The 57671-nt window shown below is 67.0% G+C and carries 47 protein-coding genes and 1 pseudogene (1 of these 48 running past the window's edge); 26 read left to right on the plus strand and 22 right to left on the minus strand.

Annotated elements, in window-relative coordinates; translation table 11 throughout:
* From GDJ08_RS00005 to tssJ, 4 genes and pseudogenes are all read right to left on the minus strand, one after another.
* Positions 1–238 (minus strand): annotated as a pseudogene (locus GDJ08_RS00005) (type VI secretion system Vgr family protein); the annotation flags it as partial.
* Positions 239–756: 518 nt separating this feature from the next.
* Positions 757–1548: a type IVB secretion system protein IcmH/DotU gene (gene icmH, locus GDJ08_RS00010; RefSeq protein WP_037591511.1), complete on the minus strand. Its 792-nt coding sequence runs from the start codon at positions 1546–1548 to the stop codon at positions 757–759.
* On the minus strand, positions 1548–2882 hold the full coding sequence (tssK, locus tag GDJ08_RS00015) for a type VI secretion system baseplate subunit TssK (RefSeq protein WP_153164006.1): 1335 nt from the start codon (positions 2880–2882) through the stop codon (positions 1548–1550). Before tssK ends, icmH begins: the two co-directional genes overlap by 1 nt.
* Before the next feature lie 188 nt (positions 2883–3070).
* The gene (gene tssJ / locus GDJ08_RS00020; protein WP_051008643.1) at positions 3071–3685 is read right to left on the minus strand and encodes a type VI secretion system lipoprotein TssJ; all 615 of its coding nucleotides are present in this window, start codon (positions 3683–3685) and stop codon (positions 3071–3073) included.
* A 248-nt stretch (positions 3686–3933) separates the two neighbouring features.
* Here tssJ and GDJ08_RS00025 point away from each other — a divergent pair, with 248 nt between their 5' ends.
* From GDJ08_RS00025 to GDJ08_RS00075, 11 genes are all read left to right on the plus strand, one after another.
* Complete coding sequence (locus GDJ08_RS00025; RefSeq protein WP_017356834.1) at positions 3934–4563, plus strand: tetratricopeptide repeat protein; 630 nt, start codon at positions 3934–3936, stop codon at positions 4561–4563.
* A gap of 36 nt (positions 4564–4599) precedes the next feature.
* Entirely contained in the window at positions 4600–5100 is a 501-nt protein-coding gene (tssB, locus tag GDJ08_RS00030) for a type VI secretion system contractile sheath small subunit (protein ID WP_017356835.1), read from the plus strand.
* A gap of 3 nt (positions 5101–5103) precedes the next feature.
* The gene (gene tssC / locus GDJ08_RS00035) at positions 5104–6597 is read left to right on the plus strand and encodes a type VI secretion system contractile sheath large subunit (RefSeq protein WP_017356836.1); all 1494 of its coding nucleotides are present in this window, start codon (positions 5104–5106) and stop codon (positions 6595–6597) included.
* 140 nt (positions 6598–6737) lie between these two features.
* Complete coding sequence (locus GDJ08_RS00040; protein ID WP_017356837.1) at positions 6738–7235, plus strand: Hcp family type VI secretion system effector; 498 nt, start codon at positions 6738–6740, stop codon at positions 7233–7235.
* 140 nt (positions 7236–7375) lie between these two features.
* Positions 7376–7867 (plus strand): type VI secretion system baseplate subunit TssE, encoded by a 492-nt coding sequence (tssE, locus tag GDJ08_RS00045; protein ID WP_017356838.1) that lies wholly within the window; start codon positions 7376–7378, stop codon positions 7865–7867.
* 1 nt (position 7868) lies between these two features.
* Positions 7869–9704 carry a type VI secretion system baseplate subunit TssF gene (tssF, locus tag GDJ08_RS00050; RefSeq protein ID WP_017356839.1) on the plus strand — a complete coding sequence of 612 codons (1836 nt, stop codon included), beginning with the start codon at positions 7869–7871 and terminating at the stop codon, positions 9702–9704.
* On the plus strand, positions 9668–10759 hold the full coding sequence (gene tssG / locus GDJ08_RS00055; RefSeq protein WP_017356840.1) for a type VI secretion system baseplate subunit TssG: 1092 nt from the start codon (positions 9668–9670) through the stop codon (positions 10757–10759). Before tssF ends, tssG begins: the two co-directional genes overlap by 37 nt.
* A 25-nt stretch (positions 10760–10784) precedes the next feature.
* Positions 10785–13514 (plus strand): type VI secretion system ATPase TssH, encoded by a 2730-nt coding sequence (gene tssH, locus GDJ08_RS00060; protein ID WP_136007196.1) that lies wholly within the window; start codon positions 10785–10787, stop codon positions 13512–13514.
* Between the two features lie 24 nt (positions 13515–13538).
* The gene (locus tag GDJ08_RS00065; RefSeq protein ID WP_136007194.1) at positions 13539–13892 is read left to right on the plus strand and encodes a hypothetical protein; all 354 of its coding nucleotides are present in this window, start codon (positions 13539–13541) and stop codon (positions 13890–13892) included.
* Positions 13893–14113: 221 nt separating this feature from the next.
* On the plus strand, positions 14114–17005 hold the full coding sequence (locus tag GDJ08_RS00070) for a type VI secretion system Vgr family protein (RefSeq protein WP_153164007.1): 2892 nt from the start codon (positions 14114–14116) through the stop codon (positions 17003–17005).
* Between the two features lie 43 nt (positions 17006–17048).
* Entirely contained in the window at positions 17049–19973 is a 2925-nt protein-coding gene (locus GDJ08_RS00075; protein WP_229296396.1) for a DNA repair protein, read from the plus strand.
* Between the two features lie 45 nt (positions 19974–20018).
* Here GDJ08_RS00075 and GDJ08_RS00080 read toward each other — a convergent pair whose 3' ends face one another.
* The 3 genes from GDJ08_RS00080 to GDJ08_RS00090 all read right to left on the minus strand — a co-directional run bounded on the left by GDJ08_RS00080 (position 20019) and on the right by GDJ08_RS00090 (position 22274).
* Entirely contained in the window at positions 20019–20987 is a 969-nt protein-coding gene (locus GDJ08_RS00080) for a formylglycine-generating enzyme family protein (RefSeq protein ID WP_153164008.1), read from the minus strand.
* A 97-nt stretch (positions 20988–21084) separates the two neighbouring features.
* The gene (locus tag GDJ08_RS00085; protein ID WP_153164009.1) at positions 21085–21588 is read right to left on the minus strand and encodes a DUF3592 domain-containing protein; all 504 of its coding nucleotides are present in this window, start codon (positions 21586–21588) and stop codon (positions 21085–21087) included.
* A gap of 17 nt (positions 21589–21605) precedes the next feature.
* A complete protein-coding gene (locus GDJ08_RS00090) occupies positions 21606–22274 on the minus strand; it encodes a hypothetical protein (protein ID WP_153164010.1) in 669 nt (222 codons plus the stop codon).
* Positions 22275–22518: 244 nt separating this feature from the next.
* Between GDJ08_RS00090 and GDJ08_RS00095 the strand changes: the two genes are divergently transcribed.
* The 6 genes from GDJ08_RS00095 (at position 22519) to GDJ08_RS00120 (ending at position 30782) form a co-directional block, all read left to right on the plus strand.
* Positions 22519–23430 (plus strand): M15 family metallopeptidase, encoded by a 912-nt coding sequence (locus GDJ08_RS00095; RefSeq protein ID WP_229296397.1) that lies wholly within the window; start codon positions 22519–22521, stop codon positions 23428–23430.
* Positions 23431–23535: 105 nt separating this feature from the next.
* Positions 23536–23796, plus strand: a complete 261-nt coding sequence (locus GDJ08_RS00100) for a PAAR domain-containing protein (protein WP_026070970.1) — start codon at positions 23536–23538, stop codon at positions 23794–23796.
* Positions 23797–23855: 59 nt separating this feature from the next.
* On the plus strand, positions 23856–25280 hold the full coding sequence (locus GDJ08_RS00105) for a hypothetical protein (RefSeq protein ID WP_153164011.1): 1425 nt from the start codon (positions 23856–23858) through the stop codon (positions 25278–25280).
* 14 nt (positions 25281–25294) lie between these two features.
* Complete coding sequence (gene tssM / locus GDJ08_RS00110) at positions 25295–29014, plus strand: type VI secretion system membrane subunit TssM (RefSeq protein WP_229296398.1); 3720 nt, start codon at positions 25295–25297, stop codon at positions 29012–29014.
* Positions 29011–29994 carry a type VI secretion system-associated protein TagF gene (gene tagF / locus GDJ08_RS00115; protein WP_017357293.1) on the plus strand — a complete coding sequence of 328 codons (984 nt, stop codon included), beginning with the start codon at positions 29011–29013 and terminating at the stop codon, positions 29992–29994. Before tssM ends, tagF begins: the two co-directional genes overlap by 4 nt.
* 2 nt (positions 29995–29996) lie before the next feature.
* Positions 29997–30782 (plus strand): OmpA family protein, encoded by a 786-nt coding sequence (locus tag GDJ08_RS00120; protein WP_017357294.1) that lies wholly within the window; start codon positions 29997–29999, stop codon positions 30780–30782.
* Positions 30783–30802: 20 nt separating this feature from the next.
* Here GDJ08_RS00120 and tssA read toward each other — a convergent pair whose 3' ends face one another.
* Complete coding sequence (tssA, locus tag GDJ08_RS00125; protein WP_017357295.1) at positions 30803–31864, minus strand: type VI secretion system protein TssA; 1062 nt, start codon at positions 31862–31864, stop codon at positions 30803–30805.
* 179 nt (positions 31865–32043) lie between these two features.
* Here tssA and GDJ08_RS00130 point away from each other — a divergent pair, with 179 nt between their 5' ends.
* From GDJ08_RS00130 to GDJ08_RS00150, 5 genes are all read left to right on the plus strand, one after another.
* A complete protein-coding gene (locus GDJ08_RS00130; RefSeq protein ID WP_229296399.1) occupies positions 32044–32676 on the plus strand; it encodes a decarboxylase in 633 nt (210 codons plus the stop codon).
* A 136-nt stretch (positions 32677–32812) separates the two neighbouring features.
* Complete coding sequence (locus GDJ08_RS00135) at positions 32813–35620, plus strand: type VI secretion system Vgr family protein (RefSeq protein ID WP_153164012.1); 2808 nt, start codon at positions 32813–32815, stop codon at positions 35618–35620.
* A 3-nt stretch (positions 35621–35623) separates the two neighbouring features.
* A complete protein-coding gene (locus GDJ08_RS00140; RefSeq protein ID WP_153164013.1) occupies positions 35624–36481 on the plus strand; it encodes a DUF4123 domain-containing protein in 858 nt (285 codons plus the stop codon).
* Between the two features lie 70 nt (positions 36482–36551).
* A complete protein-coding gene (locus GDJ08_RS00145; RefSeq protein ID WP_037591195.1) occupies positions 36552–37067 on the plus strand; it encodes a DUF3304 domain-containing protein in 516 nt (171 codons plus the stop codon).
* Entirely contained in the window at positions 37064–38761 is a 1698-nt protein-coding gene (locus GDJ08_RS00150) for a phospholipase effector Tle1 domain-containing protein (protein WP_017355993.1), read from the plus strand. Before GDJ08_RS00145 ends, GDJ08_RS00150 begins: the two co-directional genes overlap by 4 nt.
* Positions 38762–38789: 28 nt before the next feature.
* Here the strand turns inward: GDJ08_RS00150 and GDJ08_RS00155 are convergent, their stop codons facing one another.
* Positions 38790–39170, minus strand: coding sequence for a VOC family protein (locus GDJ08_RS00155; RefSeq protein WP_153164015.1), 381 nt, complete (start codon positions 39168–39170; stop codon positions 38790–38792).
* 226 nt (positions 39171–39396) lie between these two features.
* On the opposite strand from GDJ08_RS00155, the gene GDJ08_RS00160 reads away from it, so the two are divergent.
* Both GDJ08_RS00160 and GDJ08_RS00165 read left to right on the plus strand, forming a co-directional pair.
* Entirely contained in the window at positions 39397–40311 is a 915-nt protein-coding gene (locus tag GDJ08_RS00160; RefSeq protein WP_153164016.1) for a hypothetical protein, read from the plus strand.
* Positions 40312–40406: 95 nt separating this feature from the next.
* Positions 40407–41174 carry a SapC family protein gene (locus GDJ08_RS00165; protein ID WP_017355996.1) on the plus strand — a complete coding sequence of 256 codons (768 nt, stop codon included), beginning with the start codon at positions 40407–40409 and terminating at the stop codon, positions 41172–41174.
* 63 nt (positions 41175–41237) lie between these two features.
* On the opposite strand, the gene GDJ08_RS00170 is transcribed toward GDJ08_RS00165, so the two are convergent.
* Both GDJ08_RS00170 and GDJ08_RS00175 read right to left on the minus strand, forming a co-directional pair.
* A complete protein-coding gene (locus tag GDJ08_RS00170; RefSeq protein ID WP_017355997.1) occupies positions 41238–41954 on the minus strand; it encodes an MgtC/SapB family protein in 717 nt (238 codons plus the stop codon).
* A 4-nt stretch (positions 41955–41958) separates the two neighbouring features.
* Positions 41959–42279, minus strand: a complete 321-nt coding sequence (locus GDJ08_RS00175) for a putative quinol monooxygenase (RefSeq protein WP_017355998.1) — start codon at positions 42277–42279, stop codon at positions 41959–41961.
* A 197-nt stretch (positions 42280–42476) separates the two neighbouring features.
* On the opposite strand from GDJ08_RS00175, the gene GDJ08_RS00180 reads away from it, so the two are divergent.
* On the plus strand, positions 42477–45206 hold the full coding sequence (locus GDJ08_RS00180; RefSeq protein ID WP_153164017.1) for a TonB-dependent receptor: 2730 nt from the start codon (positions 42477–42479) through the stop codon (positions 45204–45206).
* A gap of 168 nt (positions 45207–45374) precedes the next feature.
* Complete coding sequence (locus tag GDJ08_RS00185) at positions 45375–45812, plus strand: DUF4124 domain-containing protein (protein ID WP_136004929.1); 438 nt, start codon at positions 45375–45377, stop codon at positions 45810–45812.
* Between the two features lie 32 nt (positions 45813–45844).
* Here the strand turns inward: GDJ08_RS00185 and GDJ08_RS00190 are convergent, their stop codons facing one another.
* The 11 genes from GDJ08_RS00190 to GDJ08_RS00240 form a co-directional block, all read right to left on the minus strand.
* Positions 45845–46783 carry a hypothetical protein gene (locus tag GDJ08_RS00190; RefSeq protein WP_153164018.1) on the minus strand — a complete coding sequence of 313 codons (939 nt, stop codon included), beginning with the start codon at positions 46781–46783 and terminating at the stop codon, positions 45845–45847.
* 99 nt (positions 46784–46882) lie between these two features.
* Complete coding sequence (locus tag GDJ08_RS00195) at positions 46883–47524, minus strand: hydrolase (RefSeq protein ID WP_153164019.1); 642 nt, start codon at positions 47522–47524, stop codon at positions 46883–46885.
* Between the two features lie 90 nt (positions 47525–47614).
* Positions 47615–48490, minus strand: a complete 876-nt coding sequence (locus GDJ08_RS00200) for a pirin family protein (protein ID WP_153164020.1) — start codon at positions 48488–48490, stop codon at positions 47615–47617.
* Between the two features lie 266 nt (positions 48491–48756).
* Positions 48757–50070, minus strand: coding sequence for a serine hydrolase domain-containing protein (locus GDJ08_RS00205; protein WP_229296400.1), 1314 nt, complete (start codon positions 50068–50070; stop codon positions 48757–48759).
* Positions 50071–50179: 109 nt separating this feature from the next.
* Positions 50180–50899: a DUF2968 domain-containing protein gene (locus GDJ08_RS00210; protein WP_026071028.1), complete on the minus strand. Its 720-nt coding sequence runs from the start codon at positions 50897–50899 to the stop codon at positions 50180–50182.
* Between the two features lie 107 nt (positions 50900–51006).
* Complete coding sequence (locus GDJ08_RS00215; RefSeq protein ID WP_136005001.1) at positions 51007–53136, minus strand: TadG family pilus assembly protein; 2130 nt, start codon at positions 53134–53136, stop codon at positions 51007–51009.
* A 58-nt stretch (positions 53137–53194) separates the two neighbouring features.
* Positions 53195–53635: a DUF3613 domain-containing protein gene (locus tag GDJ08_RS00220; RefSeq protein ID WP_229296402.1), complete on the minus strand. Its 441-nt coding sequence runs from the start codon at positions 53633–53635 to the stop codon at positions 53195–53197.
* Between the two features lie 11 nt (positions 53636–53646).
* A complete protein-coding gene (locus GDJ08_RS00225) occupies positions 53647–54510 on the minus strand; it encodes a tetratricopeptide repeat protein (RefSeq protein WP_153164022.1) in 864 nt (287 codons plus the stop codon).
* Positions 54511–54527: 17 nt separating this feature from the next.
* Positions 54528–55475, minus strand: coding sequence for a type II secretion system F family protein (locus tag GDJ08_RS00230; RefSeq protein ID WP_153164023.1), 948 nt, complete (start codon positions 55473–55475; stop codon positions 54528–54530).
* Between the two features lie 13 nt (positions 55476–55488).
* Positions 55489–56421, minus strand: a complete 933-nt coding sequence (locus GDJ08_RS00235) for a type II secretion system F family protein (protein ID WP_153164024.1) — start codon at positions 56419–56421, stop codon at positions 55489–55491.
* Between the two features lie 2 nt (positions 56422–56423).
* Positions 56424–57671, minus strand: partial view of a TadA family conjugal transfer-associated ATPase gene (locus GDJ08_RS00240; protein WP_153164025.1) — the 3' portion only. Its footprint extends 105 nt past the window's final position; 1248 of the gene's 1353 nt are visible here — the last part of the coding sequence; its start codon lies beyond the right edge, outside the window — the gene reads right to left on this strand; it ends in the stop codon at positions 56424–56426.

Here is a 57671-nt window from a genome sequence, read left to right on the forward strand (position 1 = left end):
TGCCGCCATCGGCGCGGCGCACCTGCAGGGTCAGCGGCTGCTCCAGCCACGGCGCCATGTCCAGGAACGCATCGGTGGACAGGCAGTCGATCTCGAACCGGGTGCTGCCGCAGACCGCCTCCTGGCCATCGAAGCGCTCCACCACCAGGCCGGAGGCCGGGCCGAGCAGCTGGATCAGGCGCGCCTGCTGGGAGGGAGCGCCAAGGGTGGCCAACAACGAGGAGCGAGAGACATCCATATCGACAGGCTCTTGTCAGGGAGTGTGATGATGCGTGTGCCAGGCTGCGGCCGCGTGACGCCCGCAGAGCCTGTTTCACGTCCATGTACCCGGCAACAGTAACAAATCCCATTGACGGGCTCTTTCACCGACCGGCTTCGCACGCCCCCTGACGTGTGCCTGCAACGCAGACGGGAAGTGGATCGATTTTGTCGCATTCAGCGCGACACGGGGCCGCTGCGTCAAATTATAGACAGGAAACTGTGATGAATCGCACGATATTGAGTCGGTGTCGGAGGCAAGTTGCTGGCGCGACCTGCCAAGGGACCGGGTAGGGACATCGCATCGAAGGTACGCCGCACACCGATTGGGGAGCAGCAGCGCCGTTTCCACAACGTGTAACGTGGCAGGGTGGAATTCGAGTGCACTGTGCTCAGGTCGACACGCGCCTGAAGCAGTGGTGGGCATGCGCGCGATCCGGCGCGACATCCGCATGACGCCGGTGGTGCGGCGTCATGCGGAAGGGTCGATCACCCGTCTCAGGGCAGGGTGATCGTGATGTGCGCGGTGCGCTGCGGCATCTGGACAACGTCGTTGTAGGCCGCCATGCGCTGCTGGGTTTCGTGACCCAGATAGAAGCGCAGACCGAAAAAGCCGATCACGCCAAAGCCTGCCACCAGTGCGGCGGGCAGCCACAGCGGAACAACGCGACGCAGGCTGTGACGGATGTGGTCCGGCGGCAGCGCATGCGGTGCGAACCCGTGGCGCTTTCCCTTGAGGTAGACGATCTCATCGCCCAGCCGCGCGGTGAGGTAGCCGAGCTTCTCGGTACCTTCCAGGCGGTACTTGCCTTCGAAGCCCATCAGCAGGCAGAAGTGGTACACCTCCAGCGACGGCAGGCGCGGTGCCCCCTGGCGGCGCAGTTCCTCCAGACGGTCGAAGAAGTGCTCGCCGGCCAGATGCTCGCCGAACAGGCGCAGCTGCAGCGGATTGCGCTCCCAGATCTCATGCAGCGCGGAGGGCTGGGACAGAATCGCTTCATCCACCGCCGCGCAGAACGCGTATTTGGCGGCGTAGACATCCTCGGAGGCGATGCCCATGCGATTGGCATTGCGCTCCACACCGTCGAGGAACTTCTGCACGGTCTGCACGAACGCTTCGGCATCCGACGGCAGCTGCCCACGCTTGAGCAGCAACAGCAGGTAGAAGCCGTCGGCCATCAGGTCCTGCAGGCTCTGCGGATTGGCCGCCTGCGGCGACGGCGCGGCCATGCCGCCATGCGAGCTGAGCGAAGGCATCGGGCCCGGGGTAGGGGGCAGGGGCGAATTCATCATGAGGTCACCGCGACAAGTTCCATTTTGAGATCGGCAACGCCGGCCGGCACGTAGATCATCAGCGACTGTGCCTTGAGCATCCGCTCATACAGCGCGCCGCGCGAATCCAGTTCGAAGTAGTGGCTGCCGGGGCGCACCGGGATCGCGGCGGGCACCTGGTTGGCATGCGCCAGCTTTACGCCGGGCAGTGCCGAAAGCACGCACTTCTCCACGTCGTCGGGCGCGCCCACCTTGAATCGGACCGGCACCATCTGCACCAGTTCCTGGGCGGGGATGTCGGCCGATACCGCCAGGTAGAACGCGGCGTTGTCGTCGATGCGCTGCGAGTCCAGACGTCCAAGGTGGTAGGACGGCTTGATCTCGTTGAGCGCGATCTTGAAGTAGCGCGCCGAGATCACCGTGTCCAGCAGGTTGCGGATGATGTCGAACAGCTGGCGGAACCCCGCCTCCGGCTGCGTGTGCTGATAGCGCGGCAGATCGTTGAGCGCGTAGGCATTGGAAAACGTCAGCATCGCGCCGGCCATGCGCAGCAGCTCCTGGTGCAGGCGCTCGGGATGCAGCTGCGGATGGTGGTACAGATGCGCCAGCGCACTGAACGAGGAGTTGATCGTGTGCAGCAGCCAGAACGAGGCGATGTCGCCCGAACGGAATTCGATGATGTTCTTGGAGGGCTCGCGGTGCAGTCCGTACAGTGCGTCGACCTTGGCCTGCAACGAGTCCAGGATGCCGCGCAGCTCGCGGTGCAGGGTGGGCGAGGCTTCCAGGTGCGCGCACGGCGGGATGAAGTCCTCATCCAGTTCGAAGCCGCCGGTGGAGGTGCGACGGATGCGCGCCAGCGCCACAGTGGCGTAGGAATCGCGCGGGTGCTCGTCGGTGAGCAGCTTGACCGCCTTGCCGAGGAAGCCGAGTTCGGCCTCCACCGCATCGGTGAACAGGTCGTTGGCGGCCCGGTTGACCTGGCGGTAGCGCGCCAACTGCGCGGCGTCGGCGTCGGCACAGTTATCGCCATCGTCGCGCAGCAGGGGAAGCCCGAGGTGGATCACGGTGGACTGCACGCCGGGCGGCAGGTCCTTCAGCGACAGCGCATCGGGCAGCGCATCGTGGACGGGCGCGTCGTAGCTCTCGCCATCGGGGAACACCGCCGAGATGTCCAGCGGGCGCAGCGTGCCGCCGTTGAGCGCCTGCGGATCAAAACGCACGCGGCGGCAGCCCCATGCGTACGGATGCAGGGTCAGCGAAAGATCCTGCAGCCGTGCCTCGTGATAGGCGTCCTGACGCTGGAAATGCTGGGGCCGCAGAAACAGACCCTCACCCCAAAGAACCTTCGACATCCTGCTTACATACGCCACATTTCAATCCTTGGAAATTTCAGGCAAACCGCACCCGATGAACGCTAGGTTTCCACACACATTCCCAATACAGGAATGTGAAAGTGAGCTGCGCCTCACATTTTTGATGCGACGCGAGGCTTGGATACTATCGTATGCTGGAATTCTGACGTCAGAATGAAGTCACCCCCTCAGCGAGGAGAGACGCAGCGCACGGATGCCAGACTGCTCGGATCACCGGAAAGCCGCGTGACCAACGCCGGGCTGTCAGTCGTCAGTGCGCACGCATGGATTCCCACGGTAATACCGTCGGCTGGCAGCGCCTTCTGTTTTCCGTCGAACGTCAGCCGCCAGCGGTTGTCGGCCGGCGCGCGGAACAGGGCAACCACGCCCAGTACGGCAGCGCCTTCGCTCAACTGCTCCTTCAGTTCCTGGCGCGCGCCGGGGGTCAACACGATCTCATTGACCGACAGCAGGTCCGCGCCAAGGGCGGCCTGCTCGCCGTTCTGGTCGAGGAAGGCGTTGAACGGGGCCTGTTCGAAGCGCTGGGCGCTGCGCAGGTGGTAGACCTTCACCACCGCGGCGGTGGGGCGCTTGTCATTGCCGGCATTGAGATTGGTGCCGGCATAGAGCCGCAGTGGAATGGTCGGCGGGGCATCCGGCGCCGCTTCCTTGATGCCAACGGCTTGTAACGTCTTGTCCATAGCCTTGCCAAGACCGCCACTGGCGCACCCTGACAAGGACAATGACATCGCCGTGACAACACATAAGAGAGTGTGACGGCCTAAGCAAAAATTTCGGCTCATGAGAGGCTTCATGCATTCTCGGGCGAAAAAGGACAGGGAGAGTGATTCATGCGCGGAAGTCCGTTGCGCATACAGCAGAACGCGGAAGACGGTGTGAAAATCTGCGGCGTTGCATTGAAGCAATCTATGCGCTTCACTATACCCTTGCGTATTTGCAGTTGTACACTTGCGGCGGTAGGGGACGGAATCCCGTGTGTAGTATCGGCGGGGACCGGTCTTACCTTTAGGAGTTTCTACGAGGGATTGGCATGAAAGTGAAGGAAAAGGGGAAGGCCGTCTATCGGCCGATGCTGGCATTGGTTCTGCTGTCGGGTCTGGCGGCATGCGCATCGACGCCGAAGAAGGCGGTGGTGCCGCCCTTCGACACGTCGATGACGACCGCCGAAGCGCAGGTGACCACGGCGGGTGCCGAAGCGGCGATCACGAGTTTTGAAGCTGCCTCTCGTGCCGATCCGACCCGCAAGGAACCGTGGGTGCGCATCGCGCAGCTGCAGTTCGATCAGGGTAATTACGCGCGTGCCATCGTGGCCGCCGAAGAAGTGCTGCAGCGCGATCCGGACGACCTTGTTGCCGATGGCGTGCTGACCGTTGCCGGTTTCCGCATCGCCAACCAGTCGCTGAAGCGCCTGCAGGGACGCGGCGCACTGGCCTCGGACACGGCCCGCAAGGAAGCGCAGACGCTGGCCACCACGCTGCGCACCACGATGGGTGAAGCCATCCTGGAACCGCCGGCAAAGCCGAAGGCCACCCGTGCCGGTCGTCGTACCGCACCGGCTGCCCGTCGTACGACCACGCCCGCGGCACCGGCAGCGCAACCCGCGCGTCCGGCGTCGTCCGGTGCCGGTGCGGACCCGTTCCAGAACGTCGGCGGCAACTGATCCGCATTTCGTACGGCCCCCAGTCAGGAGACACCGATGGCCAAGAAGGACAGCATTCAAAAGCGGTTGCAGAAGATCCGCCCCCCGCGGGTGCAGCTCACCTATGACGTCGAGAAGGGCGACGCGATCGAGCAGAAGGAGCTGCCGTTCGTGGTCGGCGTGCTCGGCGACCTGAGCGGCAATCCGGAGCAGCCGTTGCCGAAGGTCAAGGACCGCAAGTTCGTCAATGTGGACCTGGACAACTTCGATGAAGTGATGGAAGGCGTGGCACCGCGTGCGGTGTACCGCGTTCCGAACAAGATCAGCGACAGTGGCGGCGAGTTCGGCGTGGAGCTGAAGTTCAATTCCATCGACGATTTCCGTCCCGAGTCCGTGGTCGACCAGATCGAGCCGCTGCGCAAGCTGCTCGAATCGCGCACCAAGCTCGCCGACCTGCGCAACAAGCTGGCCGGCAACGAAAAGCTCGAGGATCTGTTGACCGATGTCCTGAACAACACCGAGCAGCTCAAGAAGCTTGGCACAGGGAAGGAGGAGTAAGTCATGGCAGCAGAAGCTACCGGTGTTGCCGAACAGGCGTCCGCTGCGGTCGAGGAGATCGGCCTGCTCGACCAGATCGTCGAGAAGAGCAAGGTCGCCAAGTCCGAAACCGAACACCAGCGTGCCAAGGACATCATTTCCGAGCTTGCCAAGGAGGTGCTGGAAGGCACCGTGGTGGTGTCGGACAACCTCAACCTGACCCTCGATGCGCGCATCGCCGAGATTGACCGGATCATCTCCGAGCAGCTCAGCGCGGTGATGCATGCGCCGCAGTTCCAGCAGCTGGAAAGCACCTGGCGCGGCCTGCACTACCTGTGCCAGCAGACGTCCACCGGCCCGAACATGAAGATCAAGGTCTTCAACGCGCCGAAGAAGGATCTGGTCAAGGACTTCAAGTCGGCGATCGATTTCGACCAGAGCGCGCTGTTCAAGAAGGTCTATGAAGAAGAGTTCGGCACCTTCGGTGGCGCGCCCTTCGGTGCTCTGGTGGGTGACTACTTCGTCGGCCGCCAGCCGGAAGACATGTACTTCATCGAGCAGATGTCGCACGTGGCGGCCGCCGCACACGCGCCCTTCATTTCGGCAGCGTCCGAAAGCATGTTCGGCCTGGAGACCTTCACCGACCTGGGCAAGCCGCGCGATCTGGCCAAGGTGTTCGACACCGTCGAATACGCCAAGTGGAAGTCGTTCCGCGAGAGCGAGGACAGCCGCTATGTGGGCCTGACCATGCCGCGCTTCCTGGGCCGCCTGCCGTACAACCCGAAAGACGGGACCACGGTGGAAGGGTTCAACTTCGTTGAAGACGTCGATGCCAGCGACCACAGCAAGTTCCTGTGGTGCAACACTGCCTACGCGATGGCCGCGCGCCTGACCCACGCGTTCGAGGACTTCGGCTGGTGCGCGGCGATCCGCGGCGTGGAAGGCGGTGGCCTGGTCGAAGACCTGCCGACGCACACCTTCCGTACCGATGACGGCGAAGTCGCGTTGAAGTGCCCGACCGAAGTGGCGATCACCGACCGTCGTGAAAAAGAACTCAGTGACCTCGGTTTCATGCCGCTGGTGCACTGCAAGAACACCGACTACGCCGCGTTCTTCGGCGCCCAGTCGGCACAGAAGCCGAAGAAGTACAACACCGATTCGGCCAATGCCAATGCGATCCTGTCTGCCCAGCTGCAGTACATCTTCGCCGTCTCGCGTATCGCCCATTACCTCAAGGCGATGATGCGCGAGAAGATTGGCAGCTTCGCATCGGCGGGCAACGTCGAGGAATTCCTGAACCGTTGGATCTCCCAGTACGTGCTGCTGGACGACAACGCCTCCCAGGAAGCCAAGGCCCAGTACCCGCTGCGCGAAGCCGCTGTGAACGTTTCGGAAGTGCCGGGCAAGCCCGGTGTCTACCGCGCTGTGGCGTTCATCAGGCCACATTTCCAGCTCGATGAGCTGTCTGTTTCGTTGCGACTGGTTGCCGAACTGCCGGCGACTGCAAAGAAGTCGTAACGCTTTGATGTTGCTGTAGCGTCAAGGGACGGATGTCCCGATTTGCAGTGACGTTTTTCTAAGAGGGCTAAACCCCCTGAACCGCCGGGAGCGATCCCGGCACCCAATCTCACGGAAGACCGGAACTTAGGAGACCAGATATGCAGCACGCTTTTCTTTCCATCGACACCATCAAGGGCGAGTCCCACGACGACAAGCACAAGGATTGGATTGAGATCCAGTCCTTCTCGCAGGATCTCCTGCAGCCGCGCTCGGCCACTGCGTCGACCTCGGGTGGCACCACTGCCGCGCGTGTGAACCTGTCGCCGATCGAAGTCACCAAGTCGATCGACCTCGCCTCCACTGCTCTGAACCAGGCGGCTGCCAACGGCACCACCTTCCCGAAGGCCCGCATCGAGTTCATGCGCGCCGACAAGGACGGCAACGCGATCAATTACTACCTGGTCGAGCTGCTGAACGTGCTGGTTCACCGCGTCACCACCACGGTCGATTCCGATGGTATGCCGCAGGAAGTGATCCAGCTGAGCTTTGGTGCGATCAAGTGGACCTACCAGCAGCAGAAGCCGGAAGGCGGCGTTGGTGGCAAGGCCGTGGCGCAGTGGAGTGCAACCAAGAACATTCCGAACTACGCCGTTTGATGTTGTGTCGCTGCGATGGCGCCTAGCGCGCCATCGCAGTCTGAAACGCCACTGGCAGTACATCGGGCGCGGCCAGGATCGGCCGCAACGCGTGTTGCCCCTCTGCACGATGCAGGGACGCAGACAGACCGGAATGACGAATGAAGGGACTCGAACCCAGCTTGCTCGAGAAATTGTTCGACGATGCCCCCAAATCCAACGGGGGAGGGCATGTGTTCAAGTCCGTATCGCTGGAGCAGTACAAGGAGTCGATCGCGCGCGATCTGGAGGGCCTGCTCAATTCCCGGGCGGCTTTCCAGGAAGACGACATGGCGGCGTTTCCCAACTGCAAGCAATCCCTGTTGACCTACGGGCTGGCCGATTTCTCGGCGATGAGCCTGGCCAACGCCTATGACCGTGCCGCCATCTGCCGTTCGCTGGAGCAGGCCGTGGCGCGCCACGAACGCCGCCTCAAGAACGTGGGGGTAAGCCTGGAAGTGGGCTCCCAGTTCGGGGGTGGGCTGCATTTCACCATCCATGCGCTGCTCGATCTCGAGCCGGCGCGGGAGCCGGTGAGTTTCGATGCAATGCTGCAGCCCTCGACCCTGCAGTACCAGGTCAGCCGCATGCGCCGCCAGCAGGCGACGGTCTGACATGCAGGATCTGCTGCCTTACTACGAACGCGAACTGGCCTACCTGCGGCGCTATGGCCGCGAGTTCGCCGACCGCTACCCCAAGATTGCCGGCCGCCTTCAGCTCAATGCCGACGGCAGCCAGGACCCGCACGTCGAGCGCCTCATCGAGGCATTCGCGCTGCTCAGTGCGCGCGTCTCCAAGCGCATCGAGGACGACTATCCCGAGTTCACCGACGCGCTGCTGGATGTGCTGTACCCGCACTATCTGCGGCCATTCCCGTCGTGCTCGATCGCGCATTTCGACATGGACGGCGTGTCCGCCAAACTCAGCGCGCCGATCACCGTGCCGCGCGGCACGGCGCTGCAGAGCCGCCCGGTCCGCGGTGTGTCGTGCCGCTTCCGCACCGCCTACGACGTGGTGCTGGCACCGGTCGTGGTGCAGTCTGCCGTCTATCGCGGTGTCGCCGAGGCACCGATGGCCACCAGCCTGCCGGCCGGCAGCGGTGCGCAGATCTCGTTGAACGTCCGGCTGGTGTCCGACCAGGCCAGTTTCGACACGCTGGGCACCGACGCCCTGCGCCTGTTCCTGGATGGCGAGCCGTCGTTGCGCGCTGCGCTGCGCGATGCGCTGGCGCTCGGCGTGAAGGTCGCCTATGTCGAGGCCGATGGCGGCGGTCGCTGGCGCCGGCTGGAGAGCGTGCCGCTGCGCCAGGTCGGCTTTGCCGACAACGAGGCACTGGTCGATTTTCCGGCGCGTTCGCATCCGGCCTATCGCCTGCTCACCGAACTGTTCGCCTACCCGGAGAAGTTCGGGTTCGTCGATCTGGACCTCAAGCCGGTCACGGCCGGCGCCAGCCGCAGCTTCACCCTGCACCTGATCCTGCACGCCAGCGCGCCCGAGCGCGGCAACCAACTGGTGCTCGAAGAGCTGAGCGCGAGCAATGTGCGCCTGGGCTGCACGCCGATCGTCAATCTGTTCACGCAGGCCGGTGAGCCGATCCGGGTGACCCATCGCACCGTCAATTACGCTGTGTTGCCGGATGCACGACGCGCGTTCGCCTATGAAGTGCATTCGATCGACTCGGTGCACCGCATCCGCCAGACCCCGCAGGGCGAGGTGATCCAGGCGTTCCGGCCGTTCTATTCGCTGCATCACGGCGAGGATCCCGACCGGACCGGCCAGTACTGGGTAGCGCGCCGTGACGAGGACATCGCACGCCAGAGCCCCGGCTTCGAGACGGAGATCAGCTTCGTCGACCTGGCGTTCAATCCGACCGTGCCGCAGACTGACACGGTGAGCCTGGAGCTGACCTGCAGCAACCGCGATCTGCCCAGCCAGCTGGCCCACGGCGTGGCCGGCGGCGACCTCAGTCTGGAGGGTGGCACGCCCGCGCGTGCGATCGGCCTGCTGCGCAAGCCGACCCGCCCGATGCGCTTCCGTCAGGGCAAGAACGCGCAGTGGCGACTGATTTCGCACCTGTCGCTGAACCAGTTGTCGCTGACCGGCAGCGGCCTGACCGCGTTGAAGGAAATGCTGCGCCTGTATGACCTGTCCGGCAGCAGCGTATCGGCGCGCCAGATCGACGGGCTGGTGGCGCTCGAGCAGCATCCGGTGACCAGCTGGATGTCCGGCAAACAGTTTGCCTCGGTGGTGCGGGGCCTGGAGATCCGACTCACCGTCAACGAGAACCATTTCGTGGGGGCCGGTATTGCCGCGTTCGCCCAGGTGATGGATCACTTCTTTGCACTGTATGTGCATGCCAACAGTTTCACCCGGCTGGTGCTGGTCTCCAGCGAGTCGGGGGAGGAGATCGTCCGATGTCCGGCGCGAAGCGGCGAATCGATCCTGGCGTAGCGCAGCAGCTGCTCGCCGAGCCGCATCGCTTCCAGTTCTTCCAGGCGGTGCGGTTGTTGGAGCAGGTGTTCCAGCGCCAGGGCGTGAAGTCCGGTCAGGCTGTGCCCATGCGGGTGCGGTTCCGCAACTCCCTGTCCCTGGGCTTCCCGGCCACCGAGCTGAGCGCCGAAGGCGTGGCGTACTCGTTGCAGGGCGACCGGCTCGAGGATGCGGCCGCGATCGACGAAGCGCTGATCGGTGAGACGCTCGCCGAGGTGCATCTCACCCCGCACTTCATGGGCCTGCTGGGCACGGCGGGTGCGCTGCCGCTGCACTACACCGAGACCCTGCAGTTGCGCGAACTGTACGAGCGCGACCGTACCGCCCGGGCGTTCCTGGACATCTTCTCGACCCGCGCGGTGTCGCTGCACTACGCGGCCTGGAAGAAGCATCGCCTTGCCCTGCAGTACGAGATCGACCGTCGCGAGCGCTTCCTGCCGCTGATCATGTCGCTGTTCGGCATGGGCATGAACGAACTGCGCGACCGGCTGGTGGACGGCCACGGCGATGTGTTCGACCAGGCCTTTGCCTACTATGCCGGCGCCATCCGCCAGCGCCCGGTGTCGGCGGCGTTGATGCAGCGCGTGCTCGCGGACTACTTCCAGGTGCCGCTGGTGCTGGAGCAGTTCGTGGGTGCCTGGTACCGCGTCCCGGCGGGGCAGGCCACGCGGCTGGGCCAGGCCAATGCATCGCTGGGCTCCAGCGCGCTGGCAGGCGACCGTGTATGGCAGCGCGATCTGCGCATGCGGCTGAGCATCGGCCCGCTGCGGCGCGAGCAGTTCGACGACTTCCTGCCTGGCGGCAGCGCCGAGCAGGCCTTGGCGAAGTGGTTGTCGCTGCTCACCGGTGGCACGCTGGAATATGAGGTGCGGCTGGTGCTGCGCCAGCAGGACGTTCGTGGTTCGGGACTGGGCGCCGGCAATGGCGCCCGCCTGGGCTGGGACAGCTACATGTGCTCGCGGTCGGCCGAGGGCCCGCGTTCGGACACCACGTACGGCATCCATACACTGCAATGAACCAGCAAGGAGCGCGTTTCCCCGCATGAGCATCAATCTCAAGACCCTGATCAGCAAGCTGGACGACACCTGCCGTCTGGCCGCCGAGCGAGCTGCCAATCTGTGCATGTCGCGTGGCAACTACGAGGTTGATCTGGAACACCTGTTCCTGGCGTTGCTGGAGCAGCCGCAGAGCGATTTCGTGTTGATCGCGCGCCGCTGCGGGATCGCCCCCGAAGCGCTGGAGCGCGACCTGTCCGACGAGATCAGCCAGTTCAAGACCGGCAACAGCCGCACGCCGGTGTTTTCACAGCACATTCCCAAGCTGTTCGAGCATGCCTGGCTGATCGCCTCGCTGGACTCGGAAACCAGCCGCATCCGGAGTGGCCACCTGCTGCTGGCGCTGATGACCGAGCCGGAGCTGTCGCAGCTGGCCTATCGCGGCTCCAAGCTGTTCGTGCGCTTCAAGGTGGATGCGCTGAAACATGACTTCGCCAAGCTCACCGAGGGCTCGCAGGAAGCCGGCCAGACCGTGCGCAACGCCGATGCAGGGGCGGGTGAGGGCGATCTTGGCGGCGAGACCGCAGCGGCGGTGGATGGACAGAAGGGCGGCCTGTCCAAGACCCCGGCGCTGGACCAGTTCACCACCAACCTCACCGAGCGCGCGCGCGAAGACCGCATCGACCCGGTGATCGGCCGTGACGCCGAGATCCGCCAGGTGATCGACATCCTGATGCGTCGCCGCCAGAACAATCCGATCCTCACCGGCGAGGCAGGCGTGGGCAAGACCGCCGTCGTCGAAGGCCTGGCCCGGCGGATCGCCGGGAAGGACGTCCCCGACGTGCTGCTGGGCGTGGAGCTGCACACCCTGGACATGGGCCTGCTGCAGGCCGGCGCCAGCGTCAAGGGCGAGTTCGAGAACCGCCTGAAGAACGTGATCGACGAAGTCAAGAAGAGTCCGCATCCGATCATTCTGTTCATCGATGAAGCGCACACCATGATCGGTGCCGGCGGCACCGCTGGCCAGAACGATGCGGCCAACCTGCTCAAGCCGGCATTGGCACGCGGCGAACTGCGTACCATCGCGGCTACCACCTGGAGCGAGTACAAGAAGTACTTCGAAAAGGATGCGGCGCTGGCCCGTCGTTTCCAGGTGGTCAAGGTCGAGGAGCCCACCGAGGCGCTGGCGGCGGCGATGCTGCGCGGCATGGTCGGGCTGATGGAGGCGCACTTCAACATCCGGGTGATGGACGAAGCGGTCACTGAAGCTGTGCGGCTGTCACATCGCTATATCAGTGGTCGCCAGTTGCCGGACAAGGCCGTCAGCGTGCTCGACACCGCCTGCGCCAAGGTGGCGCTGGGCCAGAGCGCGACGCCGGCGATCATTGAAGACACCCGCAAGCACCTGGACCGCCTGGCGGCCGAGCTGTCGGCGCTGGAGCGGGAAACCGCCGGCGGCGCCAGCCACCATGCCGAGCGTCTGGGCGAGCTGCGTCAGCTGCAGGCCGACGCGCAGGCCGTGCTGGCCACCAACGAAGCGCGCCTGACCAGCGAGCGCGCCCTGGCCGATCAGATCCGTGCGCTGCGCGCGCAGATGGAGGCGACCGGCCCGGAGGCGGCGACCGATGTGCCTGGCGCGGCCGACAAGCCGGCGCGGGGCAGGAAGGCGGCCGCGAGCGCGTCGCCGCAGCAGACCGAACTGGACCGCCTGCTCGGCGAACTGCGTGCACTGCAGGGCGAGACCCCGATGGTGCCCCTGCAGGTCGATGGTGGCGTGGTGGCCGAGATTGTGTCGGCCTGGACCGGCGTGCCGCTCGGCCGCATGGTGAAGGACGAGATCCGCACCGTGCGCAACCTTGGCGGGCTGCTGGTCGAGCGCGTGATCGGCCAGGACCATGCGCTGGAGGCGATCGCCCAGCGCGTGCGCACCGCGACCGCCAAGCTGGAAGACCCGAACAAGCCGCGCGGCGTGTTCATGTTCGTCGGGCCTTCCGGTGTGGGCAAGACTGAAACCGCGCTGGCGCTGGCCGACATCCTGTATGGCGGCGAGCGCAAGCTGATCACCATCAACATGAGCGAGTACCAGGAGGCGCACAGCGTCTCCGGCCTGAAGGGCTCGCCGCCCGGCTACGTGGGTTATGGCGAGGGCGGCGTGCTGACCGAAGCGGTGCGTCGCAATCCATACAGCGTCGTGCTGCTGGACGAAGTGGAGAAGGCCCATCCGGACGTGCTGGAGATGTTCTTCCAGGTGTTCGACAAAGGCCAGATGGATGACGCCGAAGGACGCGAGATCGATTTCCGCAACACGCTGATCATCCTCACGTCCAACATCGGTTCCTCGCAGATCATGCAGGCGTGCCTGAACAAGCCCGCCGAGGAGATGCCGACCGCCGATGCGCTGGGCGACGCCCTTCGCCCGGTGCTGATGAAGAGCTTCAAGCCCGCCTTCCTGGGCCGCATGAAAGTCGTGCCGTACTTCCCGATCAACGACGACGTGCTGGCCCAGATCATCGCGCTCAAGCTCGGTCGCATCCGCGACCGTGTGGCGGGCAACCACAAGGCCACGTTCTTGTGGGACGACAGCCTGGTCGAGGCCGTGCTGTCGCGTTGCACCGAAGTGGATTCCGGTGCGCGCAACGTTGATCACATCCTCAACGGTACGCTGTTGCCAGAGATCGCGGAAAGCGTCCTGGCAGCGATGGCCGAAGGAAACCGGATCAACGCCATCAAGGTGACCGCAGGGAAGAACGGCGCCTTCAAATACAAGTTGTCCTGAGTTGACTTGATAGGAGACACGAACATGGATTTCTACGGATTCGACCGCGCCAAAGCCGTTGCCAACTGCGACAGCCTGAACCTGGGCCTGGCCCGCGACACCGACAGTGTCCGCGCCTGGAACCGGCTGCGCCCGGAACATATCGTCGAGCTGCTGCACGGTGCCGCCGCGGATGCCCGTCAGGATGCGCGCAACCTGGCGGCGCAGATCAGCCGTGGCAGCTGGCGGATCTACATGCAGGCGCCGGCCCAGGGCAAGGCCAACCAGCTGGTCAGCAATGCACGGGAAGTTGCCGTCAGCGCGGGTGGACGCGACTACCGCCTGCAGCTGAATGAGGGCACCAAGCTGCAGCTTGAGCGCATTACCCAGTCGGCGTGACCGATAGACGATAGGGCGCCCGCCGCAGGCAGACTGCGGCGGCGTCCGGTATCGGAAGTGCGGTGTAAATTGTGATTTAAATCACAATTTAATAGCGATCCACGTGAGAACGCCTGCAAGGATTGACGGGTGAAGATCGCGTGGAGAGTCGTGTTCTATGCTGTCGATCAAAATCAAACCAGACGATAGATGTCGCTGGACAAATGAATGCGGGGAGCACCATGGATTCGGTAACCAAGATAATCGCCGCGCTCGCGGCACCGGCGCAGACGCAGCGCCTGCTGCAACTGCAGACATCGTTGGGGAGCGATGTACTGGTCGCCGAAGCGCTGAGTGGCGTCGAGCAGATCGACGGCACCGGTTTCGTGCTGGACGTCACCGCACTGTCAGTGGACGCCCGGATGTCGCCCGACGATCTGCTGGGGCAGCCGGTGCTGCTGCAGATGCAGGCCACCGGCGCGCCGCGCGATTTCCACGGCCATGTCACCGCGGTGGAACGGCTGGGCAGCAATGGCGGCCTGGCCCGCTATCGCCTGCGTCTGCAGCCGTGGCTGGCGTTCCTGGCCCAGCGTGTGGACAGCTACGTGTTCCATGACCGCAGCGTGGTGGAGATCGTCGAGGACATCTTCGCCGACTATTCCGGCCTGGTGCCGGCCTGGCGCTGGGCGCTGGCCGACCGCAGCCAGTACGCCCGGCGCAGCCTGACCACCCAATACCAGGAGTCGGACCTGGCCTTCCTCCAGCGGCTGCTCGCCGAGGAGGGCATCTACTACTGGTTCGAGCATGCCGGCGACCCCGGCAACGCCCGGCTGGGCGCCCATACGCTGGTGTTGGCGGACAACCATCAAGGCGCCCGCGATCTCGGGGCGGTGCGCTTCCATCGCAGCGATGTCACCGAGCGCACCGACAGCGTGCAGCAGTGGTCCACCGCTCGTCGGTGGTGCACGACCAAGGTCGCGCGCGCAAGCTGGGACTACCGCACGCTCGAACTGCGCCAGGCCAGCGCCGAGGCCGACACCGCGCACGGCGCGGCTGGCGAAGACATCGACACCAGCGGCCCATACGGCTGGCAGGACAACGCCCGCGGCCAGCGCCGCGCGCAGCAGCATCTGGATGCATTGCGCGTGCGCGCGCACACCATCGAGGGGCAGGGCAGCTGGCGCCAGCTGGTACCGGGCGCGCAGTTCCAGTTGGGCCAGCATCCGGGTGTGGACGCCGGCACGAGCTTCCTGTGCCTGTCGGTGCAGCACCAGGCCCGCAACAATCTCGAGGCGGACATCCTCGATGCGCTCGAGCAGCAGCTCGGCCCGGTCGCGCAGGCGCCGCTGGCGCTGCCGGTCGCACTGGCCGGGCTGGCCGCCGCCGCACCCGCGCAGGCGGTGACCTCCACCTTCTACGACAACCGCTTCGTGGTGATTCCGGCTGACGTGGTCTATCGCCCGCAGACCGAGGACGGCCACGGCGTGCGCCTGCATCCGCGCCCGTCGATCACCGGCACACTCAGTGCCATCGTGGTCAGCGACGGCGAGCCGCTGCAGTCCGACCGCGACCATCGCATCAAGGTGCAGTTCCCGTGGCAGCGCGGCGGTGCGTCCAGCACCGGCCAGGCGCACCCGGGCGGCGACGACAATGCCCCGGCCAACGGCGGCGCCTGGACCTGGGTGCGGGTGATGACCCCGTGGGCCGGCGACAACTGGGGCGGGGTGGTGCTGCCGCGGCGCGGCCAGGAAGTGCTGGTGGCGTTCCTGGAGGGCGACATCGACCGCCCGGTAGTGGTGGGTGCGGTCTACAACGGCCGCGGCCAGAACGATGCCTCGCACAACCAGGTGGCCAGCGGCGGCGCGCAGGCCACCGGCAACGCGGCCGCGTGGTTCGAGGGCAACGACCACGGCGCGGTGTTCACCGGCTTCAAGAGCCAGGCGCTGGCCGACAGCCAGGGCGGCGCGGGCGGCTACCAGCAGCTGCGCCTGGACGACACCCCCGGGCAGGGCCGCGCGCAGCTGTCCACCACCCAGCATGCGACCACGCTGACCCTGGGCCACCTCAAGGGCGGTGAGGACAACGTGCGCGAGGCCGAGCGCGGCTTCGGCGCCGAGCTGTCCAGCCAGGCGTTCGGCGCGCTGCGCGCGGGCAAGGGCCTGCTGCTCAGCACCGAAGGCGGCGAACCGCAGCTGGCGGCCAATCAGGCGATGGCGCAGCTGCAGGAAAGCACCGAGCTGGTGGCCACGCTCAACGAATCGGCCCACAACCAGCAGGCGATGCTGCCGCAGGAGCCGAGCGAGCTGCCGGCGCACCAGGCGCTGCTGCAGTTGCAGGAAAAGCTGGGCGGCATCCAGAGCGGTGGCCCGGCCGGCAGCATCCAGGGCGGTGACGGCGAAGCGCCGGGTTGGGATGCGCCGACGCTGATGGGCAGCGGCGTGGCCGGGGTGATGAGCCTGACGCCGGCCGACCAGGTGTGGGTCAGCGGCACGCAGACCACGCTGGCCTCAGGTGTGGCGCTGAACTGGCTGAGCCAGGGCTCGCTCACCCTGGCGGTGTCCGGCGGGCTGGTGCTCTACACCGCCGGCAACGAGGCCAAGGCGGACAGTCCCAACGCCGAGCGCGGCATCGCGCTGCACGCCGCGCAGGGCAAGGTCAGCGCCCGCGCGCACAAGAACGTGGCGCAGCTGGCGGCCAAGACCGCGGTCAAGATCGCCAGCACCGAAGCGGACGTGCTGGTGTCGGCACCGGCCAAGCACGTGCTGGCCACTGCCGCCGGTGCGTACCTGCGCATCGAGGGCGACAACATCGAACTGGGTGCGCCGGGCAAGGTGGAGTTCAAGGCCAGCCAGCGCGAGTGGACCGGGCCGGCATCGGTGCCGGGCTCCGTGGTGCTGGTCAACACGGCAGAGGCCTTCAAGCTCAAGTACGTACTGCGCGACTACACCGGCAAGATGATGGCCAATGCGCCGTACACCCTGTTGATGCCCGATGGCACGATCAAGGAGGGCACCACCAATGCCCAGGGCGAGACCGAGCAGGTGATGACCGCCGGGCCGGAAACCATCCATCTGATCGTTGGCGAGGACGAGCAGCAGCACGAAGGCTACTACCTCGCTCCCGAAGAAGGTTGAGTGGCCATGAAGGCCCCCGCCGGACACCTCCAGGAAGAATGATATGGCGAATGGAAATTTCAGGCTGACCTACGAAGACGGCAACCGCGGCGTTCACCCCGCCGCCAAGGTGCGCTATCGGATCCTCCAGCTGCCGGGGCGCGAACAGGTCGCGACGGGCGCAACCGACGCCAACGGCTACACAGTCAACGTTGACAGCCAGAAGCAGGGCTACTTTCCGCTGACCAGCGTCAGGCCGATCGCACCGGTCATTCCGATGAAGGCGCCCACGCTGCTGCGCTTCACGCTGCAGGTCTGGGACTACGACCTGCAGCAGTGGGCCGAGCCCGACCTGAAACCGGTCAGCAAGCCGGTGCATGGTGGCAGGAACGAGCTGAGCATCGGCACCAACGCGATCACGATGGCGCCGGTGGTCTGCGAGCTGTCGCTGCAGCCTTACCTGCGCGTGCTGTTCCAGATGCAGGCCAACAATACGCCGATCGCCAGTGCGCCGTATGAAGCGGTAATGCGCAACAAGGACGGCGACGAAGTGGCCGGCCTGGATGCCGCGCGCAAGCCGGTCAAGGGCAGTACCGGCAAGGACGGCATGACCCCGCGGATCACCTGCAACCAGCCGCTGAAATTCAAGTTCACGCTGCCAGGCAGCAAGTCCGGCCGCAACACCGAGCTGCTCGTGCCGCTGATCAAGGGCCAGCAGGTCACCAAGTACGTGCTTGGGTTGAAGAGCCAGATCGCCTCCACCGAACCCAAGGATGGGCGGACTGCCACCATCCAGGGCAAGGTCAGCGCGCCGGCGGTGCTCAATCCGCAGGCCGAGGAAATGCTGCTGCTGGGGCCGAAGGAATGGGAGGAGTTCGAAGCCCTGAGCGGTACCATCGAGAACACGATGGCCGGGCTGCATCGCGCCCGCGACAAGCTCACCCTGGCGCTCCAGGGGCGCAGCCCGGAGGAAGTCAAGGCGGCCGAGAAGGCGCTGGGCATCGCCGAGGACGACGTGGCCAAGATGTTGAACGACAAGTTCGACAAGCTGACCGAGCTGCAGGAGCTGGTGACGTTCGAGACCTATGACAAGGGCCGCACGACGGGCAACGGTGGGGTCAAGGACCGCATGGGCATGCGCCGCCGCTACATCCCCAAGGCCAAGTACGAGGATCTCAAGCGGCGACGCGTCAAGGGCATCCCGATCAAGGTGGACATGGGGGTGGCGGGCAAGGTCAAGGCCGGCAACACGACCGCATCCAACAAGGCCAAGCATGACCCCTACGGCAAGGAGGACTTCGACCGCGCCAAGTTCATGGAGTCGCTGAAGAAGATCACGACGGCGGCAAAGGTCAGCAAGGAGGTCAAGACCGACCCGTACGTGTTCGACTTCATCGAGGTGGCCGGCAACGAGTTCGCCGAGACGGTCAAGAAGAGTGAGAGTTACGAGGTGCAGAGTTCGGCGCAGTGGCTGCGTTTCGTGGCCGGTGCCGGTGCCAGCGCCGAGGCGAACTGGGACCCGAAGAAAAAGACCGCCAGCGTCAAGGCGCAGGGCAGTGCCTCGGCCAAGCTCGTGCTGCTCGAAGCCAAGTGGGTGCACACCTATTCGGTACCGTCGGCCAAAGGCTGGCAGATGCAGTTCCAGAACATCGACCTGGGCGCGATCGTGTTCGTGGTGGCCTGCGAGCTGTATGGCTTCCTCGGCGCGAAGGCATCGGTGGTCGGCTCGGCCGAACTGACCTACGTTGGTGGGAAGCCGACCGCAACGCCCACACCGCGCGACCGCGGCGATTCGATGTCCGAGAATTTCGATACCGCCCACGGGCTGCCGCGCGCCAACCTCGATCCCGCACGGGTGGTGCCGATGGGGCAGAACGAAGGCGCGCCGAAGGGCAGCAAGGCCGGTGTGGAAATCAACGCTGAGGTCTTCGCCGGCGTCGAAGGTGGCATCATTCCGTCCGGCGATCTGCGCTGGCTGCCGCCGGATCGCCGTGAGCCGGTCAGCTTCGCCAAGCTGTCGGTGGACATCGCCGGCAGTGCCGGTGCGGGTGCCAAGGCGCAGCTGGTGATCTATTACGCCAAGGGCAAGTTCCGCATCAAGGCGGCCGCCCGTCTGTGCTGGGGGCTCGGTGCCAAAGGCGCGGTCGATTTCGCGGTCGATGCCGGCGGCATGGTCGAGTTCGTCAAGTGGGTGTATTACCAACTCGCGCATGCCGGTTTCAAGGCGCTCACCTACATCGCCCAGGACGCGTTCCAGGCGTTGTCGCAGATCCTGTTCATGGTCATCGCCGAAGACAGCAGGGTCGGCCAGTACCTGACGGAGTCGTTCGCGACGGTCAACGTCATGTTCGATTCGCTCCAGGCGCGCCTGGAGCGCGCGGAGGCGCGCTCCAAGCTGGTGAACAGCATCAACCAGAAGCCGGAATGGCTGGTCTACGCCACGCCGGAAACCCGCGGCATGCTGCTGTATGCGATCACCCGCCACTACGCCGAGACCCATACCCACAACGCACCGACGATGGACGTGGGCTGGACAGACGTGCAGGTGCATGCGTTGCCGGCCCACAAGCAGGCGATCCTCAACGTGATGCTGCCGATCACCACCCGTCCGGAGTGGGAGAACGTGATGCAGCACATGACGGTGGACGGCCGCCGCCGCGCCGATTCGGGCAAGGCCGAGGGCGACGTGGTGCGGTTCCTGGATTACGGCTGGTCGTTGAACAACGACCTGCCGTCGGTGTTCAAGCAGATGAACGTGCTGTCGCGCGACAAGCCCAAGGATGTCGGCAATACCTACCTGCAGAAGTACATGGAAAAGCGCGTCGCACTGCTGAAGGAATTCCCGCGCGGTTACGAGGTGGCATACCTCAACGCCATCGACGATCCGGTGCAGCTGGCCGCATTGGACGGCACGGAATCCCCGACCTTCGCGATGATGGACCCGGTGGACGTCTGGTTGAACCGCGACGACACCACCATGATGGCCTGACGCCAGTGTCGGCGGGGAGGTTCAGCCTCCCTGCCGGTCTGCACCTCAGCGGAGCGCGGTCGCGCAGCGGAAGCCGTTGCCGCCGTTCGGGTTGGGATTGCCTTCCAGCACATTGCCTTCGCCATCCGTCATCGGGCCCGGTTCCGGCACGCGGTGATTGCGGGTGAAGGTCATGGACGTGATCGAAAGCTGATCGGCGGCACGGTCCGTACTGCTGCGCTGCACGCGCTCGGTACCCGAGGCCGGGCCGCGCGGATTGCGGGTCTGGCGGGGATCGTACTCGGGGGCGTACCAGTCGGCGACCCACTCATAGCCGTGGTCAACCATGTCATACAGGCCGAGGGGATTGGGGGGAAACGCGCCCAGCGAACTGGTTCGTGAACGCGTGCCATGCATGTCGGCGAAGGCGTCGTACTGGGCGATGCTGGATACGTTGCGGCCGTCCTCCAGCGTGCCGGTGTCGGTCGCGTAGACCCGCATCTTGCCGCCGGCCCGCGCCGCGTATTCCCACTGGGCTTCGGTGGGCAGGGTCATCGGGGTGCCGATCTGCTTGCCGATCCATTCGCAGTACGCGACGGCCTGGGTCCAGCTCACACCGGCCGCGATATCGGGCAGGGTGCGATAGGGCTGGTCCAGTGTGCTCTGCGCGACCCGAGGTTTGCCCACCGCGTCGGTATACACATCGAAGTCGGCATAGCTCACTTTGTGCGACTGCAGCGCGTAATCGTCCAGCGTCACCTTGCGCAGCACATCATCGTCGGTGGTGCCGGAGTAGGGCAGTTTCTCGTCATTGTGCTGCGGGCCGAAATCGCCCATCAGGAACGTTCCGCCCTTGACCTGCACCAGCTGCGCGCGGGTTTTCGCCTTCAGCGCATCGACCGCCTTGGCCGTATCCGCAGTGGGGGGCGTTGGCGGCGTCGCGGCTGCCTTGCCGTCATCGGCGTGGCACGCAGCCGTCCCCAGGATGAGCGTCATCGGCAGCATTGCGGCCATCAGGGTACGGTTGGAAAACATGCCAGGTTCCTTTGACAGTGATGCTTTGAATAGTAACAAGCAGCCTGTTTGGAATGTGAATGCTGGCGCACAGATGCGCACGTGCGCGGTGCCGGGGTCAGCGGGCGCGCCGGCGCGTTCGGCGCATGCTTCTGCGTGGCCAAAGCAGCACGCCGAGGCCGACGCCAAGCACGGTCAGCAGCAGGCCGAGGCCGCCCCAGATGAGCGAGAGACCCCACTCGGCGAAGGTGCTGTCCAGACGCGCTTCGTCGGGTGCATCGGCGCGATAGCGCACCTTCACCGCATCTCCGGTGGCATGGTCCGCAGGGAAGCTGCACTGGCCGCTGACAAACTGATGCGGCTGGTCATCGTTGGCGATGAAGCTGATTCGGGGGCAGTAGAACTGGCGACGCTGGCCATCGCTGTCGCGGTCGGTCGACCAGACCTCGACCACGCCGACCACCTCGCCGGTGGCACTCAGCGATGCGGCGCGGAAGCGCAGCGCATCGCGCGCGAACCAGGCGGTGAGGGCCAGCATGCACAGCCCGATCGCCAGCGGCGTGGCCCATAGCCAGTGCACGCTGATGTCGTCGGAGCGTCCGTCGGGGCGCAGTGCAGTCATGCCGCGTGACGCACCACTTACATCGCCGGGCAGGCCGGATCCTTGCCGAGTACCGCGGCGCAGATCTTGCGGCGGCAGTCGATGCCCTTGAGCGTGTTCGCGCCCGGGCAGCGGCGCAGCTGCGACTGGATGTTGGAGCTGGTGGACGCCGTGGACTTCTTGCCGCCGATGCTGTCGAACGCGGTGTTGGCGTCTGCATCCTGCTGGCGCTCGTCGGCCTGGATCTGGGCGATCAACGCATCCATCGTCTCCGGCTTGGCCTGCGCCTTTGCCTTGGGCTTGGACTTGTCTTCTTCCTTGATGATGCCCAGCAGCGTGCCGAGCAGATTCTCGTCGCCTTTGGGCCTGTCACGCGAGGTGCGCGCGATGGTCGCGGGCGCGGCCGCACGTTCAGCGCCCGCGGTGGCACCGGCCGTGGCGGCCGCCGCCGCGCCGGCCACCGGTGTGGCTGGATCTGTCGCATCGGTGCCCGCGCCGGTTGCCGGCGTCGTTGCGGTGGATGCGGCGTCGGCGGGTGCCGGGGCGGCATCGACGATGGTCGCGCCACCGGCATCAGGTGACGGTGCAGCTGTTGCATCGGCGTTGCTTTCCGGGGGCAGCGAGTAGCCGATCGGTTCCTCGGCGCTGCTGCCCGCGCTCATCCGCCAAGCGGCCAACGCGCCCACGACGACGACGGCCAACGCCATAAGCGACAGCCACAGCCAACGACGTGATCGGGCTCCGGTTGCGGGTGCGGCGCGTGCAGCGCCGGCCACCGGCCGTCCTTCCATGTCAGCCAGGATCCGGCCAGAGCTTGCTGCCGGACTCTTCGTCTGCGCTCCCCCTGAGAGCAGACTTGGTCGATTTATTCCGCCATTATTCAAGTGCATCCAGCCCTTGTTTGGGTCGGCGTCTGCCGAAAGCGAACCGCCCCATTCTAGTGACTGGGGCATGGCCGTCAACAGCGTATCTCAGGGAGCAGCAGTGGTCGTCATTGTCATAGGAGCGGTAGTGCTGTTGGTGGTCATGGCAATGGTGTGCTGGGTACTGATGTTTCCCGATGCCTTTGATCGTGTGCAGGCGCAGCTCGGCCGCTGGTTCGGTCGCGTCGGCCAGGCCGCCAGTGGCGCCGGTCGGCGTGTATCGCAGCGCACCGACCGTCTGCAGGGCGGCGTGCGCGAGGAGCTCGGCGCGGCGCAGGGGGCGCTGCGACGGCATTGGCCGGTCCTTGCGGCGGCCGTTCTGCTGTTGTCGATTCCGCCGCTGGTCATTCTGATCACGCGGCAGAACGTGGTGCTCGATGAATTCCAGGGCGACGACCTGTCCGCGTCGGGCTCGATGGTGGCCCAGTTGCTGCGGGGCGAACGGCTGACCCCGCCGCCGCCGCCGCCGCCGGAGGTCTTCACGACCGAAGAGATTCGCCGCACGCGGCCGGAAATTGTGACGGCCGACAGAAAATGGGGGCAGATTGATCCGGACCTGCAGCAGCGCGTGCTGGCGATCTACGAAGTCATGCGCCGACAATACGGGTATGAAATGGTGCTGGTGGAAGGGTACCGCAGCCCCGAGCGGCAGGCCGAGCTGATGAGCGGCGGCAAGGCGACGCGTGCGGGCGCCTGGCAGAGCTGCCATCAGTATGGGCTTGGCGTGGACAGCGCACCGATCCGTGATGGCAAGCTGCAATGGGACATGGGGGATCCCTGGACCAAGCGCGCCTACTTCCTGTACGGCGAACTGGCCGAACAGGCCGGGCTGGAGTGGGGCGGCAACTGGCGCAGCATCAAGGATTATGTGCACGTGGAAATGTCGCAGCGTTGCCGCGCGGCGCGTGCGGCCAAGAAAGCTGAATTGGCGGGAGGGTGATACTTTCGCCGGTCTACTGGTATCGTTGCGGGACGATCCGGATCGCCAGGGGGTACAGGGGGCGATGGAATGACCGGATGCGCACGCAATCAAGGAGCATGATTGATGTCACGACCATTTGTTGTAGTCGGGGATAAGTTGAGCCACGGTGGCACGGTGGTAAGCGGCGCTGCCGAAACCGACATCGGCGGCAAGCCCGTAGCGCGCATCGGCGACAAGGCGGTGTGCGCGGCGCATGGGCCGACCACCATCGTCAGTGGCGACGCCACGGTGATCATCGACGGCAATCCGGTCGCGCGCGATGGAGACCGCACCGGCTGCGGCGCCACGCTGATCGCATCGCAGGCAACGACAGGCATCAACTGACAGGCAGCGTCGGTTCGACGGAACAGGATGGTTCGATGACTCAGGGAGCGGGACGCTAGATGTCCGGGATACTTGGGAAGGCGTTTTCGGTGATCGCGGTGTTCGCGGTGACCTGGGGAAGCGTGATTTTCTATTGGCGGAACAGTGGCACGGTACCGACCGGCATGGAGATGCTGGCGTACCTGGGCCTGTTGCCGGTGGGCGTGAGCAGCGCCGGCTTCATGCTGCGCAATGCCGGCCGTTCGATGCTGGACAAGGCCGTGGCCGCAGCCGACGCGCCGGATGCGGCGGACACGCCGACGGCCTCGACGGCGACGGACGCCGCGTCGCGCCCGTCCTCGGTGGCCGTGCTGGCCACCGACATGCGGCTGGGCCTGGACATGGACGCGGGCGCCTTGCTCGCGGCTGCGGGCGCATTGCCACGACCGGGCCTGGACGGGCGCTTCCATGATCGCGACGGACTGCCGCTGCTGATGTGCGCGGCCGCCGACCTCGACGACGCCCGCGTGCTGAAAGCGCAGATGGGTGCCTTCGATACGCGCGCCGCCGAGCGCCGTGCGATGGCGCTGCTCGAACCGGTGGCCGACAGCCTGCTGGCGCAGGCGCTGCTCGCCTTGCCCGAACTTGAGGTGGCCGAAGAGCGCGTGGTGGCCGGCCTGCGCCGTCGTGACGAGCAGGTGGTGGACTCGGTGCTGGCCATTGAGCTGCTGGTGCCGGTCGATTGGTCGGTGTCGGTGCGCGGCTTCTGCGCCGAGTGGCTGCAGGGTCGGGCCGAGGCCAATGGCCTGGACGCCCGGCGGTTCACGGTTGACGTCGGCATCGCGGCCGACGCCGGTGAGGTGTGGTCGCGCGTGCAGCGCATTGCCGATGCGGTCGGGCAGGGGACGCCGCCGTGGTATCTGCTGCTCTCGTGCAGTTCGGCGATCGACCCGGGCGTAGTGGCGGCGTGGCTGGAAGAAAACCGCATCCTGCACCGGCAGAACAAGGAAGGCATGATTCCGGGCGAAGGCGCCGCAGGCGTGCTGTTCGCCACGCCGTCGGTGGTGACGAAGGAAACGCCCGTGGTATGGCGACCGCAGCGGATTGAACTGGCGCCGCAGGCGGGCGCGGCGGAACGCCGCCGGCAGAGCGAGGCGCTCGGGCGTGGCCTTCTGGGCAGCCTGACGCTGCCGCCCGATCGGGTGCAGATGGTGCTGCACGATGCCGACCAGCGCAGTGAACTGGCGGTGGATGCCTCGGCCGCCGCCACGGCGGTCAATCCGGATCTGGACATCGGCCGGCAGACGTTGGCCCTGCCGGTCTGTGCCGGCGAACTCGGGCCGGTACTGCCGCTGGCGCTGTTGACGCTCGCCCATCACCACGCGGTCGCTGCGCAGAGCGCGGCACTGATTCTCGGCGTATCCGCGCCCGACCAGCGCCTGGCGGCGCTGGTGGATTTCCCTTCTTCGCATGACCCGTCGGCCGACAGCGTGTCGCCGGCCTAACCCTGGACGCCTAGATGATGTTGAGTAATTTCAGGTTCTTCCTCAGCGACTATCGCCTGTGGATGGTGATCGGCTTGATTGGCGCGGGGTCGCTGGCGTATTTCGGCGCGGCCGAGGCCCGGCAGATCGGCATCTGGGTGGCGGTGGTGCTGGCGGCGCTGTTGCTGTTGGCGCTGATCGTGTGGGTCATCAAGCGCATCCTGGCCCGGCGGGCGGCCAAGCGTGTGGAAGCCATGGTGCAGATCCAGGCCGACCAGGCGGTCGCATCGGCGCAACCGGCGCAACGCGCCGACACCGAAGCGCTGCGGTCACGCATGATGGAGGCGGTCAAGCAGATCAAGTCGTCGCGGCTGGGGGCGCTCAAGGGCAAGGCAGCGCTGTACGAACTGCCGTGGTATGTGATCATCGGCAATCCGGCGGCGGGCAAGAGCACCGCGATCCTCAACTCCGGGCTGCAGTTCCCGTTCGAGGACAACCGCAGCAATGTGATCCAGGGCATCGGCGGCACCCGCAACTGCGACTGGTACTTCACCACTACCGGGATCGTGCTGGATACCGCCGGCCGCTACTCGGTCAGCGTTGAAGACCGCATGGAGTGGCTGACCTTCCTTGGCCTGCTGAAGAAGAACCGTCCGCGCGCGCCGATCAATGGGGTGATCATCGCGGTCAGCATCGCCGAACTGTCCGGCAGCAAGCCCGAGTTCGCCATCGAACTGGCCAAGAACCTGCGCCAGCGCGTGCAGGAGATCACCGAGCGGCTGGAAGTGTTCGCGCCGGTGTACGTGCTGTTCACCAAGGCCGATCTGATCGCCGGGTTCAGCGAGTTCTTCCGCAACCTGGATCCGTCCGAACGCGAAAGCGTGTGGGGTGCGACGCTGCCGTTCGATGTGCAGGCGCAGAGTGATGCGCTGACCGCCTTCGATGCCCATTTCGATGAGCTGGCCGAAGGCATCAAGGAAATGAGCCTGTCGCACATGGCGATGCAGCGCGGTCGCGAGGTGTCGCCGGGGCTGCTGACGCTGCCGTTGGAGTTCGTCGGCATCAAGCCGGCGCTGCGCACCTTCATCGCGACGCTGTTCGAGGACAATCCGTTCCAGTTCAAGCCGGTGTTCCGTGGGTTCTACTTCAGCAGCGCACTGCAGGAAGGGCATTCGGTGCATCACGCGTCCGAGCGCGTGGGCCGCCAGTTCTCGCTGTCCTCGCGCGGCGCCGATACCGATGCCGCGCCTACCGGGCAGACCGCGTTCTTCCTCAAGGACCTGTTCCGCAAGGTGATCTTCTCGGACAAGGAACTGGTGCGTCAGTATTCCAGCCCGCACCAGAACCGCCTGCGCTATGGCGTCTTCCTCGGTGCGGTGGGCGTGCTGGCCCTCGCGCTTGGCCTGTGGACCTGGTCGTACACCACCAACGTGCAGTTGGTGAACAACGCCACCAAGGACCTGGAGCAGGCTGTCCGCGTGCAGAAGGACCGCGTGGACCTGAAGTCGCGCATCGATGCGCTGCTGTTGCTGCAGGACCGCATGGAGCAGCTTGACCGCTACAAGAAGCAGGGTGGCATCACCACCAGTCTGGGGCTGTACCAGGGCGACAACATCCGCGCCAAGCTGATGAAGGAGTACTACCACGGCATGCAGCAGGTGATGCTGGATCCGACCGTGAGCAGCCTGGAGGGCTACCTCGGCCAGGTGGTGGCCGAGCGTGACAAGCTGGGGCAGGGCACGCAGGCGGCAGCGGAGAGCGAGGTGCTGTACCAGAACGCGTCGCCGACCAGCACCAACGATGCGTACAACGCCCTCAAGACCTACCTGATGCTGGGCAACCGCAAGCAGGTGGAAAGCGCGCATCTGTCCCAGCAGCTGACCCTGTTCTGGCGCAACTGGCTGGATGCCAACCGTGGCCAGATGAGTCGCGAGGACATGGTGCGGGCCGCCGAGAAACTGATGAACTTCTATGTGGCCCAGTCGGCAGATCCGGGTTGGCCTCAGATCCAGAACAAGGTGACGCTGGTCAGCGACAGCCGCCAGGCCCTGACCAAGGTGATGAAGGGGCAGCCGGCGATGCAGCGCGTGTTCGCGCAGATCAAGGCGCGTGCCGGTGCCCGCTTCCCGACGGTGACGGTGGATTCGCTGGTTGGCGAAGAGCGCAACGGCCGTCTGATCACCGGCAGTTACGCCATTTCCGGTGCCTTCTCGCGCAAGGCGTGGGAGGACTATGTCAAGGACGCGATCAACGAAGCGGCCAACACCCAGCTCAGCACCACCGACTGGGTGCTTGATACCACCGAGCAGAGCGATCTGTCGCTGGCGGGCAGCCCGGAACACATTTCGCGCGAACTGGTGACCCTGTACAAGCAGGAGTACGCCAAGGAATGGACCAAGTTCATGCAGGGGTTGAGCATCGCCCAGTTCGACACCTTCGAGCAGGCCACCGCGCGCATCAACACGCTGGGCGACGCCACCAACTCGCCGCTGCGCCTGCTGCTGGAGAAGATCAACGAGCAGACCATCTGGGACAACCCGGCCGCCGAAGCGCGTTCGAAGAAGGCCAAGGGCGGGTTCGTGGCATGGTTCCAGAAGACCATCCTGCGCAAGGACCCGGAGGCGGCGGTCCAGCAACAGCCGGTGGGCCCGATCGGCAAGGCGTTCGAAGGCATTGCCAAACTGACCACCAAGCGCGCGGACCAGCCGGCGGTGATCGACGCGTACTTCGAAACGCTGGGCAAGCTGCGTGCGCGCCTGAACAACATCAAGAGCCAGGGCGAACTGGGCGTGGGCACGCGCAAGCTGATGCAGGACACCTTCAGCAATGAGGGCTCCGAGCTGAGCGTGGCACTGGCCCTGGTCGACGAGCAGGTGTTGACCGGCCTGGATGCGGCCCAGCGCGACGCGCTGCGCCCGCTGCTGCTGCGTCCGCTGACCCAGACCTTCATGGCGCTGGTGGAGCCGACCGAGGGTGAGGTCAACCGCAGCTGGGGCGCGCAGGTGTACGAGCCGTTCAAGGCACGCATCGGCCAGCAGTATCCCTTCAATCTCAATTCGGACGTGGATGCCGCGCCGAGCGACATTGCCGCGATCTTCGGTGCCAGCGGCAGCATCGCCGCGTTCAACAAGGACGCCCTGGGTACGCTGGTGATCCAGCGCGGCAACCTGCTGGAAGCGCGCCGCTGGGCGGGCATGGGCATCACCCTGTCCAACGAGCTGGTGGCCAAGTACGGCAACTGGGTCAGCGGGGGAGCAGCGGGGGCCGCCTCGCAGGACACCACCATCTTCGAGCTGCTGCCGTCGCCGGCCACCGGTGCGATCGAGTACACGATCGAGATCGATGGCCAGACCCTGCGCTACCGCAACACGCCGCCGCAGTGGACCACCATGCAGTACCCGAACCTGGGCCAGGTGCCTGGCGCAAAGGTCACCGCGGTGGCCCCGGATGGCCGCACCGTGGAGGTGTTCAACGCCGCCGGCGCCAATGGCTTCAGCCGGCTGATGAAGGAAGGCCAGTACGAGCACCTGGACGGTGGCAGCAGCCGCATCACCTGGAGCGCCGATGGCGTGGCGGTGACGGTGGAGATGCGCGTGGTGCGTCGTGCCGGTGCTGCCGCCGATGGCGGTGACTGGCAGCGCGGCCTGCAGCTGCCGCAGACCGTGGCCGGCAGCGGCCCGGTGGCACCCGCGCCGACCGCGCCCGGTGCCGTTGCGCCGACCGCGCCTGCGCAGTCGACCGGAGGTACGCCATGAGCCGCGCCGTGAGTGCCGGGGTGTCCTACTTCGGCAAGGTGCCGTCGCGGGGCGACTTCGTGCGCGCGGCGGACAACCACCAGCTGCTCGGCTGGCTGGACCGCTGGGCCGGAGAGAGCGTGGAACTGCTGGCGCAGAACCCGGACTGGAAGCGCGTCTATGATGCCTCGCCCGAGATCCACTACGCCTTCCTCGGTTCGCGCAGCAAGCTGGTCCTGTGCGGGCACTTCCTGGCCAGTCGCGATGCCTCGCAGCGGCGGTTCCCGCTGCTGTCGGCGGTGCGCCTGGAGGCGGCCGAGCCGCTGCCGTTCATCGGCCGCAGCCCGCTGGCCATGTCCAACGCGTGGTCGGGACTGTCGCGCATGGCGCGCCAGGCCTTCAGTGACGAAGACGCCGGTCCGGCGTTGAACGAGCTGGCCGATGCGCGCTTCAGCATCAGCACCGATCCCAGCGCCTACAACGCCACATTCCGTGACTTCCTCGACGGCCAGACCATCGGCTCGATGGAACGCCTGCTGCGCGATGCGGGCCATCCGGACGTCGTGCTGAAGCAGGCGCTGCCGGCACTCGGCCTGCTGCTGCAGCCGGTGCTCAGCGGCGGCGATGTCAACGTGGACAGGGCCCTGGTGTTTCCGCTGGTGCGCGATCCGTTGTACCGGCCGCTGGTGGCGGCATTCTGGCTGGACATCGTGTCCTGCTTCGTTGCCCGTGGCGATTTCGAGCTGGCCGTCCTGATCCGCAACGATGCCGCGCCGACGATGGTGGTGGGCTTCAACGGTGCCGACCGGCACGCGCTGCGCGCGGTGCTGGACCCGGCCGAGGCCGGCGACTTCCTGATCCGCGTGCAGCAGGCCGAATGGGTAGACGACTACCTGCACAGCGACTACAACCTCAATCGCTTTGCCAGCTATCTGGATCGCGATGACCTGGCATTGAGCACGGCGCGCAGCCTGTTCGGCGAGACTTTCCTGGGAACCTGACCATGCGCCTTCGTTCTGCTTATGTACTTGTCCTGGCCGTACTGACGTCGATCGGCTCGGCCGCTGCTGCCGGCCAGGCCGCGCCGGCGGCGGCTGGCACCGAACGGCCTGTCGTGATCGAGGGCGTGGTCCCCGACCAGGCCACCAAGGCCCGTCTGCTGAAGAACCTGCGTGAGGTCTACGGTGCCGAGCGGGTGGTGGACCGTGTGCAGGTCGAGTCCATCGCCACACCGCCGAACTGGGGCGACTACGTGGCCGGCATGATCAACCCCGGGCTGAAGCGGGTGTCGCCGGGCAAGCTGGAGATCAACGGCCAGTCGGTACGGGTCAGTGGCGAGGTCGGCAATGAGGCGCTGCGCCAGCAGGTGGCCAGTGACCTGAGCCTGGCCAGCAACACCTCCTACACGGTGACCAACGCGCTCAAGGTGGGCTCCCAGCAGAAGCTGCTGGACCAGACCCTGGCCAACCGCATCATCGAGTTCCAGAGCGGCAGCGCCAAGCTGACCCCGCTGGGCATGCGCATTCTCGACGAGATGTCCGAAAAGATGGTGCAGATGGGCGATACCAGCTTCGTGGTCATCGGCCATACCGACAATGTCGGCCAACGCGAGAGCAACCTGGCGCTGAGCCATGCGCGCGCCCAGGCGGTGAAGGCGTACCTGGTGCAGAAGGGCATCGCCGCCAACCACCTGGACGTCGTTGGCAAGGGGCCGGACGAGCCGGTGGCCGACAACGCCAGCCTGGACGGTCGCGCACGCAACCGTCGCATTGAATTCAAGATCCAGTAACGGCGTGACGCTCGACGGGCTTATTGCCCGTCGAGATTCTGGTTGATATCCAGCATTTCCTCCATCTGGTCGAGCACGCTGGAATCCTTGATGACCCGCTTGAGCCACACGTGCAGCGGCATCTCGCCCCAGCGCGCGGCCTTCTCGGCCAGATACGCGACCGGGCTGTGCGGTTCGGTGCGGCGGAAGAACTCGGCCACCTGCCGCAGCTGCTGCAGCGCTTCCTTGCGCGTGGTGGGTGCGCCGCCGGGGCTGCGTGCCGACGGTGCGGCGGCGTCGCCGGGGCCAGGCTGGGCGGTGAACGCGTCTTCGGCATCCAGCGCATCGACCACCTCGCCGTCGAGCAGCACGCCGGCATCGCGCGCGAACCGCATCACCGTACGCTGGATGTGCTCGATCTGTTCGCGGACCGCGCTGAAACTGGGGCCATCCAGGCCGAGCCGGTTGTCCACCGCTGCCTGCAGCGTTGCCAGTGCATCGGCGCATTCGGGCAGGGTTTCCAGCAGCTGCCGATAGAACTCATGCTGGGTATCGCGGCGTGCCGCTTCCAGCTGCTCCAGCCCGGGGCGGTCGTCGTGATAGTCGCCGCCGTTGCTGGCGCGGGCGTGTGCGACTTCGAAATCGGTGAGCGTGAAGCGGCCCTGCGGCGCCGAGACGATCGGCACGTTGCGCAGCCACTGCAGGGAGTTGCTGAGCAGCCAGCTCAGGTTGCCGATGCGCTCTTCCTGGTCGTCGTCGGGTGCCTGCGGGTGCACCTCGTCCCAGTACTGGTCGCACAGACCGGCCACGACCCGGTACCCCACCGCCAGCCCGCGGAAGCCCTCGACCTGGGTGGCCGCTTCGGTCAGCCAGCCTGCCAGGCGCAGGTCCTTGGTGCGGGTCTGCAGCAGGTCGGCGCATTCGCGCGCGACGCTGGACCAGTCGGCGTACTTGATGTCGGTCTGCCACTCGCCCTGGTCCAGGGTCGGGTCGTCGGCGCGCCGGCTTTCCTGGATACGGTCGAACTCGGGCGAGAAGGCAAGGTCCTCGCCGGTGGGGGCGTGGTCGGCGATGGGGGCCAGCAGGGCATCCTGATCCAGCATGGCAAATCTCGTGATTGGGAACGTGCCGATTCTAGCCTGCGTTTGCGTGCGGGGTGACGGAGCGCCGGGGTGTTTGCCTGGTGGCCGGCGCCGGTGCATAGTGCACGCACCGTGAGGGGCCGTGCCCGCGATGGGGCGGGCAATCCATGACTGACTGACACCGGGGAAGGGGCGCCGACATGCAGGGAAGGACGATTTCACAGGCGCTGTTGCTGGCGCTGGGGCTGGTGGCCGGCCTGGATGCCGCCGCGCAGGCCACGACCGATGCCAAGGTCTTCGGAGGATGGCGCAACCTCCATTCCGAGAACGGCGCCGAGCCGGCGCTGGAAGACATTCCGTTTGCGATGCTGCCGGCGGAGACCGCCAAAGGCACACGGTTTGCCGTGCTGGATCGCGAGGGCAAGCGCACCGTGTGCTGCATGGTGGTCACCAGCGACCGGTTGGATGCGGCGGCGCTGGAGCAGCGCTACCGGCTGCCCGGGGTATGGATATCGGACGTGCTCAATGAGGGCACCACCGAGAGTCGTCCGTACGAACCGCGCGTCTATGAAATGAAGCGCGACGGGGCGCTGCAGACATATGCGTTCTTCGACGCCGCCGAGGCGTACAGCGATCTTGGCGGATTGCTGCTGCCGCCGTCGGCCACGCTGGATGCGGCGGGCAATGTGAAGGTCGGCGCGGACAGGTACACGCTGCAGTTCCAGTCCACGGCCTTCGCCGATGACGACGGTGCGCTGGATCGCTTCACCCTGCGGCCGGTCGGCAAGCCCGGCAAGCCGGTGATCGTCGAAGTCCCGTACGGGACGTATTGAGACAGCAGGGATTGACGTCGCTTTAACATACCGCGTCATGCTTGCGTGCGTCTGTCATTGGCATCTGCTACCGTCGTGTCCACAGGGGATGGAAGCGTCGCGGGCTGCGCCCGTTGCGTGCACGACTAGGTGAGCCATGGATGCAATACGGAACCTGATGACGCAGGCGGCCCGGTTGTCGGGTGAGCAGCGTCTGTACCAACTTTCGCTGCCGGCCGCGCCGGATGTGGTGGTGGAGCAGTGGCACGGGCAGGAACAGCTGTCGCAGGGATTTCGCCATGAGGTGACGTTCCTGTCGCTGCAGGCCGATCTCCCGCTGGAGTCCTGGTTGGGCGCGCGCGCGAGCCTGCAGACCCGGTTGGCTGATGGTGCCCTGCACAGCCGTACCGGGGTGGTGACCGAAGCGCATCTGCTGGGAGCCGACGGCGGCGTGGCGCGTTACCGCATCGTCTTCTGCGATGCCAGCTGCTGGCTGGCGCAGACGCGCCACAGCCGCGTCTTCCAGGACCAGACGGTGCAGCAGATCGTGGACAGTGTGTTCGCCGCGCACCAGGGCCACGTGGCCTGGCGCTGGAGCGAGGAGGTTGCCGATTTCCTCAAGGGCGCGCGTCAGCGCAGCTACTGCGTGCAGTACCGCGAAAGCGATCTTGATTTCGTGCAGCGGCTGCTGGCCGAGGAAGGCCTGGGCTGGCGCGTGCAGCCCGATGACGGCGATGGCAACGACGGTGGTCATGCGCTGGTGCTGTTCGCCGACAGTGGCGTGCAGCCACAGGACGCGGTGAGTGCGCGCAGCGGCGGCATCCGTTTTCACCGTGCCGATGGCACCGAGCAGAACGATGCCGTGCAGGCACTGGGCCAGCGGCGCCAGCTGGGCGCGCAGGCGCTCTCGCTGCACAGCGACGATTACCGCACCGTGCGCTCGCTGGGTGCCGGCGTGCCGCTGGAAGGCGGCGGGAGCGGCGGGCGTGAGCTCTACGATCCAAGCGGTGCCTACGCATTCGTGGATCGGCACGAAGCGGACCGCTACGCGGGCTTGATGGCTCAGGCCAGCGAGGCCCGCTGGAATGACTGGCAGGGGCGCGGCACGGTGCGCAGCGCCACCGCCGGCCAGTGGCTGCAGCTGCGCGATCTGCCCGGCGATGCGCCCGAGGAGCTGCTGCTGGTGTCGCTGCGCCTGGCAGGCATCAACAACCTGCCGGTCGATGTCCGTGACGCGCTGGAGGCGGCCCTCGGGCCGGCCGTGCAGCCCGATGCCGACGCTGCCTTGCTCTGGGAAGACGCGCGCCGGCATGGCTTTGCAGCCACCTTCGCAGCGGTAGCGCGTGACCAGGTGTGGCGTCCGATCCTGCTCGACGAGACTGGCGCGCGGCTGAATCCACGTCCCCTGGCGCCCGGTTACCAGACCGCCGTGGTGGTTGGCGATGCATCCCGTGGCGAGGGACCGCAGGAGGTCCATGCCGACGCCCTGGGCCGGGTCCGGGTCCGCTTCCACTTCCAGGCCGATCGCCGGGACGCAGGCACCGCTCAGGACAGTACGTGGCTGCGTGTGGCGCAGCGCTATGCGGGTCCGGGCGTGGGCAGCCAGTTCCTGCCGCGCGTCGGCCAGGAAGTTCTGGTGGGCTTCCTGGAGGGCGACATTGATCGGCCCGTGGTGGTGGGCAGCCTCTACAACGGACAGGGTGAGGCGGGCGTCGCCCCGACGCCCGCCGGAAAGACCACCGAGAGCGACACCAGCGCCTATGCACAGGCGACCGACCGGATCGCCAGTGCACAGGGCAATCGCAGTGGCGGCCAGGCGCCCGTGTGGCACGCCGCTGCTGCCGGCGACGACGCACACCGTCATCCAGGCGCGCTGTGGGGCGTGCAGTCGCGCGAGTGGGCCGGCGAGGGGCATTCGCGCCTGCTGTTCGACGACAGCGACGGCCAGTTGCGCGTGCAGCTGGCGACCACGCAGGCAAGCAGCGCGCTGACCCTGGGCCACCTGATCCACCAGGCCGACAACTTCCGCGGCAGCCTGCGCGGCGAAGGCTTCGAACTGCGCAGCGATGCCTGGGGCAGCGTACGCAGCCGCGCCGGCCTGTGGCTGAGCGCGTATGCGGCCGGCCCGGCGTCGCCGGCCGGCACCGTATCCGCGCCGGTTGCGCTGTTGAACCAGTTGAACACGCTGGGCACCACGTTCGCGCAGGCCGCCGGCACGCACCTGACGGTCAAACTGGCCAGCGCCGAGGGCGTGGGGCGCCCGCAGCATTCCAGACTGGTCGGCGACGCTGCGCCGCTGGAGGCAGTGCTGCGCAGCGCCCGCGCCACGGTACCTGGCGATGCCTTTGCCGACGCACGGGGCGCCGCGGGCGACCGCGACGGGTCGGCCGGGGAGGGCCGGGTGCCGCATACGGGCGACCCCCTGCTGGGCCTGGCCGCGCCGGGCGGCGTGCTGCATCGCGCCGGCCAGTCCATACACTGGAGTCTGGGCGAGACACTGACGCTGGGCAGCGGCCTGGCCAGCGAAGCCATCGTGCTTGGCCAGTCGCGCTGGCACAGCCGCCAGGCGATCGGCATGCTGGCTGCCGCCCGCACCGGCGAGGGCGCGCAGACGCGCACGCTGAGTGTGGTGGCGGGCCTGGGCGAACTGGACGTGCAGGCGCAGAACGACAGCATCCGCGTGCAGTCCAAGGCCGCGCTGCGCGCGGCAAGCGCGCAGGCCGCGGTGGAACTGGCGGCGGGGCGCACCGTGCATGTGGCCACGGCCGGCGGTGCCAGCGTGACCATCGAGGGCGGCAACATCACCTTCACCGCGCCGGGCACCATCACGGTGCACGCCGCGAAGAAGTCGTTCCTGCCCGGCGGCAGCGGCAACTACCCGTTGCCGGTGTTCCCGCAGTCGGTATGCAAGGAATGCCTGCTGCTGGCCGCGCAGCGCGCCGCTCCCCTGACCCCGAAGGGCTGAGCGATGCTGCCGATTCTGTTTCCCAGTACCGCCGTAGTGTCGCTGGACGCCGCGTTCCGGCGCTATCTGCTCCTGGATGGCGCCCAGTGCGAGCGGCCCCAGACAGTCCTGAAGCGGCTGCCCTATGCGGCATCGCGGCTGTTCGACGGTCTGTTGGCCGACGGCAGTGCCGACACCTCGGTTTTTCTGGTGCCGCTGCCGGAGGCGCTGGATCTGCAGGACGCGCTGCTGCGATTGCAGGACGGTGTGCGGTCGCTTGGCGCCTTGACGCTGCTGGAGTCGCCGCTGGAGAGCGGCGAACTGACCCAGCGGCTGGCGCGCCGCCTGGATGCGCGGTATCCGAATGGCAAGGAATTCATCGCGCGCTTCTACGACGGCCGCGTGCTGCCGTGGTGGGTGCAGGCGCTGAACGATGCCCAGCGGCATGACTTCCTGGCGGTGGGCGAGCGCTGGCATTACGTGACGCACGACCACCAGTGGGACACGCTGGCCCTGCACTGCCCGATGCAGGATCCGCATACCGTGCCGTGGACGCTTGACGCGCCGCAGCGGCATGCGTTGATCGACGCGTCGTATCCCTACACGCTGATCGAGCACTTCCAGCTCACCGACCCGGAGCTGCTAGACCGCCTGCCGTCGGCGAACTGGTATGCGTTCATGCGCAACGCGGTGGCCGTGGCGGCGGCGTTCGGCATCGAGGACAGCCGCCGGGTGGTGATGGTCTGCACGTGGGCGCTGCTGGTCGGCGACGACCTGGGTGAGGATCCGGATTGGCAGGTGCGGTTGCGCGACTTCGCGGACGGGCGGCGCAATGCAAAGGAGATCGGCGATGAGGTGTGGCCGATGGAGGAGAGCTGGTGAACGCACCGGGCATCATTCAATCGTCAACCGGGTGCGCGCATCGCGCCGCCCACTGCGTCGTGGAGCCATCATGCTGAGCAACAAACCGCTGCTGTGGATCGTCGTGGCCGTGATCGTCGTGGCCGCTGCCAGTGCAGGCTGCGCCCGCGCGATGGCCAAACCGACGCCGCGCTCGCCGTACCTGACCTTGTTTGCCTTCAACTACAGTGACCGCTACCTGCATGACGTGCGCGTGGACGGCAAGTGGATGGGCGGCGTCTCGGCCTATACCAACGGCGGGTCGGTGATGGGACCGCTGGCGCCGAAGCACGACAAACCGTTGTCGATCCGGGTCGAGTGGGAGCTGTCGGACCGCTACGATCTCACCACCAACACCTACCAGACCGCCGGCCCGCGCGAGCCACGTTCGGCGGTGGTGACGGTGCGGCAGCCGTATCCGCCGGACCCGCGCACGCTGCTGCTGCATTTCTACCAGGACGGCCATGTGGAGGCCGAACTGATCGACCGCTCGAAGGATTACTGGGATTCCCGCCGCGAGGTGCTGCCCAAGGGCCACATCGCCAACGACGGAGCAGCGCGCCCATGACGGCCCAAGACCCAACCGCCATTCCCGGCCAGGTCGACCTGGAGCCCGGCTCACCCGAGCCGGTGGCCGACGCCGACCCCACCGCACGCACCGCGCGGCTGGCGCGTGGCACCCGCCCGATGACCGACGCCGAGCGACAGCAGCGCCAGGCGGCGCAAAGCTGCTCTCTGCCCGACAAGGAGGAAGCGACCACCGGCTGCAGCCAGGCGCTGCATTTCACCGTTTTCTTCGACGGTACGGGCAACAACCGCGATGCCGAACTGGCCAAGGGCGAATCCGAACGGGCGTTGTCGAACATCGCGCGACTGTACAGCGCGCGGATCGATGGTCGCCCCAATGTGGTGTCGACCTACATTGCCGGCGTGGGCACCCCCTGCCCGGAAGTGGGCGATACCGGCGGCATGCTTGGCCTGGCGATCGGCAAGGGCGGGCGCGAGCGCATCGATTACGCGCTGGAAGAGCTGGACATGAAGATCCAGCAGCAGCCGGCGTCGATGCGTATCGTGATCCTCAACGTGGCGGTGTTCGGCTTCTCCCGCGGGGCGGCGCAGGCGCGCGGTTTCGTCCGCGATCTGGTTGCGCTGTGCAAGCGGCAGCCGGACGGCACCTGGCTGTATCGCGACAGGACACCGATCCGGATCGGCTTCGTCGGCCTGTACGACACCGTGGTGTCGGTATGGCCGTCGCTGGTCCATGCGGCGGTCAATGCGGGCAACGGCCACAACGGTTGGGGCGAGGGCATGCGCATTCCGCCGATGGTCGTGCAGTCGGTGCACATGACCGCCGCCCATGAGCTGCGAGGCCAGTTTCCGCTGGATTCCACCCGCGACGATGCGCGCTATCCCGACAACACCCAGGAGATCTGGTACCCGGGCGTGCACTCGGATGTGGGCGGTGGCTACGATCCGCAGCACCAGGGCCGGCAGAACAGCATTGCCCGCTTTGCGCTCAACGAGATGTACGACATCGCGCTGGCTGGCGGGGTGCTGCTCAATCCGCTGACCCGCCTGCCGTCGCCGGTGCGGGCCGAGTTCGACAAGACAGATCCGGAACTGCAGGCGGTCTACAACGCCTACCTGCAGGCGGTGCGGATCAAGCGCGGGCGCATGGAGGACGTGCAGGCCGCGCACATGGAGCTGCTGCACCGCTGGTTGAAGGTGCGCGTGGCGCGTGGCGACAAGCTGCCGTCGATGCAGCGCCTGGCACAGCGGCAGCAGCAGCTTGAGGAGGAGGTCAAGACATTGCGGCGGGAGAAGATGCGGCTGCGCGATCCGTACGGGAACGACTACGCCGCCTCCAGCATGACCAGCGAGGAGATCGCCGAATGGAACCGGGCGTCCGATGCGCTCAGCGCGCGCAGCGACGCGCTGGGCGAGGTCAAAAAGCAGCGCAAGGGCCTGGCCAGCGAGACCGATACGCTGGTCGGCAAGATGGTGGCGTTACGACGCAAGCGCGAGCGCGGCAAGACGTTGACCCTGGCCGAACGCACCATGCTGGACGCCTGGGACAACAAGACCCTGCTGCCGGAGGCGGTGGAGACGTTCTTCGACGGCTACGGCCACGATTCGATCTCGCACTGGTTCATCGGCAACCTGGCGCAGTGGCGGGTGCTGTATTTCGGCGACACCAAGTACAAGCCCGGCGAAGTGGTGGAAGGCGCAACCGCGCCGCAGGAGCAGACCGAGCCGGCGTGACCGCTGCAGGCCGCGCCGGGGGGCGAGGTCAGTCGCTGTGGCCGCGATGCACCGCCTCGACGCGGTGGCCGTCCGGATCGACCAGGAAGGCCGCATAGTAGGTGTCGCCGTAGTCCGGTCGCAGCCCGGGGCCACCGTTGTCGGTGCCGCCGGCCGCCATCCCGGCGGCATGGAAGGCCTGCACCGCCGGCTCCGATGGCGCCGCGAACGCGAGATGGAAGCCATCGCCGGGCGGCCCCGCGTCGGGCGTCAGGTTGAGCAGCAGCAGGTCCTGATCGTCGACCAGGCCGTAACCGATCGATTCCGGGCCGTCGAACACGCGGCGATAGCCGAGCGCGCCGAGCGTAGCGTCGTAGAAGCGGCCGGCACGCGGCAGATCGCGCACGCCAAGGGACAGGTGATGCAGCATGCGCTCGGTTCCGGGCAGGTGGGGGGGGCTGAGCATACCGCGACCGCTGCCGCGCCACAGGCGGGACGGTCCACGCGTCGCGCGAGGTCGGCAGCCTGGCGCTCGATTCGCCGCTCAGCCGCACATCCACGTCGATTGCCTGCGCGCGGGCATCCTGGCACCCCACTGTCTATCATTGCTGCCGGCGCCGCCGCGTGCACGGACTGACCAGAGCAAGGACCCCGCCATGACCGATACCTCCGCATACCTGCTGCCGGCGCCGCGCGCCCTCTGCGCCGTTTTCCTGTTGGCCGTGCCGTGGGTGGCCCTTGCGGCCGATACCCATGATGCCGCCGGCAACCGGCTCGAGTCGTTGATCGAGCAGCCCGGCACCGCGCCACCGCCGACGCTGGAAGGGGGTGATCCGGACATGGCGCAGGCGGTATCGCCGCTGTACTGCACCGCCGACCGCGCCTGGTGCGTACGCCTGATCGCCAGCCGCAACAATCCCAGACCCTCTCTGCAGGTGCAGGAGTTCGTGCCGGGCGAGCCCGAGCCGCGCGACCGCCATGTGGGCTACACCGGCCCCGAACGCGACGGCCGGTTCCAGGTCTGGCCCTACCTCCTTCGCCTTGCGCCCGGCCTGGGCGCACCCAGCGCACCCACCGATCCGGCGCAGGCCGCGTTCGAGAACGTGGTGGTGGGCGTCATCGTGGAGCGGACGACCGGCTATTCGGGAGGCGGTGCCTCCAGCAGCACGCTGCTGCTGGAGACGATCTATCACACTGACGAAGGGGCGGAGACCAGCAGCGTGCTGTCGCTTCCGGTGGCGGGGCAGGCCAGCATCCGTGCCTGCTACGGCGAGCAGGATGCCGCCCTGCGCAAGGGCGCCTGCCACGACGAATACCGCTTCAGCGCCACCCTGTCGCTGCTGCCGCAGGGCCGTGGCATGCCACTGCTGCGCTATGCCAGCACCGCCACCCGTTTCCCGGCATTCGCCTCGCGCAGCCGCGATTCGCTGGCCAGGGGCGCGCTGAGTGACCGCGACCTGCGCACCGCGCGCGATCCGGACTGCAGTTTCGAGCGGACCCTGCGCTTCGATTCGGGCCGCTACGTGGCCGAACCGGCCCTGCCGGACTGCAGCGAATTCACCGAACTGTAGGCGGAAATCATCGCAAAGCCACGCTATAGTGGCCGATCAATGCGGTGCCCGCTTTCGCGCCCGGGCCGACTGGCGCGTCGTCAATGACTCATTCCATGACTGCTGAAACGAATACCCCGGCCGCTGCGGCCGCGCCGACCGGTCCGCTGTTCTACCGCCAGACCGTGCCTCTGAGCGCTGAAGCGCATGCCAACTGGCGCCTGCGCACCGAATCGGCCAGCTTCGCCGCCGGCACCAACTCGCTGCCGGTGGTGGTGGGCGAGTTCGGCTCGATCGCCCAGTTCTACCCGATCCTGTTCACCGGCAAGGAAGCCGTGCCCCTGGCAGCCGTTGGCCTGGCCAAGGACAACCTGTTCGTGACCGATGGCTACTGGGCCGCCGATCATTACGTGCCGGCCTACGTGCGCCGCTACCCGTTCGTTTTCATCCAGACCGACGACCCGCAGAACTACGTGCTGGGTCTGGATGCCGAAGCCGAGCAGGTCAACCAGGGCGATTCCGACGAGGGCCAGCCGCTGTTCGAGAATGGCGAGCCGACCGAACTGGTCAACGCGGCAATGCGCTTCTGCGGCGACTTCACCCGTGAGCACGAGCTGACCCGTCAGTTCAGCGCGGCGTTGATCGAGCAGGGCCTGCTGGTGGACCGCAGCATCGACGTGACCCTGTCCAACGGTGCGCAGATGTCGATCAACGGCTTCCGCGTGGTGGATGTGGAGAAGTTCTCCAAGCTGCCGGACGCGCTGGTTGTGGCCTGGCACCGCAACGGCTGGCTGGCGCTGGTGCACCACCACCTGAGCTCGCTGGCGCGCTTCAATGCACTGGTGCAGCGCCAGAGCGCAGTGCCGCTGCCCGCCGCTGCCTGATCGGCGTCGCGCAGTACACCGGACGGCGGCCTGCGGGCCGCCGTCCGCGTTTCGGGGGCGGGGTCAGTCGCGGGTGCTGACTTCCCAGGTGGCATGCAGCACCCCCGGTTCGTGCTGCAGTCGGGCGACGACGGCATCGAGCTCATGGGCCGCCACGGCAGTACTGACCAGGATCGCGACGATCTCCACGGGTGCATCGCCGTGTTCGACCACCTGCACATCGCCCACCGGGTACTGCGCCGCTTCCAGCAGCTCCACCAGGCGCTCGCGGACAACCGGCGTGGCGATCGGATCGGCGCTCAGCCGCACCTCATACGTGGCCTCCGAAGCGGCCTCGTTGATCGGGATGCGGTTGATCGCGTTCACGAGCGGGCGCAGCAGGGTATTGCCGGCAATGACCAGTGCGGTCAGCAGCACGCCCTCGGCGAGCATGTCGGCGCCGGTGCAGCAGCCTACCGCCGCCGAACACCACAACGTGGCCGCAGTGTTGAGCCCGCGCACGTTCATGCCTTCCTTCATGATCACGCCCGCGCCGAGGAAGCCGACGCCGGACACGACGTAGGAGATCACCCGGACTGCTTCGGTGGAGCCGGCAATGCGCATGCCCAGGTCGACGAAGGCGGCCGCGCCGACGGCCACCAGCACATTGGTGCGCAGCCCGGCGGTGCGCTGGCGGTACTGGCGTTCGGCGCCGATCAGGGTGCCCAGCACGAACGCCGCCACCAGGCTGACCACCGTGTCCAGGAACGGGTAGAGCGAGAAGGTCTCGATGAAGCGCATGGGCTCAGCGCCAGCTCTGCAGCAGTTCCAGCACCTGCGGCTCGCGAGGGCGTTGCAGCAGCTCGGGGAGCAGCGCGTCGTAGGCGGCGCGGTAGTCGGTCGACTGGTGCGCCAGGAAGTCCTCCACGGAGGCCTCGTTCCAGCGTTCGTACAGGGTGAACAGGGTGGGGTCCTGGGCATCGCGGTGCAGGTCGCAGGACACGAACGCCGGCTCGTCCGCCATGCGGTCCACCAGCGTGTGCAGCGCGTCGAGCCAGTCCTGCACCCGTTCGGGCTTGACCTGGAGCTTGACGTAGAAGACCAGCGGGGTATCGGGGGCGCTCATGGCAGGCTCCAGCAGGCAATGGCGCGCAGTGTAGCCGCTGGTGATGACCGCGCGTTGCGCTTAGTCGGAAACCCGATATGCATATCCCGGTCGGTCATTTCACCCGCAGGCCCCCATTCAGCAGACTGGCGCCCCTCCTGGCCCGCATCCCTTGCATCGCGCGCGCCGGCGCTCCGTTTCCCCACCCTGGAACCTGCATGTCTCTGCTCCACCGTTCGTTGCGTCCGCATCCCCTGGCCCTGTCGTTGTTGCCCCTGCTCGGACTGGCGCCGCTGGCCGCCGCTGCCCAGGACACGGCACCTACCCAGCTCGACGCCGTCAAAGTCACCGGATCGCGCATCCCCCGTGCCAGTGTGGAGGGGCCGTCGCCGGTGACGGTGATCACCCAGGAGCAGATCGAGGCGCAGGGTTACCGCAGCGCGTTCGAGGCCCTGAGCGCGCTGACCGAGAACACCGGCAACGTGCAGGGTGAGGACTTCGGCAACACCTTCACCCCGGCGGCCAACACCATCAACCTGCGCGGACTTGGCCCGAACCGCACGCTGGTCCTGGTCAACGGGCGGCGGCAGTCGGACTACCCGCTGGCCTACGAGGGCTCGGTGAACGTGGTCAACCTGGCCAACATTCCCAGCGCCCTGATCGACCGGATCGAAATCCTCGCCGGCGGTGCCTCGGCGGTGTACGGCTCGGATGCGATCGCCGGCGTGGTCAACATCATCCTCAAACGCCACTACGATGGCGTGGGCATCAACGTGCGCGCCGGCACCACCGAGCAGGGCGGCGGCGACAACCAGCGCGTGCAGGCGGTCGGTGGTGGCTCGGGCGACCAGTGGGACGCGATCTTCGGTCTGGAACTTGGCAACCGCAAGGCGATCTACGGGTCGCAACGCGACTTCATGGATTCGTTGACCGACGATCCGCGCGGCGTTGCGCCGCTGCCGACCGCGGTGGCGTATCGCCGCAATGCGGGCAGCGGCAACTACATCGATCCGGGCCTGGATGGCTGCGATGCGACCAGCGGCCTCTACGGTGGCAGCGTGTTCCGCGCGCAGAATCCACGGCAGGGCGCCTACTGCGGCAGCAACGACGCGGCCGCCACGTTCTGGACCGTGCAGACCGAGAAACGCAACATCGACGCCTACAGCGCGCTGACCTGGCGCCTGAACGACCGCCAGGAACTGTTCGCGGACGCCGCCATCGGTACCGCACGCATTTACAACAATACCCGTGCGCCGACCTGGACGTCCTCGCGCAATTACTTCTACAACCAGAACAGCGGCCAATTGGAAACCTGGTACCGACGCTTCGCGCCGGAAGAAATCGGTGGCGTGCAGAGCAATGCCAACCGCTTCCTGGAACAGTCGTGGTCATTCAACGTGGGCGCGCGCGGCAGCCTTGGCAGCTCGGACTGGGACTATGAAGCGGCCTACAGCCGCTCGCGCTACGAGAACCGCACGCGCCGCCCGGTACTGCTGGCCGGCATCAACGACTATCTGCTCGGGCCGAAGCTTGGCACGCGCAACGGCGTGGACGTGTACGCACCGGACCCGACGCGCCTGTACCGCCCGCTGTCGCCCACGGAGTACGACGGGCTGTCGGATACCCAGGAAAGCCGCAATGCGGCCTGGCTGCAGACCGCCAGCGTCAGTGTCAACGGCGAACTGTTCGCCCTGCCCGGTGGCCGGGCCGCGCTGGCGGCGGTGGTCGAAGCAGGCAGCCAAGGCTACCGCAACCGTCCCGATCCGCGCCTGGCGACCGGTGAATTCTGGAACACCAGCGCCGGTGTTCCCGCTGGCGGTGAGCGCGACCGTTACGCGGCCGGCGTGGAGCTGCAGCTGCCGCTCCTGGAGCGTCTGACCGCCACTGTGGCCGGCCGGTACGACCAGTACCGCGCCGCCGGCGACCACATCGGCAAGGCCACATGGAGCGCCGGTCTGGAATTCCGCCCGGTCGATACGCTGCTGCTGCGCGCCAGTGCGGCCAGCAGCTTCCGTGCGCCCGACATGAACTACGTGTTCGCCACCGAGACGCGCGGCTACAACCCGGGCATGACCGACTACTGGCGGTGCCGTACTGCGGGACAGGCCTACGACGACTGCGACTACAGCGGGCTGGCGATCGACTACACCAGTGGTGCCAACCCGCAGCTGCAGCCGGAAACGGCACGCTCCTACGGGCTGGGCGCGGTGTGGTCGCCGTCGGCCAACCTGGATGTCACCGTCGACTATTACGACATCCGCATCGAGGACGAAGTCACCAACCTGGATTCGACCCGCATCCTCAAGGACGAGGCCGACTGCCGGCTGGGCCAGACCGTCGGCGGCGACGCCCGCGACATCGCCTCGGCGCAATGCCAGGACGCGTTGCGCCGGGTGATCCGCAACCCGGCCGACGCCGCCGTGCAGCCCAACCAGGTGGTGCGCGTGCTGATCAATCCGATCAATGCGGCCGCCGAATCGGTGCGCGGCGTGGACCTGAAGGCCAACCTGCGCTGGGACGCCGGGCGCTACGGGCGCTTCTCCAGCCGCCTCGCGTACTCACTGGTGATCGACCACGACTACCGGCAGTTCGACGGGGATGCCATCCAGGACCAGCGCAATTCGCTGGATTCCTACCAGTGGCGCAGCCGCATCAACGGCAGCGTGACCTGGGCGATCAACGACTGGACCGCGACGCTGTACGGGATGCGCTACGGCTCGTTGCCGAAGACCGACGGCAGTGGCCGCATCGCGCCGTACATGACCTACAACGCCAGTCTGTACCGCCGGCTCAACGACAACGCCACGCTGGGCTTGATCGTCAACAACCTGCGCGACAGCCGCCCGCCGGCGGACCGCAATGGCGGTGGCTGGCCGTTCTATCCGGTGGGCAACTACGACCCGTACGGCCGCCAGTTGTGGCTGGAGTTCGACTACCGCTTCCTGTAATGCAGCACATCGCGTCATCCCTGGAGGCCCGGCACTGCCGGGCCTTTTTGTGCGCGCTGTGACGTAGGGGAACAGCGCGGCGTTGTACGGTTGCGACGCACGTCGGCACCTTATCCAGCCCCCCTCGGCGATGCTGCCGGCACGATGAAACAGGGGAGCGTGTGGCGAATGAACAGGATGATCTGGAGCGTACTTGTGTGGCTGGCCTGCATGCCCGCGCATGCCCAGACGGTGTACAAATGCGTGTCCGCCGGGCAGGCGCGGTATCAGTCGGCGGCGTGCCCGGAGGGCCGCACCGAGCAGACCTGGAGTGCGGTACAGCACCGCCCGGTGCGTTACTACGCCGCCTATGTGGAAGCGCTGCGACGGGAGCTGAAACGTGACGCTGCCGCGCGACGTGGCCGGCAAGCGATGCCTGCCGCCCGCCGTGGTCGCGCCACGGCAGCGCCGGGGGTGCGCGGCCATCTGATCTCCGTGCATCGCGATCCGCAGGCCTGCGCTGCGGCCCGGCAGCGGCGCGAAGCGGCGTATCGCGCGGCGGGGCTGACGCGCGACCTGGCGCTGTCCCGGCGCCTGGACGATGCGGTGTTCGAGGCGTGCCGGTGAGGCGGGGTGCGGGGTTGCAGCTGCGAGAACGATCAGGCGCGCGCGCGGGCGCGCGGCTGGGGGCGCGGCGTCCTGCGCGCGAGCAGCAGCGGGCGCGCCAGCCAACGTGCGAGCAGGTACTGCACCAGCAGCGACAGCGCGATGACGGCAGCGGCGGTCACCAGATTCAGCCACGGCCGTTCGGCGGTGGCGGCGACCAGAGCGACGAGTCCGGCCAGCGGCGTGAGCAGGGCGAGCGCGGCCGTGCACGCCAGCAGGGCCGCGGCCGCGCTGCGCGCGGGCGGCACCGGGGACACCAGGCCGGCCAGCCCGTCCCACACGCCGCGCGTGCCGACCACGGCGATAGCCACCAGCAGCATCGGCATCGCGATACGGATCGGCAGCGGCACCTGCGCGGGCACATACGAAATCAGCGGAAGATCCATCAGGCTTGCCAGCAGGAATGTCCAGCCGCTCCACATCGCCAGCAGGCAGGAGGGCCCGAACACGGCCACCACGCCGGTGCGGACATCCGCTGGCCGGGTGGTGCGGGCCGGGTGGCCGGCCTGTACCGCGGCAAACATGGCAATGGTCAGCAGGCCGGCCCAGCCAAGCAGTTCGGCCCCGTGTACCAGCACCGGGGCGAGCGGACCCAGCGGCTGCAGCAGCCCGGAGAGGGCCAGGCCGGCGGCATGCCCTGCAATCAGCAGGCCGACGAACACCAGGCCGGCACGCCAGCGGTGATGCAGGTCGTGGAGGCCGAGGGCGTGGGTCAGCACCACGCCGATCAGCCAGGTCAGCAGCAGCGGTTCGGCAGCGCGCTCGACAAACGCCAGGGTGCGGCCTGTCCAGAGCGGTGCCGGCAGGGGGGCCGTATCGGCCGACAGCGGCATCCACGGCGGGTACCACTGCCACAGTGAACCCGCCAGCAGGAACGCAAGCGACAGCAGAGTCGCCTGCAGGGGCAGGCGCAGTACGGGCACCCCGGGCATCGTCGAATCTGTTCCCTGTGTTCGTCGATGCTCAATCGTGCCGCAGGCGCGGAGTCCTGCCAAGTCCGCGCCTGCACATTCACCTGTTGGGGAACCGGCTTACGGGGTGCGGTCGTAAGCGAACTGGATGCCGGCCGTGCCGCCGGTCCGGATGAACAGATCGATGAAGGCCGGTACCGTGTCGCTGCGGTTCCAGTCGCGCTGAAGCTCGCAGAACAGCTGCGTCACACTGATCAGCACACCACCGGCCTGCTCGATGCGGCGCAACGCGGCATCATGCGCGGCCAGCGAGGTGCCGCCGACGGCATCGACGACCACGTAGACCTCGTAGCCTTCGCGCAGCGCATCCAGCGCAGGGAAGGTCAGGCAGGCTTCGGTCCACAGTGCGGTCATGATCAGCTTGCGCCGGCCGGTGGCTTGGACCGCCTGGCGGAACGCCACGTCTTCCCACGAATTGATGGTGGTACGGTCGTAGGTGGGGTAACCCTCGAGTACCTTGCGCAGTTGCGGGATCGGCGGCTTGTTCAGCCCGGTCTGGACATTGACCGTGGAGTGCACGATCGGCAGTCCGTAGGCCACGGCGGCCGTTGCGGTGCCGACAATGTTGTTGACCAGCAACTGGCGGTCCATCGAGGCGATGGAGTTCACCTGGACCGGTTGGTAGTCGATGATGACGAAGGCGGCATTCTGCGGCGTGAGCAGCGTGTCGCTGGCGGGATCGCGGATCGGTTCACTGGCCATGATGGGGCTCCTGGGGGATGACGCGTTGGCAACGCGGGCGGCAGGCCTGCGCTGAGGGGCGCGGCCGTGTAGAGCGCACGGCCGCAGGGGTCAGTGCGGGGTGGCGGCCATGCGGCCGAAGCGCCCGCTGTTGAAGTCGCGCATCGCCTGGGCGATCTCGGCGTCGGTGTTCATCACGAACGGCCCGTGCCCGACGATCGGCTCGTTGATCGGTTCGCCACTGAGCAGCAGCACGGTGGCGTCCGTATCGGCCACGATCGAGACACCTCGACCGTCGCGATCGAGGATGACCAGCTGGGCCTCATGTGCGACCTGCTGGTCGTTGACGGTCACGCTGCCCTTGAGGACCACCAGCGCCAGGGTGCGACCGGCAGCGACCTCCAGCAACGTCTGATGACCCTGCTTGAGGCGCAGGTCCCAGACATCCATCGGCGTGAAGGTCCGGGCGGGGCCGGCGTGGCCCTCGAAGCTGCCGGCGATCACCCGCACGGTGCCGGCCCCGTCGGGCAGGGCAATCCGTGGAATGTCGCGGTCGAGCAGAGTCTGGTAGCCCGGCGTCGCCATCTTGTCGGCCGCCGGCAGATTCACCCACAGCTGCACCATGTCCAGCGTGCCGCCGCTGCGTGCGAACGACGAGGCGTGGTACTCCTCGTGCAGGATGCCTGCGCCTGCGGTCATCCACTGCACATCGCCGGCGCCGATATGGCCACCGGCCCCGGTGGAATCGTGGTGCTCCAACTCGCCCTCGTAGACGATGGTGACCGTTTCGAAACCGCGGTGCGGATGCTGCCCTACGCCGCGGCGCTGGTCGGTGGGCTCGAACCGGTACGGGCCGGCGTAATCCAGCAACAGGAAGGGGCTCAGGTGCTGGCCGTGCGTGGTGTAGGAAAACAGCGAGCGGGCCGGGAAGCCATCGCCGACCCAGTGCGGGCGGGGGGCGCTGTAGACGCCAAGAACCTTCTTCATGGGGATCTCCATCCCGGGCGTGCCGGGCGATTTCTGTTGGAGATCACAATATTGGTGGAACGATAGGGGCGGTAGTAGTCAGATTATGGCCTGACCGTCCTATGGCGTGAACGATGGCATTCACCCGGCCGCCAGGCCACCGGCGCGTCGGAAATGCAGGCTGCGGTTCCGTCGCGCAGTGCGGCCGGCACCCACATCGGGCAGACGCCGACACTCCGCATCCGTCGCACGTGATGCGAGGTGGGGAGGGGCGACCGAGTGTCCTGTCAGGGCGTGACCATCAGAGCGCGTGCGATGGCGTCGAACGCGGGCAGGGTGATGGGATCGTTGGCGCTGTTGCTGGCGGTGGGATGCGAGGCGAACCGGGCGATCACCACGCGCGCGGTGGGGTCCACGTACAGCGCCTGGCCGTGCACGCCGCGTGCCATGTAAGCGCCGTGCGGGTTGTGGGTGATCCACCACATGCCGCGGTAGCTCCAGCCGGGCAGCTGGGCATACCCGGCGCGGGCGAAGGCCGCTTTGTCGCCACCGGCGCGGATGCGCGCAATGGCCGCCGCCGGAATCACCTGGCGCCCGTCGATGCGTCCGTCGTCAAGCAGCAGTTGCCCGACCCGGGCGAGGTCGAGCAGACCGGCGTTGAAACCGCCCCCGGCGTACGGCGTGCCGCTGGAGTCCACGGTGAAATAGGCGTCCTGGCTGGCACCCAACGGACGCCACACGCGGGACTCGAGCAGTTGGGCCACCGACTGGCCCGAACGACGGGCGATGATCCAGCCCAGCACGTCGGTATTGACCGTGCGATAGCCGAAGGTCTCGCCATGCGCGCCTTGCGGGCGTACGGTTCGCAGATAATCGTAGTAGCTGGTGGGGCCGCGGTAGCCCGGCGGGTGCGGCAGGGTGCTGCCGGCCGCCGCGTACTGCCACACGTCGGCGTCGGGATCGGCATAGTCCTCGCTGTAGCGCAGGCCAGTGGTCATCTCCAGGATCTGCTTGACCGTGGCATCGCCGAAGCCACTGCCGTGCAGCTCGGGCACGATGGCATCCACGCGGGCGTTCTCGTCCAGGGTTCCGTCGGCGACCAGGATCTCACCGAGCAGGCCGGTCATCGATTTGGTGACGGACATGGCGCCGTGCTGCCCCTCGGCATCCAGGCAGCCGCTGTAGCGCTCATAGACGACGACGCCGTCGTGCAGCACCACGATGCCGTCGGTGTAGGTGGCATCCAGCGCGTCTGCCCAGCGCATCGGCGCGGTGGCCCCCAGCGGGGTGAATGTCACGGCGTCCAGCGCGCTGTCGAGGCGGCGCGTCATCGGGCGTGCGGCGCCTTCGCCGCGGCTGACGCCCACGGTGGGCATCAACTGGCGGAAATGGCAGACCGTCCAGCGCAGCTTGGGGAAGGCGAAGTAGTCCTCGTCCGTGTAGCGGATGCGTTTGTCTTCCGGTGGTGGTGCACCCTGCATCCAGCCGAGCGCGACCGGATCGGACTGCGCGGCCGTCAGTGGCGGCGCAGCCACGGCGGTGACGGTGACGAGCAGGGACAGCACCAGGCCCACTACGGGTCGCAGCGGCGGGAAAGGCATCGGCATTCCTTGCGTACGATCGAACAGTGATCGGAGATCAGCATAGCGCACGGTGCGCACTGTTCGAGCAACGCTCCCTGGCAGGCAGGGAGCGCGCGGCCCGCAGGTGTTACGGGGTGCCCGACTGGCCTGACGGGGCAGGTGCCGGAACCGGTGCTGCCTCCGGCGTGGGCAGCGACAGCTCGGGATTGCCCTGCTGGGCCTGCAGCAGCTGGATGCGCTGGTTCAGCGCGTCCAGCTCGCTGTGCGTGCTGCGCAGATCGGTGCTCAGGCTGACCGCCTGCTGCTTGGCTTCCTGCAGCGATGCGCTGACCTGCAGCGACTGCTGGCGTTGCAGCTCGGCTTCCTGCTGCAGGCTCTGCAGGCGCTGGGCGTTGTAAGCCACCAGATTCTCGGTGTAGCGCTTGCCGGCCTGCAGACGCGTGGTGTCGATATACACCTGGGCCAGCTCTTCGGTCTGCTGCACGAACGTGCGGTAGACCTTCTCTGCGTTGTCCACCGAATCGGTCTTGATCACCCGCCAGAACTCTTTTTCGTGGAACAGCGCCACGTAATAGTTCAGCGTGCTGGTGTTGAACAGCAGGCTCGCGCCGTAGCTGCCGTTGTAAGTGGTGCGCAGCTCGGTCAGCTGGCGCGAGTCCACCAGTTGCCGCAGTTCGTCCACGCTGTTGCGCACCGTGGGTACCGGGCGCTGCGCGGGTTCGACAGGCGCTTCGGCGCGCGGCGCCCGCGCGGCCAGCACCTGCGGTGCAGCCGTGATCAGCAGCAACAGCATCCCACCGGCGAGCGTACGCCTGGTGGCGGAATCAACCCCTTTTCTCTCTCGCATATTCAGGCCATCCACGAATGGATTCAACGGTGATGTGAAGTCCCCGCGGCAGTCTAGCATGCAGCGGGGCGGGGTCCGCACGCCCCCTGCGCGCGGGCGGGAGCGGCTCAGTAGACCAGCTGCGCGGGGCTGCAGTTGATCGACTGCAGGTGCACGTCGGTCCGTCCCAGTTCCAGCCCGAGCACCTGCGCCAGGGTCTGGGTGAGCAGGGTACCGACGCCGTTGAGGATCGGCTTGAGCAGGTCCAGCACCGGTTTCAGGCCCAGGCACAGCAGCCCGCTGCACGCCACCGTGTCGGTGGACGGGTCGACCACGCTGCCGCTGCCCTGGAAACTGTCGAGCACGCCTTCCTCGGCGGTCTGCAGGTAGGACGCGAGGTTGCCTTTGACACAGGCGTTGTAGGCCAGCAGACCGGTGAGCAGGCTGTTGCAGCGGTTGATCACCAGGCCCCCGAGCAGCGTGCCGAGCACGCCACCGAGCAGGCCCTGTCCGTTGCCGGTGACCGCGGCCTCATAGCCTTCCCAGACTGTGCCGTCGCGGAAACATGTGATCAGGCCGCAGGGATACGGCACGCCCTTGGGGATGTTCCAGGTGCCGATCGGCTCGATACCGCGTGCAGGCGCACCGTTCTTCAGCAGGTCGATGGTGGCGTGCACGTCGTACTTTTTTCCCGGATCCGGATTGGCGGCCTTGAGGTACTGCTCGGCCAGACGGTTGGCGGTTTCAGCCGTGCCGAGACCTTTCGGTGCGGGATTGAGCACGTTGCCCAGCACGCGCAGCAGTTCGTTGACCAGTGCGGCGACTGTATCGCCGAGCAGGGCGGCGTTGATGCGGGTCGAGGCGGTTTCGCCGGCGGCGAGGGTGACGCTTTCGGCATGGGTGAGTCCGTTGAGGCGGATCTTGTCGTTGACCAGGGTGGCGCCAAGCAGGGTCAGCATCTGTTCGTTCTCCAGCGTGGTTTCGCACACGTTGCGGGTGGAGAACCGGTTGGCCGGGTCAACCCTGCCCACGCAGGCGCGCAGCACGGAGGACTCGACGTTGATGGTGGCCGTAGGGGGCTGGGCACCGCACTGCAGTGCGGTCAACGTGCCCATTGCGTTGGTGACATCGGCGTAGATCGGCAGATGCAGGCGAACGCCGAGGGTGGACAGGATCGGGCCGAGTCCCACCAGATTATTGCTGTCCACATCGACGTTCAAACGCACCTGCGCGTTGTAGGCGCGCGTGCCCACGCCGCCGATGGCGATGGACGGCGGTTCGATGATGGCCGCCTTGGCGTTGACCAGGCCGAGCACGCTGAGGTTGTCCACGTCGACCCCGCGCCCGCCGTTGGCGATGCTGATGCCGGTGGTGAGCAGGTCCATCACATTGACGTCGGCACGCAGTGCACTGGAGGCCGGGCCTTCGGGGGCCACGATGCGTGCGAACAGGCCGCTGCCGGCATCGTTGGAGCCGAGCTGCAGGTTGGCCTGGTCGATGTTGATCTGCGTGGCCAGCGCATCTTTGAGTGCGCGCAGGTCGACGTTGGCCACGCCGCTCTGTGCCAGTACCGTCGCGGTGGCATCCAGCAGCTGGCCCAGCGAGATGCGGTTGGCGGCCAGCAGCCGGTTGAACTCGGCGATGCCGATGTCGGCGGCGACCTCGATGCCGAGCGCCTGCAGCAGGCCGCCGGGGGTGATGTGCGCCTGGGCCAGGCCGTCGTAGCCGAGCAGGGTGGTGCGGTCCAGGTCCACGCCCACCAGCCGCAGCACATTGCCGAGCGGGGTGTTGCCGTTGACCCGCAGCAGCTGCGAGCCGACGCTGAACACGGCGGTGGGCTGGGCGCGCATGGCAACGGCCTGGACCTGCAGCGTGGGCAGGGTGGTGTTCTGGCCGAAGAACGGCAGTACCGAACGCTGCGCCTGTACGCGCACTGCATTCAACGGCGCCTGCGGGCCGAGCGTGGTGGTGAAGTGATCGGCGGCGGGGTTGGCCGGATTCCAGTTGCCGCACTGCACCTGCACCGTGCCGGGGAAGCGATTGGCGGTGATCGCGTTGCCGCGCGCCGCGCTGTTGTCGGCCTGGTTGGCGGCGCACAGTTCCAGCCGCTGCGCCCCGGCGAGCGCGGCCAGGTCGGCCACCTTCTGTGCATCTCGCTTGGCCCAGTACAGGAAGCCGATCTCCACCAGGCCCAGCATCATCACCAGGCCCAGCATCACCAGCATCATCGTCACCGACATGCCGCCGCGCTGCTGCATGCGCAGCACACGGGGGGCCGGGCGGGGCGCCCCGGCAGGGCCAGGTACGTTCATGGCATCAGCCTCCGTCGTTGGACCCGGAAACATCCTTGCGCACGTTGGTCTTCATGTACTCGGGAATCTCGTGCTCGAAGCTTTTGAGGTAGCGCGCGTAGCTGGCGGCCGCCTGGTCGCCGAGGATCGGCAGCCGCGTGCCGGCGCTCGTGCCGGCGGCTTGGAGCTGCAGCAGCGCGCGTGTGGTGTCGCCGATCCGGGTTGGTGCCGGCGCTGCAGATGCCGGCGCACGCGGCGGTTGCCAACCCGCGTCGTTGTCCGGAGCCGGCACCCCAGGCGCGGGTGCGCGCACGGGCGGCGTCGGCGTCGGCAGGGGCGGCTCGGCGAGCATCCTGCCGGTCAACGGGGCCTGCTGGGCACGGGCGTCCACTGCCAGCAGCAGCGCTGCCGCCACCCCAAGGCCGGTCAACGCGCGCAGCGCGGGTGCGAATGCGATCCGGGTCATGACGTGCTCGTTCATGGTGTGGTCCCCGTGGTGGTATCGGTGGCGCTGAAGCGTTCCAGCATGGAAGGCGCCAGGCGGGCATCACCGCTGGCAGACGGGCGGTTGGCGTCGCCGGCCAGGCGGGTGCTGCGCTCGCGCGCTGGCGCGATCGCGGGCGCGACACGGGCCGGCGCAGCCGCGGCCGCAGTGCGTGATGCCGCGCGCTGGCGCAGCTGCTGGGCCAGGCGCTGGATTTCCTCGCGTGCGCCATCGGGCAGGCGGGCGTCGCGGATGATCCGCTCGGCGGTCCCGTGCTGGCCGCTCAGCAGTGCCCAGACCGCCAGGTTTGCATTGGCCTTGACGTTGCCGGGCGCCAGCTCGGCGGCCATCGCCAACGGCGCCTGCGCCTGGTCCCAGTGCCCGGCACGCAGCCGTGCAAATCCGAGGTCGCCGAGGTAATCGGTATTGAGCGGTTGCAGCTGCACCGCACGGGCCAGCGCGGTCTCGGCACGGGCGTCGTCGTCGCTGCGCGCGGCAATCAGGCCGATGCCGTGCCAGGCGGCTGCGGCCTGCGGGCCCGTGGTCAATCCGGTGTAGGCGGCGAGCGCGGCATCGCGCTGCCCGGTTTCGCGGAGGGCGTCAGCATGCAGCCGCCGCAGCGCCGGGTTGTCGCCGTAGCGTTGCCGGTAGGCATCCACATGCGCCAGCGAGGCGTAGAACGCGCCCTGCTTCTGCATTTTGGCGATCAGGTCCAGGTACAGCACGCGATCCTCCTGCGGCGGCACCTCCGGCGAGGCCTGGGCGATCGGGTCCTGGCGGTACGACGCCGGCCGCGTGGAGGCGCAGGCCGCGCACAGTGTGGCCAGCAGTACGACAGTGCCGAGGCGGGGCAACATGGGGCTTGGCATGGTCTTTACCCGATCCTGGTCAAGGCGGTGGCCAGGGCGATGATGGCCGGACCGGCCAGCACCAGCATCAAGGCCGGCAACAACGTCAGCATCATCACCACGGTCATCTTCACCGAGAGCTTGCCGACTTTTTCCTTCAGTGAACTGCGCCGCTGTTCGCGCAGACGCACGCTGAACTGCCGCAGCGGTTCCTGCACCGCGCCGCCGTGTTCATGCACCTGCATGATCAACTGGACCAGGCTGCGCAGGTCTTCGTCGTCGAACGACTCGCTCAACCGGCGCAGCGACTGCTGGCGGGTGCGGCCGTGCATGTAGGCGATGTTGGCCTGGTGGATCTCGCGGCCCAGCACCGGGATCGCGTTGCGCAGTTTGTCGCCGAGGGTCTGCAGGCTCTGGTCCATGCTGAAGCCCACGCCCTGCAGCAGGCGCAGCAGGTCGATCAGCAGCGGCAGTTCGGCCGATACGCGCCTGCGCAGGCGCGTCGCCCAGGCGCGCAGCGCGAACTTGGGCAGCAGGATGCCGAAGGCCAGTGCGGCCAGCATCAGCATCACGCGGTTGAAACCGGTGCTGTCGCTGAAGGTGAGTGCCACGACCAGCGACACCACGGCCAGGACCAGCCGCAGGCCGAGGAAGATCGCAGTGCCGGCGCTGGTGTGCCAGCCGGCCTGGTCCAGCAGCAGGCGATCCTCCGGCGCCAGCAGTGCCTTCTCGATGCGGCTGCCACTGAAGCGCTGGCCGAACGCGGTCAGCCATGCGAGGCCATGCTGGCGTGCACTCGGCGCTGCGGCCGGCGCGCCGGTGGCGGCGGCGCTGTCGCGCGGACGCAGGGCCGATTGCAGGGCCGCTTCGGTAAGCTGCTGGTGCCCGCCGAGGATGAACCAGCGGATGCCGAGCAGGGCCAGCCCCGCCGCCAGCAGCAACAGGGCCGCAATCCAGTAGCCGGTGCTGGTCATGGATGCCCCCGTGTCATATCGATTTGGCCAGCCGGTACAGCAGGAACCCACCCGCGGCCTCCAGTCCCAGTGCACCGAGCAGCAGCTTGTGGCCGAGCGGCTCGTGGATGACGGGCTGGAAGAAGTCGGGGCTGGCGATGGCCATCAGCACCGCGCAGATCGGCGGCAGCAGGCCCAGCACCCACGCCGACATGCGGGTTTCGGAGGTGGTGGCCATCAGTTCCTGCTGTGCCTGGTCCAGATCGCGCATGAAATCGGCCATGCGCTGCAGGATCTGGTCGGCGCGCCCGCCAATGCGCACGCTGACGCCCAGCACCACGGCCAGCACGTTGAGCGGCTCGAGCCGGTAGGGCTGTGAGGCCTGGGCAAGCGCGCGGTCCAGGTCGAGCCCGCTGCGGGTATGCGACAACGTGGTATCGAGCAGACCGCGCAGCGGCATGGGTACCTGCGCCGTGGCCGTCTGGAAGGCCATCTGCAGGCTGTTGCCCAGCCCGGCCAGGCGGACCAGATTGTCCAGGAAGTCCGGCAACTGGCGCAGCAGGCGGCGCTGCAGGTTGGCGATGCGCCGGCTCAGCCAGAACCACACCACCAGGGTGCACAGCACCAGCATGATCGGCACCATCCACCACGTGCCCAGACGCGCAGTGGCGATCCATGTCGCCAGCAGGCTCATTCCCACCACCAGCAGCGGTACCCGCCAACCGGTGGGCAGGGCGGCCCGCCGTAACAGCGCATCCCACGGACGCTCGCCGCGGGCCCGTGCACCGCCGGTGGGCGCGGTGCCCGGTTCCGGCAGGGCGCTGCCTGGCCCGCCACGTGCCAGCCGCTGTTCGGCATGCTGCAGCGACACCTGGCGCTGCTCGCGAGCGCTGGCGCCGCTCCACAGCGCCAGGGCTGCGGCGACCAGCACCAGTGCCACACTGGCCAGGAGCAGGGTGAAGACCATCGTCAGTAGCCTCCATCCAGGGCCTCGCGCAACTGCCGGCGGAACGGTTCGAGCTTGTGCGAGTGCGGCTGGAACCCGAGTCCGATCCAGCGATCGTGCTCCTTGCCGTCGGCATCGAACTGCACTTCGTGACGGAACATTTCCTGGGTGGTGATCAGGTTGTCGCTGACGCCGGTGATTTCCGTGATCGACACCAGAACGCGGCGACCGCTACCGAGGCGGGAGATCTGCACGATGAAGTCGATGGCGCTGGCGATCTGCCGTCGCAGGCTGTCCTCGCTGCCCTGGAAGCCGGCAAAGCCGGCCAGCATCTCGATGCGGTACAGGCAATCGCGCGGCGAGTTGGCGTGGATGGTGGCCATCGAGCCGTCATGGCCTGTATTCATCGCCTGCAGCATTTCCAGCACTTCGGCGCCGCGTACTTCGCCGACCACGATCCGGTCCGGCCGCATGCGCAGGCTGTTGCGGACCAGATCGCGGATGCTCACGGCACCGTTGCCATCGGCACCACCGATGCGGCTCTCCAGACGGACCACATGGGGATGGTTGAGCGACAGTTCGGCCGTGTCCTCCACGGTGATCACCCGCTCGGTGGGCGGTATGTAATTGGCCAGCGCATTGAGCAGCGAGGTCTTGCCCGAGCTGGTGCCGCCGGAGACGAGGATGTTGCATCGACCCAGTACCATCGCATGCAGCAGCGCCTGCATGGGGCGGTCGAAGGTGCCCATGCGCAGCAGTTCGTCCGGGGTGAACGGATCCTTGCGGAACTTGCGGATCGATACCATCGGACCGTCGACGGCGAGCGGGGAGATGATCGCGTTGAGGCGGCCGCCGTTGGGCAGGCGCGCATCCACCATCGGGTTGGATTCGTCCAGACGCCGGCCGAGCGGGGCGAGGATGCGGCGCAGAATGCGCAGCAGGTGGCTGTCATCGCTGAAGCGCTGCGGTGCGCGCTTGAGCATGCCGCCCTGGGATACATGGATGTCCTTGTAACCGTTGATCAGGATGTCCTCGATCTCCGGGTTGTGCAGCAGGTCGTCGAGCGGGCCGAAACCGGTCAGCTCCTTGACCAGCGCGGCGGCAACGATGTCCTTCTCGATCTCGTTGATCGGGATGCGCCACTCCTGCACGAACGCGGCGGTCTGGATGTGCACGTAGCGTGCGACCGTGTCCGGCGCCCAGGCGTCGATGTCGATGCGTTCGTCCTCGATCGCATTGAGCAGGTGTTCGTGCGCCGCGATCAGGACCTT

Source organism: Stenotrophomonas nematodicola (genome assembly GCF_009467805.1).
GTDB classification, from domain to species: domain Bacteria; phylum Pseudomonadota; class Gammaproteobacteria; order Xanthomonadales; family Xanthomonadaceae; genus Stenotrophomonas; species Stenotrophomonas nematodicola.

What these genes read in the sequence shown, in the direction of transcription:
- GDJ08_RS00070 (WP_153164007.1), top strand. Translation starts at nt 14,114, where the DNA reads ATGGATTCGGTAACCAAGATAATCGCCGCGCTCGCGGCACCGGCGCAG.
- GDJ08_RS00170 (WP_017355997.1), bottom strand. Translation starts at nt 41,954, where the DNA reads ATGCGCTTCATCGAGACCTTCTCGCTCTACCCGTTCCTGGACACGGTG.
- tssE (WP_017356838.1), top strand. Translation starts at nt 7,376, where the DNA reads ATGAAGGGACTCGAACCCAGCTTGCTCGAGAAATTGTTCGACGATGCC.
- GDJ08_RS00105 (WP_153164011.1), top strand. Translation starts at nt 23,856, where the DNA reads ATGTCCGGGATACTTGGGAAGGCGTTTTCGGTGATCGCGGTGTTCGCG.
- GDJ08_RS00205 (WP_229296400.1), bottom strand. Translation starts at nt 50,070, where the DNA reads ATGCCTTTCCCGCCGCTGCGACCCGTAGTGGGCCTGGTGCTGTCCCTG.
- tssF (WP_017356839.1), top strand. Translation starts at nt 7,869, where the DNA reads ATGCAGGATCTGCTGCCTTACTACGAACGCGAACTGGCCTACCTGCGG.
- GDJ08_RS00185 (WP_136004929.1), top strand. Translation starts at nt 45,375, where the DNA reads ATGAACAGGATGATCTGGAGCGTACTTGTGTGGCTGGCCTGCATGCCC.
- GDJ08_RS00235 (WP_153164024.1), bottom strand. Translation starts at nt 56,421, where the DNA reads ATGGTCTTCACCCTGCTCCTGGCCAGTGTGGCACTGGTGCTGGTCGCC.
- GDJ08_RS00140 (WP_153164013.1), top strand. Translation starts at nt 35,624, where the DNA reads ATGCTGCCGATTCTGTTTCCCAGTACCGCCGTAGTGTCGCTGGACGCC.
- GDJ08_RS00090 (WP_153164010.1), bottom strand. Translation starts at nt 22,274, where the DNA reads ATGGCGTTGGCCGTCGTCGTCGTGGGCGCGTTGGCCGCTTGGCGGATG.
- GDJ08_RS00145 (WP_037591195.1), top strand. Translation starts at nt 36,552, where the DNA reads ATGCTGAGCAACAAACCGCTGCTGTGGATCGTCGTGGCCGTGATCGTC.
- GDJ08_RS00150 (WP_017355993.1), top strand. Translation starts at nt 37,064, where the DNA reads ATGACGGCCCAAGACCCAACCGCCATTCCCGGCCAGGTCGACCTGGAG.
- GDJ08_RS00200 (WP_153164020.1), bottom strand. Translation starts at nt 48,490, where the DNA reads ATGAAGAAGGTTCTTGGCGTCTACAGCGCCCCCCGCCCGCACTGGGTC.
- tssK (WP_153164006.1), bottom strand. Translation starts at nt 2,882, where the DNA reads ATGTCGAAGGTTCTTTGGGGTGAGGGTCTGTTTCTGCGGCCCCAGCAT.
- GDJ08_RS00120 (WP_017357294.1), top strand. Translation starts at nt 29,997, where the DNA reads ATGCGCCTTCGTTCTGCTTATGTACTTGTCCTGGCCGTACTGACGTCG.
- GDJ08_RS00080 (WP_153164008.1), bottom strand. Translation starts at nt 20,987, where the DNA reads ATGTTTTCCAACCGTACCCTGATGGCCGCAATGCTGCCGATGACGCTC.
- GDJ08_RS00085 (WP_153164009.1), bottom strand. Translation starts at nt 21,588, where the DNA reads ATGACTGCACTGCGCCCCGACGGACGCTCCGACGACATCAGCGTGCAC.
- GDJ08_RS00210 (WP_026071028.1), bottom strand. Translation starts at nt 50,899, where the DNA reads ATGCGAGAGAGAAAAGGGGTTGATTCCGCCACCAGGCGTACGCTCGCC.
- GDJ08_RS00095 (WP_229296397.1), top strand. Translation starts at nt 22,519, where the DNA reads ATGGCCGTCAACAGCGTATCTCAGGGAGCAGCAGTGGTCGTCATTGTC.
- tssJ (WP_051008643.1), bottom strand. Translation starts at nt 3,685, where the DNA reads ATGAGCCGAAATTTTTGCTTAGGCCGTCACACTCTCTTATGTGTTGTC.
- GDJ08_RS00040 (WP_017356837.1), top strand. Translation starts at nt 6,738, where the DNA reads ATGCAGCACGCTTTTCTTTCCATCGACACCATCAAGGGCGAGTCCCAC.
- GDJ08_RS00165 (WP_017355996.1), top strand. Translation starts at nt 40,407, where the DNA reads ATGACTGCTGAAACGAATACCCCGGCCGCTGCGGCCGCGCCGACCGGT.
- GDJ08_RS00130 (WP_229296399.1), top strand. Translation starts at nt 32,044, where the DNA reads ATGCAGGGAAGGACGATTTCACAGGCGCTGTTGCTGGCGCTGGGGCTG.
- tssC (WP_017356836.1), top strand. Translation starts at nt 5,104, where the DNA reads ATGGCAGCAGAAGCTACCGGTGTTGCCGAACAGGCGTCCGCTGCGGTC.
- tssH (WP_136007196.1), top strand. Translation starts at nt 10,785, where the DNA reads ATGAGCATCAATCTCAAGACCCTGATCAGCAAGCTGGACGACACCTGC.
- GDJ08_RS00175 (WP_017355998.1), bottom strand. Translation starts at nt 42,279, where the DNA reads ATGAGCGCCCCCGATACCCCGCTGGTCTTCTACGTCAAGCTCCAGGTC.
- GDJ08_RS00195 (WP_153164019.1), bottom strand. Translation starts at nt 47,524, where the DNA reads ATGGCCAGTGAACCGATCCGCGATCCCGCCAGCGACACGCTGCTCACG.
- tssG (WP_017356840.1), top strand. Translation starts at nt 9,668, where the DNA reads ATGTCCGGCGCGAAGCGGCGAATCGATCCTGGCGTAGCGCAGCAGCTG.
- GDJ08_RS00230 (WP_153164023.1), bottom strand. Translation starts at nt 55,475, where the DNA reads ATGACCAGCACCGGCTACTGGATTGCGGCCCTGTTGCTGCTGGCGGCG.
- GDJ08_RS00075 (WP_229296396.1), top strand. Translation starts at nt 17,049, where the DNA reads ATGGCGAATGGAAATTTCAGGCTGACCTACGAAGACGGCAACCGCGGC.
- GDJ08_RS00160 (WP_153164016.1), top strand. Translation starts at nt 39,397, where the DNA reads ATGACCGATACCTCCGCATACCTGCTGCCGGCGCCGCGCGCCCTCTGC.
- GDJ08_RS00180 (WP_153164017.1), top strand. Translation starts at nt 42,477, where the DNA reads ATGTCTCTGCTCCACCGTTCGTTGCGTCCGCATCCCCTGGCCCTGTCG.
- GDJ08_RS00155 (WP_153164015.1), bottom strand. Translation starts at nt 39,170, where the DNA reads ATGCTGCATCACCTGTCCCTTGGCGTGCGCGATCTGCCGCGTGCCGGC.
- tssM (WP_229296398.1), top strand. Translation starts at nt 25,295, where the DNA reads ATGATGTTGAGTAATTTCAGGTTCTTCCTCAGCGACTATCGCCTGTGG.
- tssA (WP_017357295.1), bottom strand. Translation starts at nt 31,864, where the DNA reads ATGCTGGATCAGGATGCCCTGCTGGCCCCCATCGCCGACCACGCCCCC.
- GDJ08_RS00215 (WP_136005001.1), bottom strand. Translation starts at nt 53,136, where the DNA reads ATGCAGCAGCGCGGCGGCATGTCGGTGACGATGATGCTGGTGATGCTG.
- GDJ08_RS00100 (WP_026070970.1), top strand. Translation starts at nt 23,536, where the DNA reads ATGTCACGACCATTTGTTGTAGTCGGGGATAAGTTGAGCCACGGTGGC.
- GDJ08_RS00225 (WP_153164022.1), bottom strand. Translation starts at nt 54,510, where the DNA reads ATGTTGCCCCGCCTCGGCACTGTCGTACTGCTGGCCACACTGTGCGCG.
- GDJ08_RS00190 (WP_153164018.1), bottom strand. Translation starts at nt 46,783, where the DNA reads ATGCCCGGGGTGCCCGTACTGCGCCTGCCCCTGCAGGCGACTCTGCTG.
- GDJ08_RS00135 (WP_153164012.1), top strand. Translation starts at nt 32,813, where the DNA reads ATGGATGCAATACGGAACCTGATGACGCAGGCGGCCCGGTTGTCGGGT.
- GDJ08_RS00220 (WP_229296402.1), bottom strand. Translation starts at nt 53,635, where the DNA reads ATGACCCGGATCGCATTCGCACCCGCGCTGCGCGCGTTGACCGGCCTT.
- GDJ08_RS00065 (WP_136007194.1), top strand. Translation starts at nt 13,539, where the DNA reads ATGGATTTCTACGGATTCGACCGCGCCAAAGCCGTTGCCAACTGCGAC.
- GDJ08_RS00025 (WP_017356834.1), top strand. Translation starts at nt 3,934, where the DNA reads ATGAAAGTGAAGGAAAAGGGGAAGGCCGTCTATCGGCCGATGCTGGCA.
- tagF (WP_017357293.1), top strand. Translation starts at nt 29,011, where the DNA reads ATGAGCCGCGCCGTGAGTGCCGGGGTGTCCTACTTCGGCAAGGTGCCG.
- icmH (WP_037591511.1), bottom strand. Translation starts at nt 1,548, where the DNA reads ATGAATTCGCCCCTGCCCCCTACCCCGGGCCCGATGCCTTCGCTCAGC.
- tssB (WP_017356835.1), top strand. Translation starts at nt 4,600, where the DNA reads ATGGCCAAGAAGGACAGCATTCAAAAGCGGTTGCAGAAGATCCGCCCC.